Origin of the sequence: Vibrio sp. 1557, from assembly GCF_033340175.1 — a bacterium.
Classification (GTDB): domain Bacteria; phylum Pseudomonadota; class Gammaproteobacteria; order Enterobacterales; family Vibrionaceae; genus Vibrio; species Vibrio alginolyticus.
In genome coordinates this window covers 115,343-173,013 of the sequence record NZ_JAWOVZ010000008.1, presented here as the reverse complement: position 1 = coordinate 173,013, position 57,671 = coordinate 115,343, and the positions used below count along the sequence as shown (strand labels likewise).

57 protein-coding genes (2 of these 57 running past the window's edge) are annotated in these 57,671 nt (G+C 44.9%); 20 read left to right on the top strand and 37 right to left on the bottom strand.

All coding sequences use genetic code 11. The annotated features are described in order from the left end of the window. A protein-coding gene (dapA, locus tag R7070_RS12520; RefSeq protein ID WP_005380422.1) for a 4-hydroxy-tetrahydrodipicolinate synthase crosses the window boundary here: on the bottom strand, positions 1-719 show its 5' portion. 160 nt of this gene lie to the left of the window's left edge; 719 of the gene's 879 nt are visible here — the first part of the coding sequence; the start codon lies at positions 717-719; its stop codon lies beyond the left edge, outside the window. Positions 720-1,195: 476 nt separating this feature from the next. Here dapA and R7070_RS12515 point away from each other — a divergent pair, with 476 nt between their 5' ends. Further along, positions 1,196-1,738 (top strand): glycine cleavage system protein R, encoded by a 543-nt coding sequence (locus R7070_RS12515; protein ID WP_005380420.1) that lies wholly within the window; start codon positions 1,196-1,198, stop codon positions 1,736-1,738. A 16-nt stretch (positions 1,739-1,754) separates the two neighbouring features. Next, positions 1,755-2,225, top strand: a complete 471-nt coding sequence (gene bcp / locus R7070_RS12510; protein WP_005380418.1) for a thioredoxin-dependent thiol peroxidase — start codon at positions 1,755-1,757, stop codon at positions 2,223-2,225. A 77-nt stretch (positions 2,226-2,302) separates the two neighbouring features. Here bcp and R7070_RS12505 read toward each other — a convergent pair whose 3' ends face one another. Together R7070_RS12505 and R7070_RS12500 are read right to left on the bottom strand one after the other, a co-directional pair. Next, entirely contained in the window at positions 2,303-3,376 is a 1,074-nt protein-coding gene (locus R7070_RS12505; protein ID WP_005389843.1) for an AI-2E family transporter, read from the bottom strand. Position 3,377: 1 nt separating this feature from the next. Further along, positions 3,378-3,614 (bottom strand): sulfurtransferase TusA family protein, encoded by a 237-nt coding sequence (locus R7070_RS12500; RefSeq protein ID WP_005380414.1) that lies wholly within the window; start codon positions 3,612-3,614, stop codon positions 3,378-3,380. A gap of 257 nt (positions 3,615-3,871) precedes the next feature. Between R7070_RS12500 and R7070_RS12495 the strand changes: the two genes are divergently transcribed. From R7070_RS12495 to R7070_RS12480, 4 genes are read left to right on the top strand one after another with little or no spacing between them, the layout of a single operon-like run. Then, positions 3,872-5,323: a tetratricopeptide repeat protein gene (locus R7070_RS12495; protein WP_005394337.1), complete on the top strand. Its 1,452-nt coding sequence runs from the start codon at positions 3,872-3,874 to the stop codon at positions 5,321-5,323. Between the two features lie 16 nt (positions 5,324-5,339). Continuing rightward, positions 5,340-5,690, top strand: coding sequence for an arsenate reductase (glutaredoxin) (gene arsC, locus R7070_RS12490; protein ID WP_005380410.1), 351 nt, complete (start codon positions 5,340-5,342; stop codon positions 5,688-5,690). After that, entirely contained in the window at positions 5,691-6,260 is a 570-nt protein-coding gene (gene wrbA / locus R7070_RS12485) for an NAD(P)H:quinone oxidoreductase (protein WP_005380409.1), read from the top strand. Between the two features lie 22 nt (positions 6,261-6,282). Continuing rightward, positions 6,283-6,723 carry a DUF2069 domain-containing protein gene (locus R7070_RS12480; protein WP_256900669.1) on the top strand — a complete coding sequence of 147 codons (441 nt, stop codon included), beginning with the start codon at positions 6,283-6,285 and terminating at the stop codon, positions 6,721-6,723. Positions 6,724-6,863: 140 nt separating this feature from the next. Here the strand turns inward: R7070_RS12480 and R7070_RS12475 are convergent, their stop codons facing one another. Then, a complete protein-coding gene (locus R7070_RS12475; protein ID WP_054577598.1) occupies positions 6,864-8,072 on the bottom strand; it encodes a DUF2066 domain-containing protein in 1,209 nt (402 codons plus the stop codon). 365 nt (positions 8,073-8,437) lie between these two features. Here R7070_RS12475 and R7070_RS12470 point away from each other — a divergent pair, with 365 nt between their 5' ends. Continuing rightward, positions 8,438-9,691, top strand: a complete 1,254-nt coding sequence (locus tag R7070_RS12470) for a uracil-xanthine permease family protein (RefSeq protein ID WP_005389855.1) — start codon at positions 8,438-8,440, stop codon at positions 9,689-9,691. A gap of 116 nt (positions 9,692-9,807) precedes the next feature. Here the strand turns inward: R7070_RS12470 and upp are convergent, their stop codons facing one another. Continuing rightward, positions 9,808-10,434: a uracil phosphoribosyltransferase gene (gene upp / locus R7070_RS12465; RefSeq protein WP_005380401.1), complete on the bottom strand. Its 627-nt coding sequence runs from the start codon at positions 10,432-10,434 to the stop codon at positions 9,808-9,810. Between the two features lie 179 nt (positions 10,435-10,613). On the opposite strand from upp, the gene purM reads away from it, so the two are divergent. Further along, positions 10,614-11,654 carry a phosphoribosylformylglycinamidine cyclo-ligase gene (gene purM, locus R7070_RS12460; RefSeq protein ID WP_005389861.1) on the top strand — a complete coding sequence of 347 codons (1,041 nt, stop codon included), beginning with the start codon at positions 10,614-10,616 and terminating at the stop codon, positions 11,652-11,654. A 151-nt stretch (positions 11,655-11,805) separates the two neighbouring features. Continuing rightward, positions 11,806-12,462 (top strand): phosphoribosylglycinamide formyltransferase, encoded by a 657-nt coding sequence (gene purN / locus R7070_RS12455; protein ID WP_005394347.1) that lies wholly within the window; start codon positions 11,806-11,808, stop codon positions 12,460-12,462. Between the two features lie 389 nt (positions 12,463-12,851). Here purN and R7070_RS12450 read toward each other — a convergent pair whose 3' ends face one another. Together R7070_RS12450 and lpcA are read right to left on the bottom strand one after the other, a co-directional pair. Then, positions 12,852-13,697 (bottom strand): class II glutamine amidotransferase, encoded by an 846-nt coding sequence (locus tag R7070_RS12450; protein WP_005380394.1) that lies wholly within the window; start codon positions 13,695-13,697, stop codon positions 12,852-12,854. A 50-nt stretch (positions 13,698-13,747) separates the two neighbouring features. Next, positions 13,748-14,323 (bottom strand): D-sedoheptulose 7-phosphate isomerase, encoded by a 576-nt coding sequence (gene lpcA, locus R7070_RS12445; RefSeq protein WP_005380392.1) that lies wholly within the window; start codon positions 14,321-14,323, stop codon positions 13,748-13,750. A gap of 376 nt (positions 14,324-14,699) precedes the next feature. On the opposite strand from lpcA, the gene fadE reads away from it, so the two are divergent. Both fadE and R7070_RS12435 read left to right on the top strand, forming a co-directional pair. Beyond that, positions 14,700-17,144: an acyl-CoA dehydrogenase FadE gene (gene fadE / locus R7070_RS12440; protein ID WP_005385392.1), complete on the top strand. Its 2,445-nt coding sequence runs from the start codon at positions 14,700-14,702 to the stop codon at positions 17,142-17,144. Positions 17,145-17,346: 202 nt separating this feature from the next. Beyond that, positions 17,347-19,122 (top strand): SulP family inorganic anion transporter, encoded by a 1,776-nt coding sequence (locus R7070_RS12435; RefSeq protein WP_054577597.1) that lies wholly within the window; start codon positions 17,347-17,349, stop codon positions 19,120-19,122. Positions 19,123-19,195: 73 nt separating this feature from the next. On the opposite strand, the gene R7070_RS12430 is transcribed toward R7070_RS12435, so the two are convergent. The 5 genes from R7070_RS12430 to dnaQ form a co-directional block, all read right to left on the bottom strand. Then, a complete protein-coding gene (locus tag R7070_RS12430; protein WP_054577596.1) occupies positions 19,196-19,606 on the bottom strand; it encodes a GNAT family N-acetyltransferase in 411 nt (136 codons plus the stop codon). Positions 19,607-19,690: 84 nt separating this feature from the next. Beyond that, positions 19,691-20,083, bottom strand: coding sequence for a DUF1353 domain-containing protein (locus tag R7070_RS12425; RefSeq protein WP_017633769.1), 393 nt, complete (start codon positions 20,081-20,083; stop codon positions 19,691-19,693). Positions 20,084-20,274: 191 nt separating this feature from the next. Then, positions 20,275-20,805 carry a hypothetical protein gene (locus R7070_RS12420; RefSeq protein ID WP_005380387.1) on the bottom strand — a complete coding sequence of 177 codons (531 nt, stop codon included), beginning with the start codon at positions 20,803-20,805 and terminating at the stop codon, positions 20,275-20,277. 220 nt (positions 20,806-21,025) lie between these two features. After that, a complete protein-coding gene (locus R7070_RS12415; protein ID WP_054577595.1) occupies positions 21,026-22,276 on the bottom strand; it encodes a TIGR03503 family protein in 1,251 nt (416 codons plus the stop codon). Positions 22,277-22,284: 8 nt separating this feature from the next. Beyond that, complete coding sequence (gene dnaQ / locus R7070_RS12410) at positions 22,285-23,007, bottom strand: DNA polymerase III subunit epsilon (RefSeq protein ID WP_005380385.1); 723 nt, start codon at positions 23,005-23,007, stop codon at positions 22,285-22,287. A gap of 59 nt (positions 23,008-23,066) precedes the next feature. Here dnaQ and rnhA point away from each other — a divergent pair, with 59 nt between their 5' ends. Continuing rightward, complete coding sequence (gene rnhA / locus R7070_RS12405; RefSeq protein ID WP_005380384.1) at positions 23,067-23,531, top strand: ribonuclease HI; 465 nt, start codon at positions 23,067-23,069, stop codon at positions 23,529-23,531. Here the strand turns inward: rnhA and R7070_RS12400 are convergent. Continuing rightward, positions 23,528-24,274 (bottom strand): class I SAM-dependent methyltransferase, encoded by a 747-nt coding sequence (locus tag R7070_RS12400; RefSeq protein ID WP_017636046.1) that lies wholly within the window; start codon positions 24,272-24,274, stop codon positions 23,528-23,530. The genes rnhA and R7070_RS12400 overlap by 4 nt on opposite strands. A 37-nt stretch (positions 24,275-24,311) precedes the next feature. Here R7070_RS12400 and gloB point away from each other — a divergent pair, with 37 nt between their 5' ends. From gloB to R7070_RS12385, 3 genes are all read left to right on the top strand, one after another. Next, the gene (gloB, locus tag R7070_RS12395; protein WP_256900251.1) at positions 24,312-25,070 is read left to right on the top strand and encodes a hydroxyacylglutathione hydrolase; all 759 of its coding nucleotides are present in this window, start codon (positions 24,312-24,314) and stop codon (positions 25,068-25,070) included. A 254-nt stretch (positions 25,071-25,324) separates the two neighbouring features. Next, entirely contained in the window at positions 25,325-26,908 is a 1,584-nt protein-coding gene (locus R7070_RS12390; RefSeq protein ID WP_017820746.1) for a LysM peptidoglycan-binding domain-containing protein, read from the top strand. Then, the gene (locus tag R7070_RS12385) at positions 26,905-27,591 is read left to right on the top strand and encodes a YIP1 family protein (protein ID WP_256900252.1); all 687 of its coding nucleotides are present in this window, start codon (positions 26,905-26,907) and stop codon (positions 27,589-27,591) included. Before R7070_RS12390 ends, R7070_RS12385 begins: the two co-directional genes overlap by 4 nt. A 1-nt stretch (position 27,592) precedes the next feature. Here the strand turns inward: R7070_RS12385 and R7070_RS12380 are convergent, their stop codons facing one another. From R7070_RS12380 to rpsB, 21 genes are all read right to left on the bottom strand, one after another. Then, complete coding sequence (locus R7070_RS12380) at positions 27,593-28,438, bottom strand: endonuclease/exonuclease/phosphatase family protein (protein ID WP_033905505.1); 846 nt, start codon at positions 28,436-28,438, stop codon at positions 27,593-27,595. 140 nt (positions 28,439-28,578) lie between these two features. Continuing rightward, the gene (gene glnB, locus R7070_RS12375) at positions 28,579-28,917 is read right to left on the bottom strand and encodes a nitrogen regulatory protein P-II (protein WP_005380372.1); all 339 of its coding nucleotides are present in this window, start codon (positions 28,915-28,917) and stop codon (positions 28,579-28,581) included. A 187-nt stretch (positions 28,918-29,104) separates the two neighbouring features. Next, on the bottom strand, positions 29,105-29,419 hold the full coding sequence (locus R7070_RS12370; RefSeq protein ID WP_017636043.1) for a c-type cytochrome: 315 nt from the start codon (positions 29,417-29,419) through the stop codon (positions 29,105-29,107). Positions 29,420-29,489: 70 nt separating this feature from the next. Continuing rightward, positions 29,490-30,800, bottom strand: coding sequence for a tRNA lysidine(34) synthetase TilS (gene tilS / locus R7070_RS12365; RefSeq protein WP_256900253.1), 1,311 nt, complete (start codon positions 30,798-30,800; stop codon positions 29,490-29,492). Between the two features lie 106 nt (positions 30,801-30,906). Beyond that, positions 30,907-31,866 carry an acetyl-CoA carboxylase carboxyl transferase subunit alpha gene (gene accA / locus R7070_RS12360; protein ID WP_005380365.1) on the bottom strand — a complete coding sequence of 320 codons (960 nt, stop codon included), beginning with the start codon at positions 31,864-31,866 and terminating at the stop codon, positions 30,907-30,909. 46 nt (positions 31,867-31,912) lie between these two features. Further along, a complete protein-coding gene (gene dnaE / locus R7070_RS12355) occupies positions 31,913-35,392 on the bottom strand; it encodes a DNA polymerase III subunit alpha (protein WP_256900254.1) in 3,480 nt (1,159 codons plus the stop codon). Positions 35,393-35,473: 81 nt separating this feature from the next. Continuing rightward, on the bottom strand, positions 35,474-36,109 hold the full coding sequence (gene rnhB, locus R7070_RS12350; protein WP_151515049.1) for a ribonuclease HII: 636 nt from the start codon (positions 36,107-36,109) through the stop codon (positions 35,474-35,476). 9 nt (positions 36,110-36,118) lie between these two features. Continuing rightward, positions 36,119-37,258, bottom strand: a complete 1,140-nt coding sequence (gene lpxB, locus R7070_RS12345) for a lipid-A-disaccharide synthase (RefSeq protein WP_151515050.1) — start codon at positions 37,256-37,258, stop codon at positions 36,119-36,121. Positions 37,259-37,377: 119 nt separating this feature from the next. Further along, positions 37,378-38,166, bottom strand: a complete 789-nt coding sequence (lpxA, locus tag R7070_RS12340) for an acyl-ACP--UDP-N-acetylglucosamine O-acyltransferase (RefSeq protein WP_005380357.1) — start codon at positions 38,164-38,166, stop codon at positions 37,378-37,380. Between the two features lies 1 nt (position 38,167). Beyond that, positions 38,168-38,620, bottom strand: a complete 453-nt coding sequence (fabZ, locus tag R7070_RS12335; protein ID WP_005380349.1) for a 3-hydroxyacyl-ACP dehydratase FabZ — start codon at positions 38,618-38,620, stop codon at positions 38,168-38,170. A gap of 232 nt (positions 38,621-38,852) precedes the next feature. Next, positions 38,853-39,884: a UDP-3-O-(3-hydroxymyristoyl)glucosamine N-acyltransferase gene (gene lpxD / locus R7070_RS12330; protein ID WP_042521415.1), complete on the bottom strand. Its 1,032-nt coding sequence runs from the start codon at positions 39,882-39,884 to the stop codon at positions 38,853-38,855. A gap of 6 nt (positions 39,885-39,890) precedes the next feature. After that, positions 39,891-40,400, bottom strand: coding sequence for an OmpH family outer membrane protein (locus R7070_RS12325; RefSeq protein WP_005391804.1), 510 nt, complete (start codon positions 40,398-40,400; stop codon positions 39,891-39,893). 13 nt (positions 40,401-40,413) lie between these two features. Continuing rightward, complete coding sequence (gene bamA / locus R7070_RS12320; protein ID WP_005391802.1) at positions 40,414-42,828, bottom strand: outer membrane protein assembly factor BamA; 2,415 nt, start codon at positions 42,826-42,828, stop codon at positions 40,414-40,416. A gap of 44 nt (positions 42,829-42,872) precedes the next feature. After that, positions 42,873-44,231, bottom strand: coding sequence for a sigma E protease regulator RseP (gene rseP, locus R7070_RS12315; protein ID WP_005380334.1), 1,359 nt, complete (start codon positions 44,229-44,231; stop codon positions 42,873-42,875). Further along, positions 44,231-45,436: a 1-deoxy-D-xylulose-5-phosphate reductoisomerase gene (ispC, locus tag R7070_RS12310; RefSeq protein WP_005385353.1), complete on the bottom strand. Its 1,206-nt coding sequence runs from the start codon at positions 45,434-45,436 to the stop codon at positions 44,231-44,233. The genes rseP and ispC overlap by 1 nt, the downstream gene beginning before the upstream one ends. Positions 45,437-45,486: 50 nt before the next feature. Further along, complete coding sequence (locus R7070_RS12305; protein WP_005385351.1) at positions 45,487-46,329, bottom strand: phosphatidate cytidylyltransferase; 843 nt, start codon at positions 46,327-46,329, stop codon at positions 45,487-45,489. Between the two features lie 12 nt (positions 46,330-46,341). Next, positions 46,342-47,097, bottom strand: coding sequence for an isoprenyl transferase (locus R7070_RS12300; protein WP_005380331.1), 756 nt, complete (start codon positions 47,095-47,097; stop codon positions 46,342-46,344). 96 nt (positions 47,098-47,193) lie between these two features. After that, the gene (gene frr / locus R7070_RS12295; protein ID WP_005380330.1) at positions 47,194-47,751 is read right to left on the bottom strand and encodes a ribosome recycling factor; all 558 of its coding nucleotides are present in this window, start codon (positions 47,749-47,751) and stop codon (positions 47,194-47,196) included. A 100-nt stretch (positions 47,752-47,851) separates the two neighbouring features. Next, positions 47,852-48,577: a UMP kinase gene (gene pyrH / locus R7070_RS12290; RefSeq protein ID WP_005380329.1), complete on the bottom strand. Its 726-nt coding sequence runs from the start codon at positions 48,575-48,577 to the stop codon at positions 47,852-47,854. A gap of 147 nt (positions 48,578-48,724) precedes the next feature. After that, on the bottom strand, positions 48,725-49,570 hold the full coding sequence (gene tsf / locus R7070_RS12285) for a translation elongation factor Ts (protein WP_005380328.1): 846 nt from the start codon (positions 49,568-49,570) through the stop codon (positions 48,725-48,727). 132 nt (positions 49,571-49,702) lie between these two features. Next, a complete protein-coding gene (gene rpsB / locus R7070_RS12280) occupies positions 49,703-50,431 on the bottom strand; it encodes a 30S ribosomal protein S2 (RefSeq protein WP_005380327.1) in 729 nt (242 codons plus the stop codon). 384 nt (positions 50,432-50,815) lie between these two features. Here rpsB and map point away from each other — a divergent pair, with 384 nt between their 5' ends. From map to R7070_RS12265, 3 genes are all read left to right on the top strand, one after another. Beyond that, positions 50,816-51,694, top strand: coding sequence for a type I methionyl aminopeptidase (map, locus tag R7070_RS12275; protein WP_005380326.1), 879 nt, complete (start codon positions 50,816-50,818; stop codon positions 51,692-51,694). 108 nt (positions 51,695-51,802) lie between these two features. Continuing rightward, the gene (glnD, locus tag R7070_RS12270) at positions 51,803-54,427 is read left to right on the top strand and encodes a bifunctional uridylyltransferase/uridylyl-removing protein GlnD (protein WP_005380324.1); all 2,625 of its coding nucleotides are present in this window, start codon (positions 51,803-51,805) and stop codon (positions 54,425-54,427) included. 142 nt (positions 54,428-54,569) lie between these two features. Continuing rightward, complete coding sequence (locus tag R7070_RS12265; RefSeq protein ID WP_005380322.1) at positions 54,570-54,953, top strand: DUF3461 family protein; 384 nt, start codon at positions 54,570-54,572, stop codon at positions 54,951-54,953. A gap of 90 nt (positions 54,954-55,043) precedes the next feature. Here R7070_RS12265 and truC read toward each other — a convergent pair whose 3' ends face one another. Then, positions 55,044-55,814 (bottom strand): tRNA pseudouridine(65) synthase TruC, encoded by a 771-nt coding sequence (gene truC / locus R7070_RS12260; protein WP_005380319.1) that lies wholly within the window; start codon positions 55,812-55,814, stop codon positions 55,044-55,046. A gap of 4 nt (positions 55,815-55,818) precedes the next feature. Beyond that, positions 55,819-56,133, bottom strand: a complete 315-nt coding sequence (locus R7070_RS12255; RefSeq protein ID WP_005380318.1) for a YqcC family protein — start codon at positions 56,131-56,133, stop codon at positions 55,819-55,821. A 76-nt stretch (positions 56,134-56,209) separates the two neighbouring features. Between R7070_RS12255 and R7070_RS12250 the strand changes: the two genes are divergently transcribed. Together R7070_RS12250 and R7070_RS12245 are read left to right on the top strand one after the other, a co-directional pair. Then, positions 56,210-57,247 (top strand): DUF3549 family protein, encoded by a 1,038-nt coding sequence (locus R7070_RS12250; RefSeq protein WP_085569849.1) that lies wholly within the window; start codon positions 56,210-56,212, stop codon positions 57,245-57,247. A 13-nt stretch (positions 57,248-57,260) separates the two neighbouring features. Next, positions 57,261-57,560 (top strand): DUF3301 domain-containing protein, encoded by a 300-nt coding sequence (locus tag R7070_RS12245; RefSeq protein ID WP_005380315.1) that lies wholly within the window; start codon positions 57,261-57,263, stop codon positions 57,558-57,560. Here R7070_RS12245 and R7070_RS12240 read toward each other — a convergent pair. Continuing rightward, positions 57,520-57,671, bottom strand: partial view of a GNAT family N-acetyltransferase gene (locus R7070_RS12240; protein ID WP_025768243.1) — the 3' end only. The gene runs 334 nt beyond the window's last position; only the last 152 of its 486 coding nucleotides appear in the window; the start codon falls outside the window, past its right edge; the stop codon is at positions 57,520-57,522. The two genes, R7070_RS12245 and R7070_RS12240, sit on opposite strands and share 41 nt — an antisense overlap.

The window sequence follows — 57,671 nt, the reverse complement described above, 5'->3', positions numbered from 1 at the left end:
TGTAGAGTCATCAAGCGTTGGTTAATCGCTTCTGCTTCTTCGTACTTACCTTCACTTGCCAAATGGAACATGTCTGCCATGTCTTTAGCTGCAATATTGTTCGTTACCGAGATAACACCATTGCCGCCAAGTTTCACAAAATCCAGCCCTGTCGCATCATCGCCACTTAGTAAGATAAAATCTTCGCCACAAAGTTCACGATGAATTGCAATTCGTTCCAAATCGCCCGTTGCATCTTTTAGAGCCACGATATTATCAAGCTTTGACAAGCGTGCCACTGTTTCTGGCTGCATATCAACAGCAGTACGGCCTGGTACGTTGTACAAAATTAGAGGCACATCACTCGCTTCGGCAATTGCCTTGTAATGTAAAAACAAACCCTCTTGAGTTGGTTTGTTGTAATACGGTGTCACACTCAGGAAGCCAGCAATACCAGAATCAGCCAGTAATTTGCTAAATGTTACTGCCTCATGGGTTGCATTTGCACCCGTGCCAGCAATCACAGGGATGCGACCGTCGGCAAACTCAACAGTTTTATTAACGACCTTCACATGCTCTTCAATGGTCAGTGTCGCTGACTCACCTGTTGTGCCTACTGCCACAATACCGTCTGTACCCGCTTCAACGTGGTACTCTACTAGCTTTTGCAGACCGTCAAAGTCTACTTCGCCATCTGCTTTGAATGGCGTAATCAGCGCTACGATACTTCCTGAAAACATGTTTATCTCCCTCATTTAACTCTTTCTGCATGGTACTGTAATGCGATTGAAAAACACAAGAGCGTAAACTCGCTTACAAAGTACAAATGAATGAATAATTATCAGTTGTTAGAGGTCTAGCAACTTAATTGCTCTATTTGGTTTGATTAACGGCAATATTGATAATCGTGTTGGGCTTTCGAGTGACTTTAGAATCTATCAGTGATTTGGAAAATACTGAAGAGCACAAGCAAGGAAAATATACTCTTTGGTCTTGTTAGCCAAGTCAGATCTAAGTGAATAAAACGGCCAGACAATAGGCAAGCACATCATGCAAACGTTTTGTTTATCCTATAGCCTGCATTTACTGTTTATTTCCCACCACTCCCCTCAAGCTCCGACTGCTTTTTTATGGACTAAAAAAGAACTGGCTCGATATTTCTTCGCAATATCTGTGCTAACATCTCTCTATTGAAGAAAGGACAAGAAGCTCATTTATGAAGCAACATCTGGTACTTACAGCAGTTGGAACGGACCGTCCAGGCATTTGTAACCAAGTCGTACAGCTCGTTACTCAAGCTGGTTGTAACATAGTCGATAGCCGTATCGCTATCTTTGGCAGCGAATTTACGCTGATCATGCTCCTGACTGGGAACGCCAGCAGCGTGACTCGAGTTGAAACACAATTGCCCCTGCTTGGCCAAGAACATGACCTTATTACGATCATGAAACGCACAGCGGCGCACGAACTGCTCGATAACAGCTACACCATGGAAGTGTTTATTGAGTCTGAAGACCGCCCTGGGTTAACTGAAAAATTTACTAAGTTCTTCGCTGATCAGCAGATTGGTTTAGACTCTCTTAGCGCGCAAACCATCAGCAAGTCGAAAATTCAACTCGATTCTGACCAGTTTCATATTGCGATTACTGCATCTGTAAGCGCGGATTTTAATTTGATGCAGTTACAAGAAGACTTCGATGAACTTTGTAAGTCGCTCAACGTACAAGGTTCTCTGAATTTCATTAAAAACACACTATAAAGTAAAGGAAATCAAAATGAATACGCTGACAGCAGGCTCGCCAGCGCCAGCCTTCTCTTTGCTCGACCAAGACGGAAATACCGTTTCTCTTGAAGACTTTAAAGGCAAGAAAGTACTTTTCTACTTTTACCCTAAGGCGATGACGCCGGGTTGTACTACACAAGCAAAAGGCCTTCGTGACATCAAAGCTGAACTCGATGCACATAACGTGGTGGTACTCGGCGTAAGCATCGACCCTGTAAAGCGCCTAGGCAAGTTCATCGAGCGCGATGATTTAAACTTCACTCTGCTTTCTGATGAAGACCATGCCGTTGCTGACCAGTTCGGCGTTTGGGGCGAAAAGAAATTCATGGGCAAAGTATACGACGGTCTTCACCGCATTAGCTTTCTGATCAATGAAGAAGGCGTGATCGAACATGTGTTCAACAAGTTCAAAACCAAAGATCACCACGAAGTCGTATTAAACTACTTAAACGAAAACGCTTAAACGCTATTGTTTTTCTACAAACAAAAAGCCCAGCAAACTGCTGGGCTTTCTTTTAACCATCGTACCTTTGGTAACAACTACTCTTGTTCGACAGGTTCGTTTTCTTCCGTGCTTGGTAATGCATGCCATACGGCTTTGACTAATGTCGCTAAAGGAATGGCGAAGAACACCCCCCAAAAACCCCACAGCCCACCAAAGACTAATACAGCCACAATGATAGCAACTGGGTGTAAGTTTACTGCCTCGGAAAACAGAACAGGAACCAACACATTACCATCCAGCGCCTGGATAATACCGTAAGCAAGCAACAACCAATAAAACGGAGGCGTTAAACCCCATTGGAACAAACCAACGATAGCAACAGGTACAGTAACAGCCGCCGCACCGATATAAGGAATCAAAACCGACAGACCAACGGCTACGGCAAGCAACGCCGAGTAACGAAGATCTAAAAGGGCAAAAGTCACGTAGCTCACACCGCCCACGATTAAAATCTCTAACACTTTACCGCGAATGTAATTTGATATCTGCTCGTTCATTTCATGCCAAACTTTATTCGCCAATTTACGGTTTTTCGGCAGAATACCGCTTGCGATTCGCAGCATTTCTTCTTTGTCTTTAAGCAAAAAGAAGATAAGGAGTGGCACTAAGATCAAATATACCGCTAGCGTTGCAATGCTAACTAATGAAGCAAGCGACCCTTTGACGACACTTTCACCCAGCCCCAGTGCTTGGTTTTTGGCGTTCGTCACCACGGTTTCTACTATTTCTAAATTGGCTAGTTCAGGATGGCGCTCTGGCAATGTGACAATAAACTTTTGTAGCCCGTTGTACATGTTCGGAATATCGTTAATTAGATTACCGACCTGAGTCCAAATCGTCGGAACCAAGCCAAACAACGCAATTAACATTAACCCGACAAAGACCAAGATCACGATAATAACCGACAAAGTGCGCGGCACGCCCATACGACACATTTTGACAACTGGCCATTCAAGTAGATAAGCCAAAACGATCGCGACAAGTAATGGCGCAATCAAGTGTCCAAAGAAGTAAATGGTGATAAAGCCAAACAGCAAGATCGCGACGAGACTTACTGCGTGAGGGTCAGAGAAACGTCGTTTATACCAACGACTAACCATTTCAAACATCTTATGCGGATTCCTTATTGAAGACAGTCAATGTGTAGTGCTCTGATGTAGATTGGCAATCAACCGAGTACCCTTGGGCACTAAGATAGTTCACAATGTCTCGTTTAGAGCTGTTGTCCACCACTTGAATGACAAGTTGATGATACTGCTTTGCTTCTCCTTGAAAGACCTCAGCAGCATGACGCTTTGCAAGTAACAGTGCCATAGGACAACGTTGCTCACGCAAATCAAGTAACATGGATTCCATTGTATTGCTCTGCACTTATGATAGGGTTGTATTGTAACGGCTTTTTGAGCTGGTGCTAGCACTTCTGACATGATTTAACCACATGCTGAAATAGCTCGGATGTAAAATAATTTACGAAACCAATTCATTTATTTCCGGTCTTACTGTTAGCTTATATCCTCACGGATAACCAAAACGTATGTGGCGCTGTTAATAGGCTCTCGACCTGTAACCACATGCTTATGTATTTTGGAGAACCTTTTAAACGTATGTTAAAACGCACTCGCTCGCTAGTTTGCTTATGTCTTGCTGCTGCCATCAGTTCGCCGACAACTTATGCCAATAGCATTGACTTGCCAGACATTGGCACAGCTGCTGGTGGCACGCTTTCAATAGACCAAGAGTTGATTTATGGCGACGCCTATATGCGTATGCTCAGAGCCAGTAAACCTATCGTTAATGACCCTGTCATCAATGAATATATTGACTCTCTTGGGCACAAATTAGTGGCCAATGCGAATGATGTAAAAACGCCGTTCCACTTCTTTATGATTCGCGACCGTAATATCAACGCATTCGCGTTTTTTGGTGGCTATGTAGCGCTGCATTCTGGGTTGTTTCTTCATGCTCGTTCAGAAAGTGAGCTGGCCTCTGTTGTCGCTCACGAGATAGCGCACGTCACACAACGTCACCTTGCTCGGAGTATGGAAGAACAAGCGCGTCGCTCTCCGGCCACATTAGCCGCACTTGCGGGGGCACTACTACTTTCAATTGCCTCACCCGAAGCGGGGATGGCTGCAATTACAGCAGCAACCGCGGGCAACATGCAAAGTCAAATCAACTACACTCGTGCAAACGAAAAAGAAGCGGATCGCTTTGGTATTTCGACATTAGCAAAAGCCGGCTTTGATGTTCAAGCAATGCCAAGGTTTTTTGGCCGTCTTGCTGATGAGTATCGTTATGCGAGTAAACCGCCACCAATGCTCCTGACTCACCCTTTGCCTGAAGATCGAATTACCGATAGCCGTGCGCGAGCAAGAACCTATCCTCCAATGCGTGTTGTGCCTTCAATAGACTATCATCTAGCTCGCGCGCGCATTGTGGCTCGTTACGCTGGCATTGATGGACAAGCCGCCCTGAGCTGGTTTGAGAGAACCCAAAAGAAAGCCTCTGCGGACATTACACCTGCTTTTGATTATGGTCGAGCACTCGTGCATTTAGACAATAAACGCTTATCTCAAGCGGAACCAATTTTGAAAAAGTTACTGGAACAAGACCCAAGTAACCCGTTTTACTTGGACGCTATGACGGATTTATACATCGAGAAGAAGCAGCCAGAAAAAGCAACCGAGATGCTCCGCAAAGCGTTATCTCGTAACCCTCAAAATAAAGTATTGACCATTAACTACGCCAATGCGCTACTTGAGGACAATAAAAACGATCAAGCCACGCGAGTTCTTCAAAGATACACTCATGACTATCCTGAAGATACAAATGGCTGGCACCTAATATCGAAGAGCTACCACGCGCTGGGGCGTAGCGATGAAGAGTTGGCTGCTCGAGCAGAAATTTTGGCATTGCGAGCAAATTGGAATAAAGCGATTCAATATTATAGTGAAGCAAGTAAAATGGCCAAGTTGGGCAGCTTAGAGCAAGCGCGATACGATGCCCGTATCGACCAACTCATGATCCAAAGAGATCGATTCATGGCATTACAATAACGAAATGGAGAAAACCATGTCAGTCGTGATTTATCACAACCCTCGTTGCTCAAAGAGCCGTCAAACACTTGAACTGCTTGAGCAAAATGGTGTTACACCGGAAGTCGTCAAATACCTAGACACACCACTTAACGTGGATGAACTAAAAGCGCTGTACGCCCAGCTTGGCTTTTCATCTGTACGTGAAATGATGCGCACTAAAGAAAGTGAATATAAAGAGCTTGGCTTAGGCGAAGACTCCGTCAGCGATGAGCAATTATTCGAAGCAATGGCGAAAAATCCAAAGTTGTTTGAGCGTCCGGTTGTCGTTGCTAACGGCAAAGCAAAAATTGGTCGCCCACCAGAGCAAGTGTTGGATATTTTATAAATGGATTGCCAGATCCTTATTTTGTATTTCAGCCGTCATGGCTCGACAAAACAACTGGCAAGACAAATAGCAAGAGGAGTCGAATCGACTCCTCAATGCCAAGCAATTTTGCGTACAGTTGAAGAATTGTCACCTCACTCACACTCCCCTTCTGATCCAATTGTTACTCTAGAGGAACTAAAAACGTGCGACGGTCTAGCGTTTGGCAGTCCCGTCTGGTTTGGCAACATGGCTGCGCCTTTAAAGCACTTCTGGGATCAGACTACATCTTTATGGGTCAGTGGTGACTTAATCGATAAGCCTGCTTGTGTCTTTACCTCTTCGTCCTCGATGCATGGTGGTCAAGAAACAACGTTACAAAGCATGATGACCCCTTTATTGCATCACGGGATGATGGTTTTGGGCATTCCTTATTCCGAGCCAGAGTTACACACTACGCAGTCCGGAGGCACTCCGTATGGCGCCAGCAGTGTAGGCCATGAGGCAACCCTAAGCAGTGAAGAGATTCGCCTGGCACAACAATTAGGCAAAAGGCTGGCAACTGCAGCGTTAAAACTAAAAGTCTGTTAGTAAAATCAAGGATAGTTAATCGATGTCTGACTCTTTAGACCAAACACCACTCGGTACACAGGCTAAAACCTATCGTTACCTGGCTTTATTTGGCAACTTAGCCTTATTAGCCTGGGTCGCTATTTGGCAGCTTGCGTTATCCCCTCACCCTCAACTCAGCAGCACAACACTTGCTATTGCTTGGTGTATTCCGCTACTACTTCCGTTACCTGGTATTTTAGCTGGTAAGCCTTACACTCATGCTTGGGCTAACTTTGTTCTTATGCTGTATTTCTTGCATGCGCTGACCATCCTCTATGTGGATGGGGGTGAACGCTGGCTTGCGGCAGTGGAACTGATACTGACTTCACTCGGTTTCGCTGGCAATATTTTGTTTGCTAGAGCGAGAGGCAAAGAGCTAGGCCTTAAGTTGAAACGCCTCTCTCAAGTAGAAAAAGAAGAAAAAGCGAAATTCAATAAATAACGCCAATCGCAGTCAATCACTGATCATTGGTTCGAATACGAATTTAGAAAACAAAAAGAGTCGCTATTGCGACTCTTTTTTATGCTTACCACATTGGTGTTTGATCCTTGCGTTTCACGCCTGGAACGCTACCAAGGAGATTACGATGCCGAGCGCCACTCGTAGATCAAGTCATACTGTTCTCGGACAGGCTCCACAATCATCGGCTGAGTTGGTTGTGTTTCGTCACTTGCTTCTGCCACAACATTTACTGGTACTTCAGGCTGCGCTTCTTTTGGCGTCGCGGCGTCTTTTGCTTCATTACTCTGAACCAATGGCTCTTCTTCTTGAGTTGAAGCTGGGGCATCAACTTCACCTAAAGGATCTTCAAAAACCATTAATTGAGAAATAGAAGAAGCTTCTTTCTCAAAAGCTTGTTGTGATGCCAAAAGGTGGATGTTGAGCGTTAACTCGTCCCCTTGAACACGCTTAATCTCTGTACCCGCAACCGAATTAAGTTGTTTTAGCGCATTCTCTAAACGGAAGAAGTCCGTGGCAGAGGTTACATTAAGGACTTTCACTGCTAGCGCTTTTGAAGACTTTCCTGAAACCACAACTGCACTCTTACTTGCATAGTAGTCTGCGATGCCATCCACCATTTCTGCAATAGCATTAGCACCTGATGCAGACTCGCTACGCGGAGAACGTTGCGCTTCTACAATTCTCGTTGGCGACTGGTCGTAGAGTGTCCAACGAATTTGTTCACCTTGAGCCCGTACAACCAAAACGGCGTCAGCTGGGTAGCGCTGGCTGGCTTGACCAATTGGCTCAATAAAGCCGCCCCAAAGATCAGAGACATTAACACCGGTTACATCATCAAAATCCCCAACCGGGATAGTGATTGGTAGGCCTCTTAATTTCGCTGCGCTACGAAGTGCTGCAACATTTGAAGATTCAGAATGTTCCCACGCAATGTTACGATCGTAACCCTGTTCTTCAACCATCCAAACTAAAATATTGGCACGATTTGGCGACCAAGATGGCAATTGTGCTTGTGTTAAAAGAGAGCTGATTTGGTCGTTGTTAAACAACATTTTTAAGCTCGCTTTTCCATCAACCTGCCCATAGCTTAGTTGAGAAATGTAACGCGCACTTGAGCTAAGTGCCTTTTTAATCACTGGATTGCTTAAAGAGGATTGAGAACCGGTCGCTCGAACAATCACATCCTGCATACCTTGTTGACGAGCCAAAGACTCACCGTCGTTCTGCTCACTGTCGATAACCACTTCGGCACGATAGATATCCACCTGAGTTAATGCATATACTGGTAGGGACAACCAACCTATCAATAAGAGAGCTAAATAGCGCATAGTTTTTATAATCCTCTGAACAAGAACCCGAATAATAAGCAACTATCAAATCTTGAGCAAGGTAAGTACTGAGTAAATTGTCTGTATTATGACCAGCTTTGTTAACTCGGGCCTCAACCAGCACTTCAGTGCTATTTTTTATAATAAACTCATTGCTTATTAAGCTATCTCAACAAGTTAGGCTGTCCATTTTTCATCTTCACGCAAGACACGTAAAAGAGGACAATTTGCAAGCAAGCAACTCTCAAAAGTGCTATTTATGGGAAAAATTCAATCGAAAGTTTGATCTATGCAACATTGCAAACGATTGCAGGATGATAGTATTCGCCGGATTTGTCTGCGTATCTTGAAAATAGGGAATTATTATGAAAAACGCGTTACAAGGCGCTCAAATGCTCTTTGTCGCTTTTGGTGCTTTGGTGCTTGTGCCGCTCCTAACTGGCCTTGATCCAAACGTAGCCCTCTTTGGTGCCGGTGTCGGTACCCTCCTCTTCCAATTAATGACTAAACGTTCTGTTCCCATCTTCCTTGCCTCTTCTTTTGCGTTTATTGCTCCTATTATGTTCGGTATCCAAACTTGGGGTATCGGTGCAACGATGGGCGGCTTGATGGCAGCTGGCTTAGTTTATGTGGCTCTAGGGGCGATGATCAAAGTGCGTGGTGTTGGATTTATCCATAAAATTCTCCCGCCCGTTGTCGTTGGCCCTGTGATCATGGTTATCGGCCTTGGCCTTGCCCCAACAGCAGTGAACATGGCGGTAGGTAAAACTGGTGATGGAGCTGCACAGCTAGTTAATGGTGATGCTGCGATCATTATCTCGGCGGTCTCACTGCTCACAACCATTGTACTCAGCGTTTTTGCAAAAGGCTTTTTGAAGCTCGTTCCTATTGTTGGTGGTATTCTTGCTGGTTACTCTGTTTCTCTATTCTACGGGGTGGTTGATTTCACTCCCGTAGAACAAGCGGCTTGGCTAGCCATGCCAAACTTCACCGCGCCAGAGTTCAATATCAACGCAATTTTGTTCATGATTCCTGTCGCTATCGCACCTGCGGTTGAGCACGTAGGTGACATGCTTGCCATCTCAAACGTTACAGGTAAAAACTACCTGAAAAAACCAGGCCTTCATCGCACAATCGCAGGTGACGGGGTGGCAACTATCGCAGCTTCGATGGTGGGTGCTCCACCAAACACCACTTACAGTGAAGTAACAGGAGCGGTAATGCTAACCAAAGCATTTAACCCTGTGATCATGACTTGGGCAGCAATCACCGCAATCGTACTTGCATTGGTAGGTAAGCTAGGTGCGGTTCTTCAAACGATTCCAGTACCTGTCATGGGCGGTATCATGATTCTGCTGTTCGGCTCTATCGCAACGGTAGGCCTCAACACACTGATCAAGAATAACGTTGATTTACATAAGTCTCGTAATCTAGTGATTGTTGCCGTAACCCTTGTGTTTGGCATTGGTGGTATGGCCTTCGGTATTGGTGAGTTCAGTCTACAAGGTGTGAGTCTATGCGGTATCGTGGCAATTATTCTTAACCTTGTGCTACCAAACGATTTAGGTGAAAACCACGTTGTAGATAACGCACAAATGGAAGAAGAAAGCGCGAAATAGTTCGTTTGCGCCGCTTTATTAGTTGGCGTGTCTTACTCTTCTTCTCTTGTAGATACAAAAAAGGCTTGGTTTTCACCAAGCCTTTTTCTGTTCAGTCATAGTAATACATCAAAGAATTACTTAGTACCGAAGATCTTATCACCTGCATCGCCTAGACCCGGAACGATGTAGCCTTTGTCATTAAGCTTCTCATCGATTGCCGCAGTGTATAGCTCAACATCTGGGTGTGCTTTTTCTAGCGCTTCAATACCTTCTGGTGCAGCAACAAGTACCAGCACTTTGATTTGGTTACAACCTTTCTCTTTTAGGAGATCGATCGTAGCAATCATAGAACCACCTGTTGCAAGCATTGGGTCAACAACAAGCGCAATACGCTCCTCGATGTTTGAAGCAAGCTTGTTGAAGTAAGGAACTGGCTCAAGCGTTTCTTCATCACGGTAAATACCCACAACACTGATACGTGCGCTTGGCATGTGCTCAAGAACTCCATCCATCATGCCTAGACCTGCACGTAGGATTGGCACTACGGTTACTTTTTTACCTTTAATCTGGTCTACTTCTACCGGACCGTTCCAACCATCAATGGTCACTTTTTCTGTTTCAAAGTCTGACGTTGCTTCGTAAGTAAGTAGGCTACCGACCTCAGTCGCTAACTCACGAAAACGTTTTGTGCTGATGTCACCTTCTCTCATTAGACCAATTTTATGTTTTACTAGAGGGTGCTTTACTTCAACAACTTTCATGTCCATCTCCGGCTATAGTTGGCAATATTTAAACAAACCTTCAGATTATACATGATTTTCACAGGGATATCAGGATAAATCACTAAAGAAAAAAACAGACGCAAACGTTTGCTATCTATGTTTAAGCACTGTTAGAATAGCGCCGTTTTCATATCCAACTTAATACCGAGGACTTCCCTGTGAGTGGTAACAACTCTTCTCTTAGCTATAAAGACGCTGGTGTAGATATTGATGCAGGCAACGCGCTTGTGGATCGTATTAAGGGTGCGGTAAAACGTACTCGTCGCCCTGAAGTTATGGGTGGTATCGGTGGTTTTGGCGCGCTATGCGAATTGCCAACTAAATACAAACAACCTGTACTGGTTTCTGGTACTGATGGCGTTGGCACAAAACTTCGCCTAGCACTGGATATGAACAAGCACGACACGATTGGCATCGACCTAGTGGCAATGTGTGTAAATGATCTTATCGTGCAAGGCGCAGAGCCACTGTTTTTCCTAGATTACTACGCAACAGGCAAACTAGACGTTGATACCGCAGCGGATGTTGTTTCAGGTATCGCAGAAGGGTGTGTTCAAGCAGGTTGTGCCCTAATTGGTGGCGAAACTGCGGAGATGCCTGGCATGTATGAAGGCGAAGACTACGACGTAGCTGGTTTCTGTGTTGGCGTAGTAGAAAAAGAAGACGTGATTGACGGCACGAAAGTCGCTGCTGGTGATGCACTTATCGCTGTTGGTTCAAGCGGCCCACACTCAAACGGTTACTCCCTTATCCGTAAGATCCTAGAAGTATCTGGTGCAGATAAGAGCGAAGAGCTAGCAGGCCGCACTATTGGTGAGCACCTACTAGAACCAACAAAAATTTACATCAAGTCAGCACTTAAGATGATTGAGAAACACGACATCCATGCGATTTCTCATATCACTGGTGGTGGTTTCTGGGAAAACATCCCACGCGTACTGCCTGAAGGCACGAAAGCAGTTATCGATGGTAACAGTTGGGAATGGCCAGTTATCTTCAAGTGGCTACAAGAGAAAGGCAACGTCGACACACACGAAATGTACCGCACATTCAACTGTGGTGTAGGTCTAATCGTCGCACTACCGAAAGACCAGGCAGATGCAGCAGTTGCTCTTCTTAAAGAAGAAGGCGAAAACGCGTGGGTGATTGGTCAAATCGCACAAGCAGACGCGAACGAAGAGCAAGTTGAAATCCAATAATTTGCAAATCGAGCTCAAAAGATAAGAAGAATGAGGACACTAGATGACTAGGTCCTCATTTTGCTATCTAGAACACTAAAAACCATTCTATTAGTAGGTAGTTTAGAAGCTACATAACTCCAACCTACAATACCAAGGCGCTCTCGACATCATGAAAAACCATACCCTAAAAAACATTGTGGTCCTCATCTCGGGTAACGGAAGTAACCTGCAAGCTATCTTGGAAGCTTGCGAAGACAGCATGCCAAACGCACGAGTGGCAGCCGTGTTCTCTAACAAAGCAGATGCTTTTGGTTTAGAACGTGCAAAAAAGTTTGATGTGGACGGTCACTTTGTCGACCCTAAAGCATTCAGCTCGCGTGAAAGCTTTGATGCAGAGCTAATGAGTCAAATAGATGAATACCAACCAGACGTGATTATTCTTGCTGGTTACATGCGCATTCTGAGCAGCGCATTTGTTTCTCATTACATGGGTAAGATGATCAATATCCACCCTTCTCTTCTACCAAAATATCCTGGGCTACACACACACCAGAGAGCAATTGATGCTGGCGATAAAGAACATGGTACGAGTGTGCACTTTGTAACGGAAGAGCTTGATGGTGGCCCTGTCATACTGCAAGCAAAAGTTCCTGTGTTCGAAGACGATGATGCTAGTGTACTTGCGGCACGTGTTCAGGCGCAGGAGCACCGAATCTACCCTATGGTGGCTAAGTGGCTGGTAGACGAGCGGTTGATCATGAAGGATGGTAAAGCCTATTTAGATGGCGCAGAGCTTGGCGTACATGGGTACGCCTCAGATGAGTAGCCCTGAATAATAAACTCCAAGCACAAAAGAGCAGCCTGAGGGCTGCTCTTGGTTGTTTTAATACTTATAAACTTGATTCAAGAAAGCCGTAGTGAGACTAGAAACCTAAAACCCAACATTCTAAAAAATCCCATAACCACTTGAGTAACATAACACTCGGAAAGTAGATTCTGAATCTGGTTCGTTCTTCACCGTTCAGACTGACGAGGTGTTTTATGAGAAATTTCTATCAGTTACGTCTTTACAGCAAGCCTTAGCGAGACTAGGACTCTACTACCAGCACTCTAGAAAGTAAGAATGCTCATCCGTATCCGCCCTCGGTTTAAAACGCATAAAAATAAAGCTCGCGATTAAGCGAGCTTTATTTTTATATTCAGAGTAAGAGACCATCACTCTAACGGTTCGGTTGGCGCTTGATTGCCCGGCTTAGCCGCCGCAAACGGCACATTTACCAGTTCAGAGGCATTATTTTTGACTAGTTCACCTAGGTGAAACAAGCCGTATTCGCCAGGTTTCATACGCTGCCAAGCTTCGTTGCCCGTCAAAGGTTGAGTTGCAATCACAGAAACGATGTCGTGTGGCGTTGTTTCTTCTTGGAAGTTAATTTCCACATCTTCATCAAGCAACGCGGCTTTTCCAAACGGTGCGCGTCTTGTGATCCAATACAAATGATTGGTGCAATACGTCATTACATACTCACCATCACTCAGAAGCATGTTAAATACACCCTTCTCTCTTAGCTCATCACAACATTTAGCAACATATAAGAATACCGACTCCATATCCTTTGGTGGCTCAGGATATCGATCTTCCATTTGCTTCAATAACCAGCAAAATGCCAGTTCACTATCTGTTTCACCGACAGGTCGATGTCGACCTGTATGCAAGTCTTGATAGCCAGAGAGCTGACCGTTATGCGCAAACGTCCAATACCTACCCCACAGCTCACGTGTAAAGGGATGAGTATTTTCTAAATTAACACCACCACGATTCGCCTGTCGGATATGACTAACGACCGCACGACTTTTGATGGGATAATTTTGTACCAACTCTGCTATTTTAGACTCACAACTTGGCTTGGGATCTTTGAAGGTTCGAAAGCCCTTCCCTTCGTAGAAGGTGATCCCCCATCCGTCACGGTGTGGGCCGGTTCGGCCTCCACGCTGCATGAGCCCAGTAAAACTGAAACAAATATCCGTTGGAACATTAGCGCTCATACCGAGCAATTCACACATGGTTTAAAAAACTCCCTAACAACACAGCTCGAAACGGTGGCCGTAAACGATTATTCCATCTCTTTTTCGATCAACTGAATGATGATATGAATAATCTTAATATGAATTTCCTGAATGCGGTCTGCATAACCAAAGTGTGGCACGCGGATTTCAATATCTGCAAGGCCTGCCATTTTGCCGCCATCTTTACCTGTTAGCGCAATCGTCTTCATGCCTTTCGCTTGTGCTGCTTCAATCGCTTTCAGGATGTTACCTGAGTTACCTGAAGTCGACAGACCAAACAGTACGTCACCTTTTCGACCAACCGCTTCTACATAACGTGAAAACACGAAGTCATAACCAAAGTCATTACTCACACAAGAAAGGTGGCTTGGATCTGAAATAGCAATACCAGCATAGCCAGGACGATTTTCTCGGTAACGGCCTGTTAGCTCTTCGGCAAAGTGCATTGAATCACAGTGAGAACCACCGTTACCACATGACAATACTTTACCATCTTGTTTGAATGAGTCAGCAATCATTTTCGCCGCTGCTTCGATTTGCGCAATGTTATGGTCATCGCTTAAAAATTTGTTGAGCACTTCAGCAGCTTCGTTTAATTCACTTCTAATCAGATCATGGTACATAAGACGTTCTCTTTATTATTTCGGCTTCAGTCAGCTCTTGACTCACTGAGCAAATTGTTCTGATACCAATTTGGTATCGGACATTTCATAAACCTGAACTCGGGTTTGATTACTCTGAGTTTACCCACAAACGAGAATTAGTGTCGATAGTGAACCAACAGATTTAGATTAGTGATGGTAATAAACTTGTCAACTTGCTCATGAAACCATCACTCAAATCTCAACTTTAGAATTTTAACTCTACTTAGATCACTTTTTATCCAATCTTATGTTTTACATTTCCTTAATATTTTGATTACACTTAAACCAACTGGTTAGACCTCTTACCTAACATACAGACGTACAAAACTTATAAAGTCTGAAAAGGAAAATATATATGGACATCTTGCTCTCAATCATCACGATGGCGATCGTGCTAGGCATTACGCTCTACCACCGCATGTCTCTCGTGAAATCTATTAGCTTACTCACCGCGGCCATGCTGGCTCTTACAGTAGCAGGAACTGTCGGCGTTATTGGTTGGGCTATTTACGTTCTCGCCGCAGCTGTGCTCGCGGTTCCTGGCGTACGTCAGTCTTTAATTAGCCGCAAAGCGTTAGTGCTTTTCAAGAAAGTGCTGCCAGCTATGTCTCAAACCGAAAAAGAAGCGTTAGACGCAGGTACCGTCTGGTGGGAAGCCGAACTGTTTAAAGGCAAACCAGAGTGGCAAAAGCTACACGCGATTCAAGCACCTAAGTTAAGTGCGGAAGAACAAGCCTTTTTAGACGGCCCTGTGAATGAAGTGTGCGCCATGGTGAGTGATTTCCAAGTGACCCATGAACTCGCGGACTTACCGCCAGAAGTTTGGCAATACCTGAAAGATCATAAGTTCTTCGCCATGATCATTAAGAAAAAGTACGGTGGTCTGGAATTCTCAGCATACGCGCAATCACTAGTACTACAAAAACTAACGGGTGTTTCTGGCGTTCTATCGTCTACCGTTGGTGTTCCTAACTCTTTGGGCCCAGGTGAGCTACTGCAACACTACGGTACTGAAGATCAAAAAAATCATTACTTACCGCGTCTAGCTGAAGGTAAGGAAATCCCTTGTTTCGCCCTAACAAGTCCAGAAGCGGGTTCTGACGCAGGCTCTATTCCAGATTACGGTGTGGTCTGTAAAGGCGAATGGGAAGGAAAAGAAGTACTGGGTATGCGCCTGACTTGGAACAAGCGCTACATCACCCTAGCGCCAGTCGCAACGGTACTAGGCTTAGCATTTAAACTTCGCGATCCTGAAGGTTTGCTAGGCGACAAAGAAGATCTTGGCATCACTTGTGCGCTTATCCCAACTGATGTCAAAGGTGTTGAGATTGGTAACCGACACTTCCCGCTCAATGTACCATTCCAAAATGGTCCAACGCGCGGTAAAGACATCTTTGTTCCTATCGATTTCATTATCGGTGGTGAAAAAATGGCGGGCCAAGGTTGGCGTATGCTGGTTGAGTGTCTGTCGGTTGGACGTGGTATCACGCTACCTTCAAACTCAACAGGTGGCATCAAAACTGCGGCAATGGCAACCGGTGCTTACTCACGTATTCGCCGTCAGTTCAAACAGCCGATCGGCCATATGGAAGGAGTTGAAGAACCATTAGCACGCTTGGGTGGTAATGCTTACGTGATGGATGCAGCAAGCAACTTAACCGTTGCGGGTATCGACTTAGGTGAAAAACCTTCAGTTATCTCAGCTATCGTGAAGTATCACTGTACGCACCGCGGCCAGCAAAGCATCATCGATGCAATGGACATCGTAGGCGGTAAAGGTATCTGTATGGGACCTTCTAACTTCCTAGCTCGTGGTTACCAAGGTGCGCCAATCGCAGTAACGGTTGAGGGTGCTAACATTCTAACACGCTCAATGATCATCTTTGGCCAAGGCGCAATCCGTTGCCATCCGTACGTTCTTGAAGAAATGAACGCGGCGTATTCTGAAGCAAGTAATGCTGTCGAGAAATTTGATAAAGCGCTTGCTGGTCACGTGAGCTTTACAATGAGTAACCTAGTGCGCAGTATATGGTTTGGTTTGAGCGACGGTCTGGGCTCTTCATCGCCAACCAAAGATGCAACCAAGCGTTACTACCAACAATTGAACCGCTACAGTGCAAACCTTGCCTTACTATCGGATATCTCGATGGCAGTGCTAGGTGGCTCTTTGAAGCGTAAAGAGCGTCTATCAGCGCGTCTTGGTGACATTCTAAGCCAGCTATATTTAAGCTCTGCGACGTTGAAACGTTTTGAGCAAGATGGACGCCCAGTCGAAGATTTACCATTAGTACACTGGGGTCTACAAGACAGTTTGAAACAAGCGGAAGTGGCGGTAGACGAATTCTTAGCAAACTTCCCGAACAAAGTGATTGGTCGTGCACTGCGCGTGTTAATCATGCCATTCGGTCGTGTACGCAAAGCGCCAAGCGATAAACTAGACAGTAAAGTGGCGCGCATTCTACAAACGCCAAGTGCAACGCGCTCACGCATTGGTCGCGGTCAATACCTTGAACCAACCGAGCACAACGCAGCAGGTAAGATTGAGCTTGCGCTGTCAGTCATTCTTCAAGCTGAACCTGTGTTTGACAAAGTATGTAAAGCGCAAGGTAAGCGTCGCCCATTCTTACGTTTGGATATGATTGCTCAGGAAGGGCTAGAGCAAGGCTTTATCACGCAAGAAGAAGCCGATCTACTCAGAGAAGCGGAACAGCATCGTCTAGATACAATCAACGTTGACGATTTTGAGCCGGAACTGCTTGCCGCAAAGCCGCTATACCCTCAGATGGATAGTGTCGCGTAACTCTAGAATCTGAGACCACAAACGGGAGTATCAGCTCCCGTTTTTTATTGCTTCCAGAATCGGATTCATAACACCTCACACTACAAAGCCCCCCTGCGCAATAAAATCCTCGCACTCCAATCTTTTCCCCGATTTCCAGTGATAACTAACTCACAGACGTTCCAACTAAGCGGTGTATACTTTAAGTAACTCACTCACATATATGGTAAATCCGTTGGCTAAAATATTACTCGCACAGTGGTTCCCAGGGCTTGTTCAGCTTAAGCATTATCAAAAAGAATGGTTTGTTAACGACTTTAGAGCCGCCTTTTCTGTTGTCGCGGTTGCACTGCCAGTTGCCATAGCTTACGCACAATTAACTGGTGTATCCGCAATTGTCGGTCTGTATTCGTGTGTACTGCCAATGTTGGTTTACGCCATGATGGGCACATCTCGGCAACTCATTGTCGGACCCGATGCAGCAACCTGTGCAGTGATCGCAGCTGTTGTGACACCACTTGCCGCAGGTGACCCCACAAAACATTGGCAGTTGGTTATGACCATGACAGCGATGACGGGAATTTGGTGTGTACTGGCAAGTCGTTTCAAGCTAGGGGTATTTGCAGATTTCCTTTCTCGTCCGATTCTTTTGGGTCTACTCAACGGTGTTGCTCTCACAATTATCGTTGGTCAGTTTGCGAAAGTAGTCGGTTTGAAATACGAGCAACGTTATTTACTGGAACGTTTATGGGAAGCTCCACAACGATTAACCGATCTTCATTGGCCTACTGTAACTCTGAGTATCGTGACGATTGTCGTTTATTTGCTCACCAAACGCTACCGACCAACTTGGCCTGCTGCCATGCTGGCGATCCTCGTAACTACTGCGTCAGTTTGGTTTTTCCATTTACAAGAGATGGGCGTATCGGTTGTCGGACTCACTCAAGGTGGCTTCCCCCAGTTTCAAACACCGGAGTTTGAGCTAGGTGAAGTCCGTGAACTAGTGGTCCCGGCGCTCAACCTTGCGATTGTCAGTTTTGTTAGCATGATGCTCACCGCCCGCAGTTTCGCGGCTAAAAACGGTTATGATATTGATGCAAATAAAGAGTTTCAGGCGTTGGGTTTTGCCAACATTGCCTCAGCGTTTTCACAAGGTTTCGCAATAAGCGGCGCTGACTCACGCACAGCCGTCAATGATGCAAATGGCGGTAAATCTCAATTAGTTTCGATTGTCGCCGCAATCACCATTGCCATTATTGCGGTATTTATTTACGAGCCTTTGCAGTTCATCCCTATCGCTTCACTTGGTGTTGTATTGATCATTGCGTCCCTATCGCTGCTCGATCTTAAAGCAATTTGGAAATTAAAATCTCGTGACAAAGATGCATTTTATCTGGCCATCATTACTTTTATTTCTGTGTTGATCGTGGGTGTAATACCGGGGATCACTTTGGCGGTATTGCTAGGGCTGTTTCAATTTTTACGGATTGTCATGCGACCGAGTGATCAGCTACTTGGCTTGGATGAAAAAGGTACCATTCGGACCATCGACGACTCAGGAAAAGCTTCGCCTATTCCTGGAATGGTGATTTACCGCTTTAACTCACCGCTAACTTACTTCAATGCTCCTTACTTTAAACGTAGAGTGTTAGAGCAGGCAGAGCATCACAAAGACGCAAGTTGCGTTGTCATCGACGCCGTATCGAGCTTTACTCACTTGGATCTCAGTGTGATGGCAACACTGGCAGATATTCACAATACTTTGAAAAAGAGAGGTGTACGCTTAATCCTCGCAGGAAGGAAACGACGTCTTCGTCAATGGTGTGAGCTTACTGGTATCAGCACCAGTGAAGGAGGCATCTTACTGCGAGCTGATATGTACCTTGCCATTAAACTTAGTGGCTGTTACATCAGTGCTGTGGGTGAGGGACAAATTCCTACTGTTCAAAAAGAGCCTGATTTAGAGCAGCCACCCAAACCAATTCCAGAAGTGGCTTAAATAGAAATTTAATATAGAAAACAGGAAATTAAACTCCTGTTTTCTAGTGCTTATCTTCACAGCTGAATACGTGTTATGCCTTTGGCTTAAACTTTTTTGTCATCCCTTGGCTTTTAGGAGCCACCAGCCTATAACCAAACTTTTCGTAAAAGACCGGTTCATCAGCAATCATAGAAACGTAAGAGCCTTCAAGTGCAACAGAAGAAAGATAACCGTCGATGTATTCCATGACTTTTCTACCTAAACCGTTACCTTGATAATCAGAATCAACGGCAACGTCGACAATTTCGAAGTTACACGCCCCGTCACCAACAACCCGACCCATTGCAATGAGCTTTCCTTCATCCCGAACAGATACGCCATATAACGAATTGGGTAGGCCAATTTCAGCAGCTTTCAACGATTTAGGTGATAGCCCGGCTTTTATACGCATATCACAGTATTCTTTCGGGCTTGGCACATGCTCTTCATATCTTATTGTCATTATGTACTACTCCTTTGTATCACCTTGGAGCTTACATAACTAAACTGTATAAATAAACAGTTATACGCTGGAAAGATGTTCCCATTAAGCACACAAAGTATCGGGTCTAGAAAAGAACCCGCCGACAACTCTGACGCCATAATAGATATAAGTTGCTCTGAAGCTAGACATTCCTTTTTCTAAACATGTTTCTCTCAACAACGTATCCGCATGCTTTCGAGCACTTTGAGGCAACACCTCTTCCCTCATGAGTTGGTAAAGAGCATCATGCACTAAAGAAGCTTTCATAATGTTTTTTGTGTCTAACGCTGGCCCACTCGCTCCATCCCATGCATAGCCCTTTTTAATCGTTAACACGCCTTGTTTGGACAAACTAAGAAAAGGGCTGTCATACGCGTTACTCACTGAAATGTGAGTCTCAATCTTTTCTTCAGAATGGAGAGTGTATTTATACTTCTGACGCTTTTTGTATTTCATCAGAGACCTCGCGTTTACTTATTCTTATTTATCACGCACAGCTGAATATTTATCCAGAAACCCTAAAAGATCGGCTCTTGTTATTATGGCGTACTACCTATTACAAAGCCCAAATCAATATAAATAGAACTCCATGCAATCAATAAAGCCAGAACCCCTGACTTTATTGACCAAAATTCAACCAACAATCCTTATTCTGAAGGAAGTCTACTCAATTTTTTATGGATATCTTCTACAAAATTGGCTTGTTCACTTGGAGAAACCTCTAGAACATAATGAAAAAACGGACTTGTATGCTCAGTAATTTTATACTCTTCACTTAACAGCTTAATTACTTGTTCATGATTAAATCGTGCGGAGACTAAGCCACTCTCGGTTTCTTGAGTTATAACTATATAGTGAGCGGTTGGAAAAACCGTAAACCTTCCTTCGACAGGAAACCAAGGAGCAAAAGAAATAATCTCGTCATCAATTATGTATGCTTGAGGTTTACTGACATAGGTGTAAGGGTACTTTTCATCTAAATAGGGTCTTGCTGTATCAAACAAGCCATCATAATAAGTTGGTATTTCTACTTTTTGGATTTTACTTAAGGGATCGAAAGTGAAGGTATCAAGTGATTTTAAATTATTACTTCCCGAATCTGGATTATTAACACCATTGTCAATAGAAGAACAACCTACAATTATCACTGCACAAAAAAAAGCTAAAATTTTATTCATTATTTCTTTATCTTTAATTGATTGTTTTGAAAGTTAGTCACATTAAAAATGCAACCAATTTAGAAAGTAAAAATGATATATTATTTATATAAAATCCCAAACATATATTTGAATACAGTAAACTTAAATATTCATATTTTATCCATTTTTCTTCTTCCAACTTGGTAACTTGATAAAAAACGGAGCCGATTGGCTCCGTTTCTCGCTTTATGTGTTACTACTATTTCTTTGGTACTTCTAATTGCATCTCTGGCATGGCATCGCGCTTCGCTTTAATTTTGCGCCAGACTATCCATGCAATGATCACAATCAGCAGCATTATCAAATTACCCACCGCGATAATAATCATGCTGCGCTTACGCTCAGCCTCTCGCTCAGCGATAATTTGCTTTTCCATTTCAATACGGCGCTGTTCGGCTAATTCAGCTTCTTTTGCAATTCGAGCAGCTTCTAGATCAACTTCATCAACAACACTGAAGGTTTGCTCTGGGATAGGAAACACCAACGAGCGCTGAGTTGCAAAATCAGTGGCAAAGATCTCGCCGCGCCATGCGTACTTACCAAGCTCAGCATCGTTATTGAGGTTCAACGTAACTCTCATTCCATCTTTAGAGACCTGTCCTTGGCTGTAACTAATGAAACCATCGGGAGCGTCCTTTTTCACTGTGACTGCAATAGAGCCTGGTGCAATCATACCTTGCTCGCCACTCACCACTAATTGGTGTGGCTTATCGGGATTACGAGCCTGAATAAAAGTACGAGAGATTGGGTTCGGATAAACCAAGATGACTTGTTCTTGCGCTCGTAAGAATACGCCATTGCCAGACGTGATGCGCGCGCGGTACTTACCAGGCTCAACGTCTATTGGGAGCTGAACCGTAAACACACCATCCCCTGCTTTTTCATCCAAGCCGCGGCCGCCATCAGAAAACTCACCCACAACCATCGGCACTGGACGAGCTTCTTTGATCAGCTCATCTTCATTTTCGACAAACTTGGTAAATGTCACGCGCAGATTCACGCGATCAAGGAAGTCGCGCAATACAAGAGGTTTGCCGTCGGAGGTCAGGCGAGCTGTAAACTTAAGCGCTTCCCCATTATATAATCGGTTTGGGAACAGATCCGTACTGAGCTTTAGGTGAGAAATTAAGCGGATGTTATTTTTAGGCGTAACTTTCCCCACAGCCTGCCATGGACCTGGCATAGGGTTATCAACGGAAATAATATCGAGTGAGGCTTCTTGATACCAACGTACATTGTCGTAAGAGCCCCAGGCATAGTATTTTTTACCGTCAGGACGGACTAAAACAACTGGCTGAGAACTTTGCTCACGATAAACCAAAAACGTGATCTGCTCGATGGTTGGATCAACTCGAAAGCGATTGTCTAACAAAGACATTGTAGATTCACTCGCAGCACTCGAGAGACTACTCCATATCGCTAAAAACGCGACCAACAAAGCCCTCAACATAGCTTCTCCTATTGATGCCAAATACAGTCGTTCACCAACTCTAATCTTTTTTGGTGAGCTTCTAGTTCATCGGCACTTGCGCGCAAAACCTTTAGCGCTTTTCTTCCTTCAATACGACGAATGGTTTCTACTCCACCCTCTTGTTTATTCGCGTTAAATTCTAGACTCGTTTGACCACCCGTCATAAAGAGGTAAACGTCGGCTAGAATCTCCGCATCGAGCAAAGCTCCGTGGAGTGTACGGTGCGAGTTATCAATACCGTAACGTTCACATAAGATATCAAGGTTGTTTCGCTTACCAGGGAAGATTTTCTTCGCCATAGCAAGGGTATCGGTCACCTTGCAGTAGTCGTCCGTTTTGCCGATGTTAGGATCGAGCATGCCAAACTCGTAATCCATAAAGCCGGTATCGAAGGGCGCGTTGTGGGCAACAAGTTCTGCGCCTTTAATAAACTCAAGAAACTCTTGGTGCACGCTCGCGTATTCCGGTTTATCAACCAAGAATTCATCCGTAATACCGTGAACTTCAACCGCTTCTGGTTGGATTTCACGATCGGGTTTTAAATAAACGTGGAAGTGACGACCAGTCAGCTTACGGTTGATGATCTCCACGGCACCGATTTCAATAATGCGGTGTCCCATGTAGTGAGGACCACCCTCGCGGTTCATACCTGTGGTTTCGGTATCGAGAACGACAATGCGGTTATATTCAGAATTGCTGCTGGTATTCATAAGGTTATGTATGTCAGACTATGCTTTATTAAATGTTTCGGCTAATAGTACCAAAAAATATGACCAAACACGTTGAGATTTTCACTGACGGTTCTTGTTTAGGTAACCCAGGACCAGGTGGTTACGGCATAGTATTGCGTTACAAAGACGTAGAAAAGACACTTTCCAAAGGCTATACGTTAACTACCAACAACCGCATGGAAATGTTGGCGGCTGTCGTCGCGCTACAGACGTTAAAACAACCTTGCAAAGTCACTTTAACGACTGACAGCCAATATGTGCGCCAAGGTATTACTCAGTGGATCCATAACTGGAAGAAGCGTGGTTGGAAAACAGCGGATAAAAAACCCGTGAAGAATGCCGATTTATGGCAAGCTCTAGACAAAGAAACCGCACGCCATCAAGTTGAATGGCATTGGGTAAAAGGCCACGCGGGCCATCGTGAGAACGAAATGTGTGATGAGCTAGCCCGGACTGCTGCAGAAAACCCAACTGAGGAAGATACAGGTTACCAACCCTCTTAGCGAGATTCTTTCCTCATAGTGTTACCCTCTCGATTCATCACCCCAAGTGGTGTGAGCTTTTTCTTCAAGCGCCAATGCGGTTTGATAGGCTTGAGAGGGTATGTCCGTTTCCGCGCGACTATGTAATACAAACTCCCAGCGGGTGATGCCCAATCACCAAGACTATTTTCCAACCATGTCCACATCGTACGGTAACGTTTCATCGGAAACAGCGCATAACGATCACAATGAATCACTTGATAATTAAGTAACCCTAACCAATCTTTGATGCGGTTCGACGTAAACATTCGTCCACTCCAAGGCAAATTATGTTTACGCCATGGAAGCAAACTCGCTAATCCAGTCAAGCTTAATGGGTTGAATCCAGTAATAATTACATAGCCATCATCCATCATCACTCTATCGACTTCACGCAACAAACGGTGTGGATCGCTTGCATAGTCGAGCTGATGAGCGAGTATCACAACATCAAAGCTTTTTTCCAAAAAGGGTAATTCGTAACCATCTGCAATCACATTATGCAACGGGTTCTGGATATCTACGTTGACTTGGTGTTGAATGTTACAATTACAGCTGGTTAGCTCACAGCTCAACCCGCCCAGTTTGAGCATATGGTAGCCGAAGAGTTTCGGGCACCATTCATCAAGTCGGGTCTGGATTGACTCAAGCACCCACGGACCGTTGTTCATTGCTGACCAAGTCGACGGGTGTGGTATAGTTTTGTTGCTGAGTGCTGGTTTCATTAACCACCTGACTAAAATGGGTGACGGAGAACGAATCGTGTTAGAGATCAAAAGCATACCCGCATTTAATGATAATTACATCTGGCTGATACAAAATAACGATAAGCGCTGCGCAGTCGTTGATCCGGGCGATGCGAAGCCAGTATTAGAATTTCTGCAGGCTAACGAATTAACTTTAGAAGCGATTTTAATTACGCACCACCACAACGATCACATTGGTGGCGTTCCAGACTTAGTGCGTGCCTTTCCCGAAGTCGCCGTTGTGGGCCCAAAATCAGAGCCAATTCCAACCCTAACAACACCAATGGAAGAAGGCGACAAACTGGAGTTGTTTGGTGAGATTTTCTTAGTACTTGGGTTACCAGGCCATACTTTGGGCCATATCGGTTACGTTGGAGACGGAAAACTGTTTTGCGGTGATGTGCTCTTTTCCGCTGGCTGTGGTCGTATTTTTGAAGGTACGCCTGAGCAAATGTTTGAATCACTGAGTAAACTAACGTCTCTACCAGAAGAAACTCAAGTCTTCTGCGCACATGAATACACGGCGAGTAACGTGGCGTTTGCTCTAGCGGTTGAACCTGACAATGAGCAACTTCGCCAATATCGCGACGATGTAAACCGACTGCGAGCACTCAACATTCCGACACTTCCAACAACAATATGCAAAGAAAAGTGGATTAATCCGTTCTTGCGAACCTCTAACCCTGACGTGGTTCAATCTGTTGCTAGTCGCATTAAAAATAGCGATCCATGCTCGGTTTTTACTGCTTTACGCGAGTGGAAGAACGAATTTTAACCATTTTCTGCTTGTAAGTTTGCAAGACCCCAGTATTATCAGGGACTGATTTTTCGAGAAGCGCCACTGGCGCTTCTCTTACGTTTGGGGTTGATATAAATCTATTTGAATTTCTCCCCATTGCATAATTAGAAGCTCTTTGCCTCTATAAATTAGTTAGTGTTTAAAAGATGTCTATTATCTTGCGACTGCCACGCACATTACGTTGCGCGACAGGCAGGTGAAGATAAACAGGCCCTAAATAGGCTGAATCCATGCGTTTGAAGTATACTTGGGCGTTGGCGTTGTTATTATCTGGCTGTCAATTGACTCAGTCAGATTCAACGTCTTCTACACCAGAAACCAATAAATCTGAGCAGACTGCAAAGCAAAATGCAGTAAAAGCTCAACCGGGCAATAAATCGTCACTAGCAAAAAAATCCGCTAACGACGCGCCTAAAGTTCTCTCCCCCCAAGAACAAGAAGATGTGTGGCAACGTATCGCCATGCAGCTGGACATGGATATCCCAAACCACAAGAAAGTGGACTACTACCGTACGTGGTATTTAAAGCACCCAAATCACCTTTACACGGTATCTAAGCGTGCGACTCCTTTTCTATACATGATCACAAAACGTATCGAAGAGCGCGGACTCCCAATGGAGCTAGCTTTACTTCCTGTAGTGGAAAGTTCATTCGATGCCTTTGCCTACTCACATGGTAGCGCGGCTGGGTTGTGGCAATTTGTCCCTGGCACCGGAAAAATGATGGGACTAGAGCAAAACTACTGGTATGACGGTCGCAGAGATGTGGCAGCAGCAACGGATGCAGCGCTGGACTACCTAGTACAACTAAACGAGCGTTTTGATGGTAACTGGGAACATGCAATCGCCGCTTATAACAGCGGTGGAGGCCGAGTTTCTAGCGCAATTCGTAAGAATAAAAAGCTCGGTAAACCTATCGATTTCTTCTCATTAGACTTACCAAAAGAGACCAGCAGTTACGTTCCTAAGCTATTGGCCTTGGCTGACGTTATCGCAAACCAAGACAAGTACGGACTTAATATTCCTGCAATTCCAAACAAGCCTGTTCTAACGCTTGTTGATCCAGAAGAGCAGTTAGATCTGGCTATTGCCGCAGATTATGCCGGCATTAGCGTAAAAGAGTTGCAGAGTTACAACCCAGCATACAACCAGTGGTCGACAGCGCCTGAGGGGCCGCACCAACTTTTGATTCCCGTAGAGAAAAAAGAGACTTTTCTCACCAAGGTGGAGAAAAATCGCGGTAAAGGGATGAAGGTCGCTCGCTACAAGGTGAAATCTGGTGACTCTTTAAGCGTGCTAGCTAATAAATACGGCACAACCACGAAAGTCATTCGACGTGCCAACGGCCTATCGAATAACAACATTCGTATTGGTCAATACCTATTGATTCCGACATCAACAAAAGACGATGCAAAATATGCATTAACGGCACAAAACCGATTAAACAAGACTCAATCTCGTGCTCGTGGTCAACTCAAGCTCACCCATGTCGTTCAGTCTGGAGAAAGTTTGTGGTCAATCGCACGTAACAATAAAGTGTCGTATAAATCGTTAGCTAAATGGAATGGTATGGGCCCTAAAGATCCATTGCGTGTGGGTCAAAAGCTAGTGATTTGGAAGGACTCAGACAAAGGTTCTGTGATCCGTACCGTTTTCTACAACGTTCGCTCTGGCGACACCATTAGCGGCATTGCAAGCAAGTTCAAAGTAAAAACGAACGACATCGTGAAATGGAACTCGCTACACAAGAAAAAATACTTACAACCAGGTCAAAAGCTTAAGTTGTACGTTGACGTAACGAAGGTAAGTGTATGAACCCATCAAGCAATCCACTTGTGATGCTGTTGGACATTTTTCGTTCTCCAACATCTTGTTTTCTCGCGCTTTATCAACGCGGTGGATGGGGATGGCAACCGTTCATCTTCCTGATGCTTAGTCCGTTTTTATTCTGGGGTGCTTACTTTTCGAATGTCGATTTCACGTGGCTCAGTGACCAACTTGCTGCGCAATTTCAGCAAATCGACCCGAAGCAGATTGAGCTATTAGAAGCAAACACGCTAATGGCAAGCGCGATCATCAATGATGTATTCAACCGCTTTGCCACCTTAATATTGCTCGCGCTTTGGTTCTTTCTTGCAACAAAGGCAAGCAAACAACAATACGGTTACTGGAAATGGTTTGCCGCATCGTGTGCTATCTTATTCCCAGCAGTATTGGGCGATGTAGCAAGCTACGCGAGCTTGCTACTCAAGCATGGTCAGGTAATGACTTACGCTGCCGATTTAAATAGCCTCAATGGTCTATTAAAGCTGCCTCTTACTAACGAATGGTCTCATTTCGCTAGCTCGTTACCTTTGCTTCTGCCTTGGTACATTGTGCTCGGCTACGGCGTTGTACTGACGTGGACGGAGTTTGAACGTGGCCAAGCTTTGGTGATTGCAAGCCTGCCATGGGTATTCTTCTACGTTATTTGGGCACTTTATATTGTGGTAACCTAAGCTAGTCATTTAACGTAAATGACAATAACAATGGGTTATGATCGGAAGCGTCGCTCTGCGGCGCTTTTGCGTACTTAAGCGTCAGACCTCGGTAAAACACATGGTCCAGTGGTAACCCTGTTATAAATTGGACTCGATGATCCGGCAAGAACGTCACCTCTTGTAAGTCCGCAGCCTTTAAGGCCTGCCTCATCGCATTAACGCGAGATTCACTCCAGCTATTGAAGTCTCCAGCAAATAGAATTGGCCCCACATGATGCTTTAAAAGCATTTCAAGCGCCGTTAACTGAGATACATACTCTTTTGTACCCACGGTGAAGTTAATCGCATGTACATTCACCACTGCGAGTTTCTCGCCATTACTCAAGTGATACTGGCTATATAATGCAGACTTAGGTAAGCGAAGCCACGGCTCTTTAGAGGTGTAAGCGCAGGCTTTTTCTGGTTGCCCTTGAGCAATACTAATTACACCGGCACCGCTACCCAGCGCCTTAAAAGCACTCACTTGATTACTAACCCAGCGACCATCCACCAACCACTGTTTAAATGATGGTGTCATGCTGGCTTCTTGCAATAACAGTAACTGCTTATCAGCAGAAAACTCATCGAGTGCACGTTGCCAATTAGCCCGGTTCTGTTTGTAGATATTCCAGACAAGCACATTGATTTTGCCGTCATGATCGAGAGCTTTTGAATCGCTAAATTCGATGCACCTGATATCTTGTGTCAGCTCGGTACCTGTTTGAGTAATAATTTGCGGCTGATCTGGTACGGTGAAAATAACCTGGAAGCCAACCAATACCGCCATTACGAGAAAAGCTAACGCCAGAAAAAAACGCTTAAACATACGACAAACCTGAATGTAGGCACCCAAAATCTAGAACAACAAATCTCGGGTTAAATGATTTCACTAATAAGCAAACAACAAAAAAGGAGCCACTTGGCTCCCTTTTAGCATAATAAATACGAAACAGGTGACAAGAAACCTTAGATCGCGTCTTCGTCTTCTTCACCAGTACGAATACGAACCACACGCTCAATATCAGTGACAAATATTTTACCATCACCAATCTTACCAGTTTGCGCGGTTTCAATGATTGTCTCTACGCATTTATCAGCCACATCTTCCGTTACAACGATTTCGAGCTTCACTTTAGGTAGAAAGTCCACCATGTACTCTGCACCACGGTAAAGCTCGGTGTGACCTTTTTGGCGACCAAAGCCTTTCACTTCAGAGACGGTCATCCCTGTAATGCCAACTTCAGCTAGCGCTTCTCGAACATCATCCAGTTTAAATGGCTTGATAATCGCTTCAATTTTTTTCATGTTCATCCCTTAAGCTTCAATCGATTGCGCTTATTATCGTTTAGCGTTTCGCAACATTCAATGTTTGTCTCTGATCCACCAGCGAAAATCCAGATTGAGCAAATTAACATAGCGAATATCGTGAGTTGATAAAACCCCAGTGAGGACTGCTCAATGCCCAATCGTCCAAGCTTTTTCAGACTCGCGTTTACTTCAAACTTGCGTAGTAAGCCGCTAGGTTAGCGATATCTTCATCAGACAACAATGAAGCTTGAGCTTGCATCACAGCAGCAAGCCCACCTGTTCGCTCTTTATTTTTATAAGCTTTAATTGAACTGATAATATATTGCTCATTTTGCCCTTTCAGATTTGGGTAACCCGGAATGACAGCAATACCATCAGCGCCATGACACGCCGCGCATACTCCCGACTTTGCTTGACCTGCTGCAGCATCTCCCGCAGCTAGAGCCTGCCCACTGAACATGGTTAACGCCACCATTGCACCCATGATTGTTTTCTTCATTGCTTCACCTAATCAATTATTATTCAAGGATTTTTATATTTTATAATCGACATTGTGGCATGAATTTTCATTACCTGCGCCAAATAAGTTCACAATCTTGACCATTAAACGCCTGATCAACGAACAGATCTGCCACAGCAACGACTCGGTCTTGGTACATTAAAATCGGAATTTGACGACGCAGCCAGCTTGGCACATTGTATTCTTGGAATAACTTCTTCAGTTTTCGACTGTGATTACGCGTGGTTGGATGCGCTGATAAGCCTTCCGGATTGAAGGTCACGCGAAGCAATTCTGGCTGACTCGGTAGCGCAATCGTTGCGTTACTAGAACTCGTCGTTAAGGTCAGCTCCCCGAGTCCCTCAGGCAGCGACAAAGTCGCATCAACTTGAATCGTACTTTGCCACTTAGTGACATCAGCCGTTTCCGTTACCCAATAGAGACGATTTCGAAAACGGCGCACTTCACCTTGTTTAAGTTGTAGTTTGGGGTTGGCATCTTGCTGAGCTAATGCGACTTCATTCCAGATAAGATTGAGTTGTACCTGAGTCGGCATACTAGTATTAAGCTTAGCCAGCCACATACGAATCAAGCGCGCACGCGCTAATCCACTGTGCTTAGCCAGTTCTTCAATACTCAAACTTAGATCCGTTTGTAAAGCGCGTTCAAACACCGCGCTCAATAGTTCATCCAATAGCGCTTCTTGTTGAGCACATAAACTTGCACTGCGCTGAACCGCTTGATGGATACTCGGCCAGCGACCAGACAATTCAGGAATAACACAATGACGAAGAAAGTTACGATCATAACGGGTATCTTGATTGCTTTCGTCTTCCACCCACTCCAAGCCTAATTTAGTAGCGGCTTCTTCGATGGTCTTCCGCTTGATAGTAAGCAATGGTCGAACTAGAGATCCGCAAGAAAACGGCATACTCTCCGCCATCGAAGATAACCCTTTAGGCCCGCTGCCGCGCTTAAGCGCAAGGAGAAAAGTCTCTATTTGATCGTCGGCATGTTGACCAGTCAACAGTATATCACCTTCTTGAATGTACTTAGTTAAGGCTTGGTAGCGAGCTTCACGAGCAAGAAGTTCAATACTTTCACCATTGCTGATGTCTAAGCTCACTCGCTCGATCGAGCACGATATCCCCACTTGTTGTGCCCAAAGTAAGCATTTATCGGCCCAATTATCGGCATTCGAGCTTAAACCATGGTGCACATACACAGCGTGACACTCTACAGAGTGCGCTTGTTGGTAGCGACTGAGTAATTCGAGTAAAAGACGTGAATCCACTCCTCCGCTAAACGCCAAGACAACCTTAGTGCCTAATTGATAGTAGCGGCCGAGAACTTGAGCAAAATGCAGGTAAAGCGATTCCATAAGCGATCCGATAGGTACAAAAAAGGGCTGGACTCTCATCCAACCCTTTCTATTTTAACTGTTATCACTTGAGATATCAGCTAACGCTTAATAGCAATCACCGAAATTAACAGTAACCGTAGCTCATTAGGCGCTGGTAACGACGTTCACGTAGCGTCTCTTCATCCAATTGTTCTAGATCTTCTAGCTGACGAAGTAGTGTTGCTTTCATATTCGCTGCCATTTGAACATGATCGCGATGAGCGCCACCTAGTGGCTCTTCAATGATTTCGTCGATCAGTTCAAGCTCTTTAAGACGAGGAGCAGTTAGACCCATCGCTTCTGCAGCTTGCGGCGCTTTGTCTGAATCACGCCATAAGATTGAAGCACAACCTTCAGGAGAGATTACTGAGTATGTAGAGTACTGAAGCATGTTCACGTAGTCGCCTACACCAATTGCTAGTGCGCCGCCTGAACCGCCTTCACCAACAACGTTACAGATTACTGGCACTTTAAGACCAGACATCACTTTTAGGTTTTTCGCGATAGCTTCAGATTGACCACGCTCTTCTGCGCCCACACCTGGATACGCGCCAGCCGTGTCGATAAATGTGATGATCGGCATGTTGAAACGCTCTGCCATTTCCATCAAACGTAGCGCTTTACGGTAACCTTCTGGTTTTGGCATACCAAAGTTACGTTTCACTTTCTCTTTGGTTTCACGACCTTTTTGGTGACCAATGATCATCACAGGGCGGCCTTCAAGGCGAGCCATGCCACCCACAATCGCTTTGTCGTCTGCAAACGCGCGGTCACCCGCTAATTCATCAAACTCCTCAAAAGCGTGTTGGATGTAATCTAGCGTGTAAGGACGTAGTGGGTGACGAGCCAGTTGAGCTGTTTCCCATGCGCCTAGGTCGCTGAAGGTTTTTTTCTTCAGCTCTAAGCTTTTCTTCTCAAGCTGTTCGATTTCTTTATCCAGGTCAATCGCAGAATCACCACCGTGACGAGAGACATCACGTAATGCTTCAATTTTCGCTTCTAGTTCTGCAATTGGCTTTTCAAATTCAAGAAAGTTTAGGCTCATCTATGAATCCTTGTTTACTCAGCGTCTAACATATTGCGCTGAATTTTTAGTTAAATTCGAGTTCTACCTGGCTTTTGCCAAGCAACTGTTTTAAATCGTCGAGTAATGTATCACTTGGCGTAACTCGCCACTCGGTGCCCAATGTTAACCGCGCTCTGGCGTCGGCACGCTGGTAGTATACATTGACGGGTACGGTTCCGGCTTTGTGCGGTTCTAAAATACGGCTGAACTGCTCAAAAAACTGATCGTTGATCTGATTTGCATCTATCGATACCGACAAACCACGAGCGTATTTCTCGCGCGCACTGCCGAGATCCATAACTTCACGCGCCGACATTTTAAGGCCACCGTTGAAGTCATCAAAGCTGACCTGTCCAGAAACGACCAAAATTCTGTCTTTTTCGAGAAGTTCAGCGTATCGATCCAGCGCATCAGAGAACAACATCACTTCCATGCGGCCACTTCGGTCATCCAGTGTCATAATACCAATTCGTGTACCACGCTTGGTCGTCATTACACGAGCGGCAATAACCAGGCCGGCTACCGTGACAGATTGATCGCGGCGAGTGGGCGTTGCGTCTTTTAGTCGACAACTGGTGTATTTGTTTAGTTCGTTTACGTAGGCGTTAATTGGGTGCCCTGTCAAATATAGACCTAGGGTATCACGCTCGCCCTCTAACCACACTTTTTCTGGCCAAGGCGGAACCTGCGTATACTTATGCTCTACTTCTTCAGGTGCATCCGTTAACACACCAAACATATCTGTTTGACCAAACGCCTCAGCTTGGTGATGTTGACTTGCTGCTTTTACCGCATCATTGAGTGACGCCATCATCGCCGCGCGGTGTGGGCCTAGTCGATCCAACGCGCCCGCGTAAATCAGCTTCTCTATCACTCGTTTATTGACACGTTTTAGATCAACTCGAGCACAGAAATCAAATAGGTCTTTAAAGTGACCACCTTTATTTCTCGCCTCAAGAATCGCATCGATAGGGCCCTCACCAACCCCTTTTATCGCACCAATACCGTAAACAATTGCGCCATTTTCATCAACATTAAAGCGATATAGGCCAGAGTTGATGTCTGGTGGCAGCACGGTAAGCTTCATACGGAAACACTCATCGACCAAGCCAACAACTTTTTCCGTGTTATCCATATCGGCTGTCATTACCGCAGCCATAAATTCGGCAGGATAATGTGTTTTCAGCCAAAGAGTTTGATAAGAAACCAATGCATAAGCAGCAGAGTGCGATTTGTTAAAACCATAACCGGCGAACTTTTCTACCAAGTCGAAGATTTTCATCGCCAACTCGCCATCGATACCGTTCTTTATCGCACCTTCTTCAAAGATAGCACGTTGTTTTGCCATCTCTTCTGGCTTTTTCTTACCCATTGCACGACGAAGCATGTCCGCACCACCTAGCGTGTAACCTGCTAAGATCTGCGCAATCTGCATTACCTGCTCTTGGTACAGGATGATGCCGTAGGTTGGATCAAGCGTCTCTTTTAGCGACTCGTGTTGCCACTTTTCATCTGGATAAGAGATCGCTTCTCGACCATGTTTACGGTCGATAAAGTTATCTACCATGCCCGATTGCAAAGGACCCGGACGGAAGAGTGCTACCAATGCGATAATGTCTTCGAAACAGTCTGGCTGAAGTCGTTTGATCAGCTCTTTCATGCCTCGAGATTCAAGCTGGAATACTGCTGTCGTTTCAGAGTTTTGCAACAAACGGAAAGAGGCAGGGTCTTCTAACGGTATGGATTCAATTTGAACCGGTTCTTTCCCTTCTCGCTCTAGGCGTGGGTTAATCAGTCCTAACGCCCAGTCAATAATGGTTAAGGTACGTAAACCCAAGAAGTCAAACTTAACTAGGCCAGCGGTCTCAACATCGTTTTTATCAAATTGAGTAACCGGGAAGTGACCTTCAGCGTCTGCATAAATTGGCGCAAAATCGGTAATTGTTGTAGGTGAAATTACAACACCACCAGCGTGTTTACCGGCGTTTCGCGTACAGCCTTCCAAAATATGACACATGTCGATGAGTTCTTTAACTTCCTCATCGGCCTCATACAATTCAGGTAGTGCAGGTTCAGCTTTAAACGCTTTATCTAGCGTCATGCCTGGATCGGGCGGAATCAGCTTTGAAATACGATCAACAAAACCAAATGGGTGGCCCAATACGCGGCCAACGTCACGGATTACCGCTTTTGCCGCCATGGTACCAAACGTGATGATCTGAGACACCGCGTCACGACCGTACATTTCTGCAACGTGGTCAATAACCTGGTCACGTTTATCCATACAGAAATCGACGTCGAAATCGGGCATCGAAACACGTTCTGGGTTCAAGAAACGTTCGAACAGCAAGTCATATTCTAGTGGATCCAGATCGGTGATTTTTAGTGCGTAAGCCACCAAAGAACCAGCACCGGAACCACGTCCAGGACCGACAGGAATTCCATTATCTTTTGACCACTGGATGAACTCCATTACGATCAAGAAGTAACCAGGAAATCCCATTTGGTTGATAACATCTAGCTCTATCTGAAGACGTTCATCATATTCAGGGCGGCGACGTTTTCTCTCTTCCTCATCTGGAAATAGAAACTCTAAACGCTCTTCCAACCCCTCTCGGGATTTCATGACTAGGAACTCAGTCTCTTTCATCCCTTCTGTTGGGAAAGCTGGTAGGAAGTACTCACCTAAGCGCACAGTCACGTTACAACGCTTCGCTATCTCGACACTGTTTTCTAACGCTTCAGGAATATCAGCAAACAGCTCACACATTTCTTCTTCTGTACGAAGATATTGCTGCGGACTGTAGTTTTTTGGCCTACGCGGATCTTCTAATGTGTAACCATCGTGAATCGCTACGCGTATTTCATGAGCATCAAATAGGTCTGGACTCAGGAATACAACTTCATTGGTCGCCACTACTGGCAAGTCTTGCTGCTCTGCCAATTCAACCGCAAAGTGAAGATAAGTTTCTTCATCTGGACGACCGGTACGAAGTAGCTCAAGATAAAAGCGATCTGGAAAATGCTGTTTATAAAAATCAACACACCCCTGCACTATTTGACGGTTGCCTTTCAAAAGGCCGCGGCCAATTTCCCCGCTTTTACCGCCGGATAATACAATCAAGCCTTCAGACATTTCAGCCAACCAGGCTTTGTCAATCACTGGGTGGTGTTGAACATGTCCACGTAAGTACGCTTTTGATATCAATAACGTCAGGTTCTTATAACCTACATTATCCGCCGCAAGCAAAGTCACTTGTGTCAGCTCTTCACCAAACTCGTCCGACTGCATTTTAAAGTCAGCACCAATGATCGGTTTAACACCACTGCCATGCGCCGTACCGTAAAACTTCACCAAACCACATAGGTTGGTAAAGTCGGTCAACGCCATTGCGGGCATACCGAGCTCAGCAACTTTCTTTACAATTGGCGGAACTTTGTTGAGGCCATCCACCATCGAGAAGTCACTATGAACACGCAGGTGGATGAATTTGGGATCTGACATTAACAGGTACCGTGTAACTCTATTTTGTTGGGGATTCTAACCTAAAGAGGTTGGGTTTATAACACCAATTAGATCGTTTGATTATTCTATGCCTAACGCTTTTTTTACTGGCTTGAAACTCTTGCGGTGTTCACTGATCACTCCGTGTTGCTCAATCGCTTCAAAGTGCGCTTTAGTTGGGTAACCTTTGTGCTTCGCGAAGCCAAATTGTGGATGAAGTTTATTCAACTCTTCCATCTCTTGGTCACGCACGACTTTGGCAATAATGGAAGCCGCACTGATTTCGGCAACACGTAGATCGCCTTTTACTACAGCTTGAGCATCCATTGGCAGCTCCGGACAACGGTTACCATCAATCAACACCAAATCAGGTTGAACCTGTAACCCCGCCACTGCACGCTGCATCGCAACCATAGTCGCCTGTAAAATATTCAGTTGATCAATTTCTTCAGGAGAACAACGCCCGACCGCCCACGCCAATGCTTTTTCTTTGATTTCAGGAAGCAACGCCATGCGTTTCTTTTCGGTCAATTTTTTCGAATCGTTCAACCCTTCAATAGGATTGTGAGGATCAAGGATAACCGCAGCGGTGACGACGTCTCCCGCCAAAGGGCCACGTCCGACCTCGTCGACTCCGGCCACAAGCTGATAACCTTGCGGATATTCAAACGGAGGGAGTTCAACTTTGGTTTTGGTCGCTTTTGGTTTAACAGCCATGATAAATCTCTATTTCTCAATCAGTTTTAGAACTGCGTTTGCGGCTTGTTGGTCCGCATCTTTACGAATCCAATGATGCATTTCCGTAAATTTATCTAACATCGGTTTATTGTCGCTTTCCAATAAGCGAGAAACCTCAGTAAACAAATTGTCTGGTGTGCACTCATCTTGTAGATATTCTTTGACGAGCTCATCATCCGCCAAGATATTCGGCAATGACACATACTTCGTTTTCAATAGACGTTTAGCTAAGAAAGCAGTAAATGCATTCACACGATAACCCACCACCATTGGACGCTTGAGAAGCATACACTCCAACGCTACGGTACCGGAGGCCAACATCACGGCATCGGATGCGGTGATGACGTTGCGTGCGGTGTCATCAACTAACTTGAAGTCCAACTCTGGCGCTAGCTCTTTCCATGCTTGTTCAAACTGCTCACGGCGTTTTTGATTGACAAGCGCGACAACAAACCCCAGTTCTGGAAATTTTTTATGGAGTAACTTGCAGGTTTCAATAAATGGCTCTGAGAGCATTTTTAACTCGCTACCACGACTGCCTGGCAGGACAGCAAGCCACTTTTTATCTTGTTCTAAACCAAGCAACTCACGTGCAGGCGCTTGTTCTGATTCTAGTGGGATGGCATCAGCCAAGGTATGACCAATGAACTCGCAAGGTACATTAAATTTGTCGTAGAACGCTTTCTCAAACGGAAGAAATGCTAGCACCAAGTTCGTTGCCGCTTCTATTTTAAAGATGCGCTTCTGACGCCAAGCCCAAACAGACGGACTCACGTAATGAACGGTTTTAATGCCCGCTTGCTTGAGGTCAAGCTCCAGGCGTAAGTTGAAGTCAGGAGCATCGATCCCGATGAAAACATCAGGCGGATTCTGAGTAAAATACTGAACGAGCTCAGCTTTCACTTTAAGAAGTCTCGGTAAGCGGCCTAAAACCTCGACTAATCCCATCACCGCAAGCTCTTCCATATCAAACAGAGACTCGCAACCTTGGGCTATCATTTTCGGACCACCAATGCCTACGAACTCTGCGTCTGGAAATTGTTGCTTTACTGCTTTGATAAAGCCTTCACCTAGCGTATCGCCAGACAATTCTCCGGCAATGATGCCAATACGTAATGGTCTTTCCATATCTACTTCGCTATTTTTCCTGTGCGCTATGGATAACGGTTTGCCTTATCCATAAAACACAAAAAGATCGTAACCTCAAATTTGGTCACGATCTTTTTATTTATTGGTTCATTCGCCAATTAACGAATAATGCCACGTTCCGTCGTTTCCAGAATATCTGAGAAACGCTTCACAGCCGGCCACTCTTGAGCCATTTCAGCCAGAATAGGCTTCACTTCTTCTAGCGTCTTACCTGAACGGTAGATTTCTTTATACGCTTTTTGTAGCGCACGAATCTCTGGTTTCTCAAAGCCATTACGCTTCAAGCCAACAAGGTTCAAGCCGAATGGAGTAGCGTGGTTACCTTGCGCGAGTACATAAGCTGGGACATCTTGCACCACAGCTGAACAGCCGCCAATGTATGCGTAAGCGCCCACTGTACAAAACGGATGAATCGCAGACAGTGCCATCACACCGGCATAATCATCAACAGTAACGTGACCACCAAGAATCGAGTTATTACCGATATGAGTGTGGTTACCAATAACAACATCATGCGCAACGTGTGCATTCACACACAATAAGTTGTCATCACCAATGATCGTGGTTGCTTTGTCTTGCACTGTGCCGCGGTGAACTTGGACCGCTTCACGAATGACGTTACGGTCACCGATAACCACAGTTGTGTCTTCACCACCGTATTTTTTGTCTTGGTTTTCTTCACCAATGACAGCATGTGGGAAAATACGGTTATCTTTGCCGATAGTTGTGTGACCTTTGATCACAACGTGAGACATCACTTCTGTGCCTTCACCAATTTCAACCGTAGAGGTGATGTACGTAAAAGGACCTACTGTTACGTTAGCACCAATTTTGGCGCCCTCTTCTACCACCGCTGCCGGGTGGATTTTAGCGGTTTCATGAATCATATTAAAACTCTCGACGAGCACACTTCAGTTCTGCAGAACATACCACTTCACCGTCAACTTTTGCTACACCGCTAAATGCAGCAATGCCGCGACGTTCTTTCAGAAATTCTACCTCAATAACCAATTGGTCGCCCGGAACCACTGGTTTACGGAATTTCGCGCCGTCTACGCTTGCAAAGTAGTACAGTTCATTTTCTGTTGGTGCACCAAATGATTTAAATGCAAGTAAGCCTGTTGCCTGAGCCATTGCTTCTAAAATCAAAACACCTGGGAATACTGGTAGTTGAGGAAAGTGACCTGTGAACTGAGGTTCGTTAACCGACACGTTTTTAATCGCGTGAAGGTACTTCTCTTCTTGGAAGTCTATCACTCGGTCGATCAATAAGAATGGGTAGCGATGAGGTAGTAGCTCTTGAATTTCAGAGATGTTCATCGTTTTCTTTTCAGTAGTCAAAGTCGTCTTCCTATATCAATTTTTTGCACCCAAGATGGCAAACGTGGCAACAGGTCGTAAAGCCGAATCGCTTTGCAATATACTAGCAAAATACGCACCATCTTGGAGTTAAATCTACTTAGAGCGCGTCATTATAGAAGAAAAAGACCCGCATTTCGCGAGTCTTCTTACAGAATATGGAACTAGAGCTTGTTAGCCTTCGTGTTAAATACAGAGCGAAAGATAACTTGTTCTAAATTTCTTCTTTCTGTTCCAGCTGTTTTTCAACCGCTTTTAGGCGCTTATTCATCTCATCAATACGGTGAACTCGAGTCGCGGTCTTACGCCACTCTCTGTTCGTTTGTAGTGGGATACCTGATGAGTAAAGGCCTTTTTCTTCGATACTGCGCATTACCATGCCCATACCTGTAATAGCCACACCATCTGCGATAGTGATATGGCCATTCAGAACAGACGCGCCGCCAATCTGGCAGTACTTACCAATTTTTGTACTGCCCGCGACAATAGTACCACCAGGCATCACGGTACCATATCCGATCTGCACGTTGTGCGCGATTTGAAGTTGGTTATCCAGAATGACATTGTCTTCAATGATAGTATCTTCGAGTGCACCGCGGTCAATCGTAGTACAAGCACCAATCTCAACGCGGTTACCGATACGCACTGAACCAAGCTGAGGAATTTTGATCCACTCGCCTTTGTCATTCGCATAACCGAAGCCATCAGAGCCAATGACGGTACCCGATTGAACGAGACAGTCATCACCCAATGACACTTCATGATAGATAGTGACATTAGCCCAAAGCTTGGTGTTATTCCCTAGCTTGGCGTTCTTACCGATAAAACAACCAGCTCCAACGCTTACGTTATCGCCTAGTTCTACGCCCGTTTCAATCACAGCGTTAGCGCCGATTGTAACGTTCTCACCCATCTTAACGTCAGCGGCAATCACAGCACTTGGTGCAATATCGTTTGCCGGCTTTGGTGTGGTATCCATCGCTTGAACCACACGAGCAAATGCGACATAAGGGTCTGAAACCACTAACGCATTTCCAACGCATTGATCTTTATGCTCAGCCTTTACCATAACAACGGTAGCTTGGCACTCAGAAAGGTGTTTTGCGTATTTTGGGTTAGACAAGAAGGTTACATCACCTTCTTGTGCTTTATCCATTGGGGCAACACGGCTTACAACGAGAGACTCGTCACCAAACAGTTCACCCCCGGTAATTGTCGCCAATTCGGCTAATGTTAATGTCTTCATAACTTCTTATTTTAGAGCTTTAATTACGTCTTCAGAGATATTGTATTCTGGCTTGCCGTACTGCAAAGCAGAGATATCAATCACAAGATCGTAACCATTTTTGTCTGCGACTTTCTTAACTGCATCTTGAATCGTTTTGAAAAGCTTCGCTTTTTCTTCAGCTTCACGACGCGCACTTGCTTTTTCAAGTGCTTGTGCTTTCACTTTGTACTCGCTGTCTAGCTTCGCGATATCGATACGTAGCTTTTCAACTTCGTCTTGACCCAAAAGCTCGCCGTCACGTTGTAGCTTCTCAATCTTTGTTTTAGCTTGTGCTTGGATTGACTTCAGTTCATCAGCTTTGCTTTTGAAGTCTTTCTGCATTTTTTGTAGTACAACTTCACGTTGAGGAAGAGCTTGAAAAACTTGAGCTGTATTTACGTAAGCAATTTTCTGTGCAGCTTCTGCCGCATTTGCAAACATTGAAGAGCTCAGTACAAGAAGGCCAATCCCAGCCGCTTTGATCATTTTATTCAAAATATTTTCCTCTTTAGAAAGTTCTACCGATAGTGAATGTGAAGAACTCTTCATCATCGCCATCAAATTTCTTAATTGGTTTCGCTAGTGAGAAGACTAGTGGCCCCATTGGAGACATCCACTGCAACGCCGCACCGTAAGAAGAGCGGTAGTTGGTTGGATCTGAGTAATCGTAGTAGTAACGGTCACCATATTCCGCACCTGAATCGCGGTAGTCAAACTCCGTATCCCAAACACTTGCCATATCAAAGAAGATACTGGTACGAATTTGGTTTTGTACTTCTTCTGATGCAAATGGTGTTGGGACAATCAACTCAACACTTGCTAGCGCTACGGCGTTACCACCAACAGAGTCATCTGTTGCTGTATCTGCGCCATTGTTTGAACCAGATGTATCACGGTAAACCGCTTTAGGACCAACAGAGTTTGAGCCAAAGCCACGAAGCGATGTAAAGCCACCTGCGTAGTAGTTTTCGTAGAATGGGAACAAGTTATCGTTGCCATCCGTTTGACCGTAACCATTACCGTAACCTAAGCGGCCACGGAACAAGAGGGTAAACTCGTGCTTTTTAGTCAATGGCACATACTGACGAACATCGTACTGCATTTTGAAGTATTGAACGTCAGAGCCAGGTACGGTCATTTTATAGAATGCACGCTGATGGTTACCTGCCGTAGGGAAGTAGCCACGGTTTAAGTTATTACGTGTCCAAGAGATATTGAAGTCGAAATCGTTTGTGTTCAACGCTCCACTAGAATCAATGTTGTCTGCTTGTGCTCGTAAGAACTGCTCTACCTGTAAGTAAGGCGATAAGTTACCGATCTTGTTGTGCGTATAACCGACACCGAATTCAAAACGGTTCAACTCATCGAATGGGAAACCCCACGTTAAGCTCGCGCCATAGCTTTCGTTGGTATAGTCAACGATATTGGCTTCTTTCGCTTCAAATTCGTTATAGAAAACCTTACCACCTAAGCTTACACCGTCTAAGTTCCAGTACGGATCTCGGTAATCTAGACTGATGTTTTTCTGGTAGTCATTCATCATCGCGTTGATACCAACACGGTTACCACTACCAATGAAGTTATCTTGTTGCAGGCCAACCTGGAAGCTCACACCCGATTCTGTGCCGTAGCCAACACCGAAGTTAACGCTACCAGAGTTCGCTTCTTTGACAGAGTAAACTAGGTCAACTTGATCATCACTACCAGGAACTCGAACCGTCTGTACTTCAACATTTTCAAAGTAGCCCAAACGATTTAGACGAGTTTTACCCGTTTCAATCGATTTCGAGTTCAACCAACTGCCTTCCATCTGACGCATTTCACGACGAAGGACTTCATCTTTGGTTGAGTTATTACCCGTGAAGCGAATGTCACGAACATAAATTCGGTTACCCGGATCTACGTTAACGACCAAAGAAACTTCTTGATTCTCGTCGTCAAACTCAGGAATGGTATTCACTTGAGGATAAGCATAACCGGACTCACCAAGCACACGCTTAATCCCTTCTTCCATTGAAGTAACCAACGAGCCGTTGTATGTCTCATTGTCTTCAAATGGCACAAGTCTTTCGAACGTCGCTTCCTCGCCAATCAAATCACCACGGAACTTCACGTCCTTAACGGTGTAAACCTCGCCCTCTTCTAGACCAAGAGTAATGTATACCCCTTTCTTGTCAGGAGAGATTGCAACTTGTGTCGAATCAACGTTAAATTTTAAGTAACCACGATCCAGGTAGAATGATTTGAGTGCTTCAATATCACCTGCAAGAACTTGCTTTTGATACTTTTCATCAGAAAGGAAATTCCACCACGGCACATCAACATTTAAGTTAAAGCGCGAAAGCAGTTCTTCATCACTGAACACTTCATTACCGATAAAGTTGATTTGCTGAATTTTTGCCGACACACCTTCAGTAAAGACAAACTTAAGATCAGAACGATTACGTGGTAGTGGAGTCACCACCGCTTTTACTGTTGCGTTGTATTTACCTACGCTGTAGTAAAAGTCTTCTAAGCCTTTTTCAATGTTGCTTAGCGTGGTGCGGTCAAGCGCTTCACCTTCACGAACGCCAGACGCGTTCAGGTTTTCTTGTAGCTGCTCGTCCTTGATTGCTTTGTTACCTGAAAAAGAGATGCTTGCAATGGTAGGACGTTCTTTGACTTGAACCATCAGAACACCACCGTCACGCAACACTTTCACATCTTCAAAGTTACCAGATGCATACAGGGCGCGGATAATTTCTGCAACATCGCCTTGGCCAATGGTATCACCGACACGTACAGGCATTTTCAACAATGCAGCACCCAGTGCTACACGCTGCAATCCATCGATTTCAATATCTTGAACTACGAAGTTCTCTGCTCCATTTGCAGATACACTGGTCGCCAGTAAACTTGCAAATAGAATTCGCTTAATCGCCATACTTGTTCTAATTATTCCTTGCTACTGCTTTTGTCTCTGAACTATCACAGACGAGTAAAATCATTAAATAGCGCTAACGCCATGAGCGAGAAGATGATCGCACCACCAATTCTAAAGCCCATTTCCTGCACTTTCTCAGGAACAGGACGTCGAATGACTGCTTCAATTGCAAAAAACAACAAATGACCGCCATCCAACATTGGTAAAGGAACGAGATTAATAATACCTAGGTTAACACTAATTAGAGCGAGAAAACCTAAAAAGTAGACCAAACCATAATCTGCTGTCGCGCCTGCGCCTTTGGCTATTGATATTGGTCCACTCAGATTATTCAGACCAACGTCTCCAACAATAAGCTTCTTAAGCATGCTGATTGTCAAACCAATGACTTGGCCAGTTTTGTCTACTGCTTTACCTATTGACTCGAATACACCAAACTGAAGATCGAAGCGATAACTTTCTGGCCATTCTGCGACTTTAGGTGCAATACCTGCAAAACCAACGACTTCTTTGTTAGCTAGCTCACGGCTACCGGGCGTCAGCGTCAATGTTTGCTCATAACCCTGACGTAACACCGTCAATTCAAGCGGTGTATCAGGATTAGAACGAACCGCTTCAACTACTTGCTTCCATTCGGTCACGCGTTGTTGACCAATTGCGACAACCTCATCACCTGGAAGCACACCGGCTTTTTCCGCCGCTCCACCTTGCGAGACCTGCTCGATAACTCGATACACCTCCGGTGTATACGGAGCAAAACCTAACGACTGCATCGCTGACTGAGTTTCTGGGTCGAACTTCCACTCACGTAAATCGAGCGTTTTCGTTACTTCTGAACCAACTTCATTCGCTGACGTTAGTGTTACCGTCATCAAATCATCGCCAATATGAGAAATCAATCCCATATTTACTGATTCCCAATCCGGAGTTTTGATACCAGATATCGATTTAAGTTCCATTCCAGATTCAATTCCAGCTTCCGCAACAATCGAATTGGGCGTAACTTCACCAATTACAGGCTTAACAGCTGGGATACCAATTAGAAATACCAGCCAATAGGCAAAAATTGCGAAAAGAAAATTAAAGATGGGGCCAGCCGCAACAATAGAGGTACGCTTCCATAACGGCTTCTTATCAAACGCTAGGTGCTTCTCATGTTCTGGCACCTCATCGACACGGCTATCAACCATTTTCACATAGCCGCCGAGAGGGATCATTGAGATGCTGTACTCCGTTCCGTCTTTGCCTACTTTACTCCAAATAGACTTGCCGAAACCGATTGAAAACTTTTCAACTTTAACGCCGCAACGGCGAGCAACCCAAAAATGCCCAAATTCGTGCACGGCAACAAGAATGCCCAGTGCGACGATAAAAGAAATGAGATTCCACAATATACCAGTCATCAGCTACGCTCGCGTATGGTTTCTAGGGCAATAGTTCGTGCCATTCTATCTAGCTCGAGCAAGCTTTCCAAGCTATTCGCATTCTCAGCTTTGCAGCTTGCGTTGATTTTATTCAACACAGACTCATTGATGCGAGCAATATCGGTAAAACCTAGTCTGTTATTTAAAAATGCATCAACAGCGACTTCATTAGCTGCATTCAATGCCGTTGTTGCGTGTTGACCTTCATAACAAGCATCAATTGCGAGTTTTAAACATGGGTAACGAGCAAAGTCAGGCTGCAAAAACGTCAGCTCACCAACTTTCGTGAAGTCTAGCGGCTTAACCCCAGCTTCCACTCTTGACGGGTATGACATGGTGAGCGCAATTGGCGTCGCCATATCCGCTTCTCCCATTTGTGCCAAGACCGAACCATCACGATACTGAACCATAGAATGAATTACCGATTGAGGATGAATAACCACCTTCAGTTGTTCGCGAGCAGCATTAAATAGCCACTTAGCTTCTATATACTCAAGGCCTTTATTCATCATCGTGGCAGAATCAACAGAAATTTTTGGCCCCATCGACCAGTTTGGATGAGCGATCGCCTGAGCGGGTGTCACCTGCTCCAGTTCTGCGATGTCAGTGTAACGGAAAGGACCACCAGATCCAGTCAACAAAATATGAGAAATGCCATGTTCTTGTAAATTGCAACGACCTAGATTGGTTTGTACTTGCTGTGGTAAACATTGGAAAATGGCGTTGTGTTCACTGTCGACGGGAAGTAGCTCTGCGCCAAATTCTTCAACGGCATCAATAAATAGCTGGCCTGACATTACAAGTGCTTCTTTATTTGCCAACAAGACTCGCTTACCTGCTTTCACGGCAGCCATGGTAGGCAATAAGCCGGCTGCTCCTACAATAGCAGCCATTACACTGTCGACCTCGTCCAGCGAAGCAATATGGCATAGCGCATCAACACCACCTAGCACTTCGGTACCTGGCGAAACCGAGTGTAGCTCAGCTTGAAGTTGAGACGCCGCAGCTTTATCTGCCATGACCGCATACTTAGGTTGCCACTGACGACATAGACCGATCATCTTTTCAACGTTAGTGCTTGCCGCTAAGGCAACGACAGAAAACAGATCTGGGTTTTGTTCGACCACTTTAAGCGTGCTTGCACCAATTGATCCAGTAGCACCAAGAATCGTTAACTTTTGCATGTTGTAAGACCGTTAGAAAGCTCAGGAGCGACGACGCCGCTCCTGATAAATTAGAATACGTAGTAAAGAAGAGCAAAAACTGGGAATGCTGCGGTTAGGCTGTCGATACGATCTAGCACACCACCGTGCCCTGGGATAATGTTACTGCTGTCTTTAATGCCTGAGACACGTTTGAACATACTTTCAACCAGATCACCAAGCACTGAAATAACGACAGTAACCAGCGTAATCAGCACCATATGGACAGGGCTAGTGAACTGGATATCGAACCAATCAGCAAATGCCCACGCTACGATTAATGCCGTGATAATGCCACCAATTAGCCCTTCAATGGTTTTATTGGGGCTTACATGAGGAGCCATCTTACGTTTGCCTAAGCTTTTGCCTGCAAAGTAGGCGCCGCTATCTGCAGCCCATACCAAGAAACAAACGTACAACACAAGCTTTGCGCCGTGGTATGGATCTACAGTGATGTCATACGCTCTGAGAATAATCACACTCCAAAGGAATGGGATTAATGTCAGAAAACCAAATACATGACGTAAAACAAAATTACTTTGCCAAGATTTCGTCGTTTTGGGGTAAGTAATCGCCATTAAGCTAGCAATAATCCACCAAACAAAACCAATACCCAAGACGACATAATGAGGTGTCGTTAAGTGATTGAGGCTATATGCATCAGGCGAGATGTATAGAAAACTAAGTCCGGTAATAATGATTGCCGGCACAAGGGCAGCAATGCGAGAGTTGCTTCCTGTAAACTGAGTCCACTCCCAAAAACCTAATAGCGTTATTGCAGTTAAAGCGGCAATAAAGCCCATTAGCGGTAATTTAAAAATGCCTAAAATAACCAGGGGAGCTAAAATTAGTGCTGTTATTATTCTCTGTTTCAAACTAACTAGTCCTTATTGAGCTGCCATCAATGCCTTTATTTGTTCACCTGTACAGCCAAAACGACGTTCTCGGTTGATAAACCAAGTTACAGCTTCTACCAAACTGTCTTCATCGAATTCTGGCCAGTACTCTGGTGTAAAGTACATTTCTGCATAAGCCATTTGCCACAACATAAAGTTGCTGATGCGGCACTCTCCACTGGTGCGAATTAAAAGATCCACTTCCGGTAGGTCTGCCATGGTCAAATGCTCAGTGATTAGCTGCTCATTGATATCCTCTACACGAATTTCACCGTTACGTGCTTTTAGCGCTAACGTTTTAGCAGCTTCTGTGATGTCCCATTTACCGCCATAGTTGGCTGCAATGTTGATCACCATACCCGTGTTATCTGCCGTTAGGTTTTCTGCTTCTACAATTTTCTTTTGTAGACGCTCACTAAATCGACTGGTATCACCGATCACGCGCAACCGTAAGTTATTTTTGTGTAGTTTTTTTACTTCACTAGACAGGACCGTGATAAACAGTTCCATCAAAAGACCCACTTCTTCCTCCGGACGACGCCAGTTTTCACTACTAAAAGCAAACAGCGTCATGGCTCTAATGCCTAGTTTTGAAGCAGCAGCCACGGTCTTACGAACGGCACTAACGCCTTTTTTATGACCAAATACGCGAGGTTTTCCTTTGGACTTAGCCCAACGGCCATTACCGTCCATAATGATGGCAATATGCTTAGGAAGGGAATCAGAGAAGGCTTGAGAATTTTGCATAGGGAGTTAATTGAGTTCCATCAGTTGGATAGACTAACATAAAAAAACGCTGAGCTGTGAGCACAGCGTTTTCCAACAGTGATGTGTGTGGGAGTATTAAACTTCCATCAACTCTTTTTCTTTTGCAGCAAGAACTTCATCGATCTTCTTAACTGCAACGTCAGTTAGCTTTTGAATTTCGTCTTGTGCTTTACGGTCTTCATCTTCAGAGATTTCTTTATCTTTTAGAAGCGCTTTAAGATCGTTGTTTGCGTCACGACGGATGTTACGAACAGCAACACGACCACCTTCAGCTTCACCACGGACGATCTTAACTAGGTCTTTACGACGTTCTTCCGTTAGCGGTGGAAGTGGAACGCGGATGATAGTGCCAGCTGACATAGGGTTTAGACCAAGGTCAGACGTCATGATCGCTTTTTCTACTTTCGGCGTCAGCTCTTTATCAAAAACCGTGATTGCAAGTGTACGTGCATCTTCAGCAATAACGTTTGCTACTTGGTTTAGAGGTGTTGCTGCACCGTAGTATTCTACAGAAATACCAGATAGTAGGCTTGGGTGTGCACGACCTGTACGAATTTTAGAAAGGTTGTTCTTAAGCGCTTCAACGCTTTTATCCATGCGCTCTTGCGCGTCTTTTTTGATTTCGTTAATCACAGTTTCACCTTAAAAATGTCATCTTTCCTGAAGAAAGCCTAAAACGGTTGAGCAAAGCAAGCACCACCCTAACGCTTTGGAGTGGCACCTTAAGCCAAGCTTATTCGTTGATGAGCGTGCCTTCTGCTTCGCCCATAACCACGCGACGTAGTGCGCCTGGCTTGTTCATATTAAATACGCGGATTGGCATTTTGTGGTCACGAGCTAGCGTAAACGCCGCCAAGTCCATAACTTTCAGCTCTTTATCCAGAACTTCCGCATAAGATAGCTTATCATACAGCTCTGCGTCTGGGTTTGCTACAGGGTCAGCAGTAAATACACCATCAACTTTCGTCGCTTTTAGTACGACATCCGCTTCAATTTCGATACCACGTAAACAAGCAGCAGAATCCGTTGTAAAGAACGGGTTACCAGTACCAGCAGAGAAGATGACAACTCGGCCTTGGCGAAGCTCACGGATCGCATCAGCCCAATTATAGTCGTCACATACGCCTTTTAGAGGGATTGCAGACATAACGCGCGCATTTACGTATGCACGGTGAAGAGCATCACGCATCGCTAGGCCATTCATTACTGTAGCAAGCATACCCATGTGGTCACCAACTACGCGGTTCATACCAGCTTCAGCTAGGCCTGCACCACGGAACAAGTTACCGCCACCGATAACTACACCAACCTGAACACCCAGTTCAACCAGTTCTTTAACTTCTTGTGCCATACGATCAAGGACCGCAGGATCAATACCAAAACCGTCTTCACCTTGAAGAGCTTCACCACTCAGTTTTAATAGAATACGTTGATACGCTGGTTTAGGGTTCGTAGTCATGGAGTTTACCTTCCAAAGAGAGTTGTTGATTAACAGTCATGAATAGACACAACTTCAGTTATGGCTATTCATCACGGCTAATCGTTCACTGCTCATAAAAAGACCGCAGCCTTGGCTACGGTCTAATCTTTATACAGTCTCTAAGGATTAACCTTTTTGAGCTGCTGCAACTTCTTCAGCGAAGCTCATTTCTTCTTTCTTCTCGATACCTTCACCTACTTCTAGGCGAACGAACGTAGAAACTGAAGCGCCTTTTTCTTTCAGCATTTCGCCTACAGTTTTCTTAGGCTCCATGATGAAAGCTTGACCTGTTAGAGAGATCTCGCCAGTGAATTTCTTCATGCGGCCAACAACCATCTTCTCAGCGATTTCAGCAGGCTTGCCTTCGTTCATTGCGATTTCAACTTGAACCGCTTTCTCTTTTTCTACTACGTCAGCTGGTACGTCTTCTGGGTTAACGAACTCAGGCTTAGAAGCAGCAACGTGCATTGCAACGTGCTTAAGAGTTTCTGCGTCGCCTTCACCAGCAACAACAACACCGATTTTCTCACCGTGACGGTAAGAAGCGATTGCAGTGCCTTGAACGTATTCTACGCGACGGATAGTGATGTTTTCACCGATTTTAGCTACTAGAGCTACACGTGCGTCTTCGAATTGTGCTTGTAGTTCTTCAACAGAAGCTTTTGAAGCTAGAGCTGCAGCTGCAACTTCTTCTGCGAATGCAGTGAAGTTACCGTCTTTAGCAACGAAGTCAGTTTGGCAGTTAACTTCAAGAAGAACAGCAACGCCGTTTTCTTCTTTGATGATGATTGCGCCTTCAGCTGCAACGTTACCAGCTTTCTTAGCTGCTTTCGCTGCGCCAGATTTACGCATGTTTTCAATTGCTAGTTCGATGTCAGCGTTTGCTTCTACAAGCGCTTTCTTACATTCCATCATGCCAGCGCCAGTACGCTCGCGAAGTTCTTTAACTAGAGCAGCAGTTACAGTTGCCATTCTGTCTTCCTCGTTTGATTCGAAATAAGGTAAAAAACAGGGGCCTAACATTGTCGGCCCCCATTGCTAACTATAACTTAGTTTATGCTACACAAAGGTTTCACATAGACCAAGTGTGACACAGAGCCGCTATTATTCAGCTTCTACGAAACCGTCTTTTTCAGCAACTGCAGCTACGTCTTTGTTACGACCTTCAGATACTGCTGAAGCAGCAGCGTTCAGGTATAGCTGTACAGCGCGGATCGCGTCGTCGTTACCTGGGATTACGTAGTCAACGCCGTCTGGGTTAGAGTTAGTATCTACCACAGCGTATACTGGAATACCTAGGTTGTTAGCTTCTTTAATTGCAATGTGTTCGTGATCAGCGTCGATTACGAATAGAGCGTCTGGTAGGCCGCCCATGTCTTTGATACCACCAAGAGATTTCTCTAGCTTCTCCATTTCGCGAGTACGCATTAGAGCTTCTTTCTTAGTTAGTTTGTCAAAAGTACCGTCTTGAGATTGAGTCTCTAGTTCTTTTAGACGCTTGATAGACTGACGAACTGTTTTGTAGTTTGTAAGCATACCGCCTAACCAGCGGTTGTTTACGTAAAACTGGTTGCTTGCGATTGCAGCTTCTTTAACAGCTTCAGATGCAGCGCGCTTAGTACCTACGAATAGAACCTTACCTTTCTTCTCGCCAACTTTAGCTAGTTCAGCTAGAGCGTCGTTGAACATTGGTACAGTTTTTTCTAGGTTGATGATATGAACTTTGTTACGAGCACCAAAGATGAATGGCTTCATTTTTGGGTTCCAGTAACGAGTCTGGTGACCGAAGTGAACACCAGCTTTTAGCATATCGCGCATTGATACAGTTGCCATTTTAAAATCCTCTATGGGGTTAGGCCTCCACATTCCCCATAACTCCGACCAAGCTTCTGCTCAGCACCCCGGAATATGTGACGGAATGTGTGTGATTTAAAGATAAAAGGTTATTCGGATGAAGCTTGCTTCGCCGCTTAACTTTGCTAAACGAAGAGAACAGTCCTCTATTCCGGCGCGCTTTATACCATATTTTAGCTCACTGTGGCTAGTAAAAATTATTTCTTCACCGAGCGACTTTCTCCTATTTATAAGCAAAACTTTAAACATATGATCGAATTAAGAATGATGCATATTCCTATCTAACTTGGGTTAACGCCCCGATGTCTGATAGAATGCGGCCATTCGCACGTTTACGTGCATAGGAATAAGTAGAGAAAGCCAATGTCAATCAAGATTAAAACTGCTGAAGAAATAGAACGCATGCGCATTGCGGGCAAGCTAGCCGCAGAGATTCTAGAAATGATCGAACCACACATCAAAGTTGGTGTGACGACAGAAGAGTTAAACAAAATCTGTCATGAGTACGCTCTAGAAAAAGGCGCATACTCTGCTCCGCTTGATTATCATGGTTTCCCTAAGTCGATCTGTACTTCAATCAACCATATCGTATGCCATGGTATTCCAGCGGAAAAAGACGAAATCGGTAGCAACGGCCAAATGAAGCCGGCGGTACTAAAAGATGGTGACATCTTAAACGTTGATATTACCGTAATCGTTCCAAATGATGAGAATGCCGATCTGAGCGTGCGTCCTCAGGGGTACCATGGTGACACTTCTAAGATGTTCCTAGTCGGTGATGTTTCGCCTGCAAACAAACGTCTGTGCATGGTAGCTCAAGAAGCACTGTATGTTGGTATGCGTACCGTTAAGCCAGGTTCAACGGTTGGTGACATCGGTACAGCTATCGAGAAGTACATCAAAGAGAACAACAAGAACAATCCTCGCAACAAGTTTTCTATTGTGAAAGACTTCTGTGGTCACGGTATCGGCGATGAGTTCCATGAAGAACCACAAGTGGTTCATTACAAGAACAAAGACCGCCGCGTATTAAAAGAAGGCATGTGCTTTACTATTGAGCCGATGATTAACGCTGGTAAATTTGGTTGCTCTGTTGATGCACAAGATGACTGGACTGTTTACACGGGCGACGGCAAGAACTCTGCGCAATGGGAACATACCATTGTAGTAACAAAAGAAGGTTGTGAAGTACTAACGCTTCGTAGCGACGATACGATTCCTCGCCTAATGAAAAACGCGTAAAGCTGACGACCACTCGTTGTTTACTATATCCCTGCTTCGGCGGGGATATTTTTTATCTGCCGCAAATTTGTTAGATTGTTATTAGATTAGCTTGCACGGATGGCAAATATGACACTTCAGTCCCCTCTTTCCTTTTCCGATGAACAAATCAATATCGGTGAACTCAAACGAGAATTAGAGAAGTTTAGCTCTAATCAAAACCAAGAGTTTCTCAATCATCATCCGGTAACAAGCTTGGTTTTAGCCAGAGCTGAATATATGGATCTGCTTCTCAATCGTTTGTGGCAACATTTTGGTTTCAAGGATATTTACAACATTTCCCTGGTTGCCGTTGGTGGCTACGGACGCGGTGAGCTGCATCCACTCTCCGATATCGATATTTTGATTCTGTCGAACAATAAACTGCCAACCGCGTTAGAAGCAAAAATCAGCGAATTCATTACGCTGTTGTGGGATTTAAAACTCGAGGTCGGACACGCTGTTCGCACCGTTACTGAATGTGCTGAAATTGGTAAAGCCGATCTAACGGTCGCGACAAACCTGCAAGAAGCGCGACTGCTGTGTGGAAGCGAGGACACCTTTCAGGCACTGAAGAAAGTCGTGTTATCAGACTCCTTCTGGCCAAGTGAGACGTTTTACCGCGCTAAAATTCAAGAGCAGCGCGAACGCCATGCACGTTACCACGACACGACCTACAACTTAGAACCGGACATTAAATCAACCCCTGGCGGGCTACGCGATATTCATACATTAAGCTGGGTCGCTCGACGTCACTTTGGTGCGACTTCATTGTTGGAAATGAGCCGATACGGATTTTTAACTGACGCAGAATACCGAGAATTGGTTGAATGTCAGGACTTCCTTTGGCGAGTACGTTTCGCTCTGCACATGGAGCTTCGCCGCTATGACAACCGCTTGACCTTTGCTCATCAAGCACAAGTTGCGGAAAATCTAGGCTACGTCGGAGAAGGCAATCGAGGCGTAGAAATGATGATGAAAGAGTTCTACCGCACGCTTCGTCGTGTGGCAGAGCTCAATAAAATGCTACTCAAACTCTTTGACCAAGCGATCATTAATGGTGGGGCAACAGAAAGTGCCGAGATTCTCGATACGGACTTTCAACGTCGCGGTTCTTTAATTGAAGCGCGGAAACCCGCATTGTTCCAAGCTCGCCCAGAAACTATTCTGGATATGTTCTTACATATTGCTAACGACTCGACTATTGAAGGGGTGAGCCCACCAACGCTGCGTCAACTGCGCACCGCTCGCCGTCGGCTCAACAAGTTTTTGCACACCATTCCTGCTGCGCGTGAAAAGTTCATGGCGTTATGTCGTCACCCTAATGCTCTGCACAAAGCATTCAGTCTCATGCACCGATTAGGGGTTATGGCGGCCTATTTACCGCAATGGAGTCAGATTGTTGGTCAAATGCAGTTTGACTTATTCCATGCCTACACAGTTGATGAACACAGTATTCGCTTACTTAAACACATCAACACTTTTAGTGACCCAGAAAATCATGCGAAGCACCCAATTTGCTGTGACGTCTACCCTCGAATGCAAAAGAAAGAGCTGCTGATTATTGCCGCTATTTTCCACGATATCGGGAAAGGTCGTGGCGGCGATCACTCAATTATCGGTGAAGGAGAAGCATACGACTTCTGCATTGAGCATGGCTTATCGAAGCCCGAAGCCAAACTTGTCGCTTGGTTGGTAAGACATCATCTATTAATGTCTGTCACCGCACAGCGCCGAGACATTTATGATCCTGATGTCATTACCGAATTTGCCAAAAAAGTCAGAGACGAAGAATCTCTCGATTATCTTGTATGCCTGACAGTTGCAGATATTTGTGCAACGAACCCAGAACTTTGGAATGCTTGGAAACGAACTTTACTTGCGGAGCTGTATTACTCCACACAACGTGCTTTACGTAGAGGCCTAGAGAACCCTGTCGATGTGCGTGAGCGAATTCGCCACAATCAACAAATGGCCTCCGCAATGCTGCGCAAAGAGGGGTTTGCCGCGCGCGAAATTGAAGTATTGTGGCAACGCTTCAAAGCTGACTACTTCCTTCGTCATACCCATACGCAAATCGCGTGGCACTGCGAACACTTACTTCGCATGGAAGATCCGACTAAGCCTTTGGTATTGATCAGTAAAAAAGCCACTCGTGGCGGCACTGAGGTGTTTGTATATACGAAAGACCAGCCTGCTTTATTTGCGACGGTCGTGGCGGAGTTAGATAGGCGTAATTTTAATGTACACGACGCGCAAATCATGACCAGCAAAGATGGGCACGTGATTGATACCTTTATGGTACTCGATCAACATGGCGAAGCGATCGATGAGTCTCGTCACGCGGCGGTGATTAAACACCTCACCCATGTACTGGAGGCGGGCCGACCAACCAAGATTAAAACGCGCCGTACTCCGAACAAACTTCAGCACTTTAATGTGAAAACCAAAGTCGACTTCTTACCAACCAAAGGTAAAAAACACACTTTAATGGAGTTTGTCGCGCTAGACACACCAGGGCTGTTGGCCAAAGTAGGCCGTACGTTTGCTGATTTAAATATCAACCTTCACGGTGCCAAAATCACCACCATTGGTGAGCGAGCAGAAGACTTGTTTATTTTAACCAGTGATGCAGGAGGAAGATTAAGTGAAGAACAGCAAGATGAGCTAAGAGAGAGATTGATCGAAAAGTTATCTGATGAGGTCGCAGCTTAGATAAAACCTGCCAATCTTTTCGGTTCAGGGCGAGAGCGATCTTGCCCACAAGTTAAGCATTTTGGCTAAATATCAGCTATCTAGCTCATACATAGGCTGCTACAGTTATATCAATATCAATTCGATGTAATAGAGGTAGCCTATGTATCCCCACCTCACTGGTTTGGGTATTCACGACCCTAAGCAGATTGAACGTTATTCCCTACGCCAAGAAGCACACAAAGACGTACTCAAGATCTATTTCCACAAGCAAAAAGGCGAACTATTCGCTAAAAGCGTTAAATTCAAATACCCACGCCAAATCAAAAATGTTCTTGTTGATAGTGGCAGTCACAAATATAAAGAAGTAACGGAAATCAACCGTAACCTCACATTAGTCATTGATGAACTGAATAAAATCACTAAGCCAACGAAACAACCTGAGGTTGATGTCAAAGAGAAAATTCTCTCAGACCTTCGTCATTTAGAAAAAGTCGTTTCGAGCAAGATCGCAGAGATCGAGGCGGATCTCGAAAAACTAAAGTAAAACGTTAAGTCTTAAATATTAAAAAGGGTTAGCATTGATGCTAACCCTTTTTATTTGTACCCAATCATTATCTAGATCTAACTGCACCGATTATCGGTTAATCATCGATTCATCCCACTCAAATCGAGTGAACAATTGCTGCCAAGTTTCATCAAGATTGGCCGTCATGACAATCTCTTGATCGGTAAATGGATGGACGAACCGTAACTCTGAAGCATGCAGTAGCAGACGATGAGATTCAAACTCTGTGCGATACAGCTTGTTGTGCTTTCCATCCCCGTGCGTTGTATCACCCACGATCGGATGGCGTAGATGTGCCATATGACGACGAAGTTGGTGCTTACGCCCCGTTTTAGGTTTCATCTCAACTAAGCAATAACGCGTTGTAGGAAATTTACCCGTCGAATAGGGAACCTCCACTTTAGCCAGCGGCTTATATTCCGTCACCGCTTCTTGCGCTTCTTTTTCTTGTGAAGCGAACTTATCAGCAATCTTGTCTAACTCGACTTTGAGCGCGTAATCCAATACGCCCTCTTCCTCAATCCAACCGCGTACTATTGCGTGGTATGTCTTTTCCATTTTATGTTCAGCAAACATCGGCATGACTTGTGATGCGACTTCACTCGACAACGCAAACACAAGCACACCAGATGTTGGACGATCCAGACGATGCAATGGGAACACATGCTGACCAATTTGGTCGCGCAAAGTTTGCATGACAAACTGAGTTTCGTGTTTATCTAACCAACTGCGATGCACTAACATGCCTGCAGGCTTATTGACCGCTACAAAATATTCATCCTGATAAACGATCTCCAGCTCAACTGGTTCTGAAGATCGCGTTAGTTCTTGTTCTAGCATTCGTTTACTTACACAGTTCGTCAATGGTTCGGATTGTAACAAGCAGCTCGGCGAACTGCGGTTCCTGCTTCCACGCTTCTGAAAAATAGGGCTCGAGAGAAAACCCTCTTGGCAATGGTTGGTTATTTTTCACTAGTGAGTGCATTCTGGCTATAAAGATCCACTGCAACCACTCATGAGGGTGCAATGTATCAATCGCAAATGGCTCTGTACTTTGTAAGGCTTGCTCTGAAGGCATAGTATATTGCCATAAGTTATGCTCTCTAAGCTGCGCTTCAAGTTGGTGAAGTAAGTCGACCAATTGAGTATTTGTTACCATTAATTCTATCTCGAACCTTGAATTAGCCGAGAATGATACCATTTCTTGTGAAAAGAACGTTAGGACGTCGTATTTAATGGAAAACATTCAAACCCTCACTCAACTGTTGAACAACAGCCACTGTGATTATCAAATCTTCGATCTTGGTCGCCGTATCAAAACCATCGCTAAGAAAGAGTTTACCGATGTAGAAAAAGGTCAAGCACCTTACCCATTTCCAATGCAACGTAAAGCACACCTTGCCATCGCGTACTGGAATGAACAAAAGCAACCTTGGATTTGGTTTCTAAAGTTTGAATTGGACGAGCGCGGTTTGTTAAAGCAAGCGGATATCGGCAATTTCATTAAATACGTAGTGGAGGCTATGGGAACACGCCTCAATGATGATATCACTGAAGAGCAACAGCAAAAGCTGTCTAACAACCCATACACTTTCAAACCTTCCGAAGATAAAATGGCCGTGTTTCATAGCCAGGTCCGCGCAAACCTCAATCTTCCTACCAGCCAATATTACGAGCATACCCAGCATTACTTCTCTGGAGGTTTAGGCTGGGATAATTGGCAAACTGTAGGTCTGCAAGGTATCACAGACATAGCCGCTCGCCTGGACAAAGAGCAAAACGGAGTAATGATACGCAAAGCGTTGAACCACCTACCAAATGAGCCACTTTATGCCCTATTAGGTGCGCTTGAGCATGTAGAGCTACAAGAGCGTTTAGCAGAACGTATCGCAGAAAAGGCACAGCAAGAAATCGCAAGTAGCGAACCTGATCTCTTCCTACTTTCAGCACTTATCCGAGCCCTTGCTGGTGCACCAACAGAAGTCGCCTCTCCAGTATTAGATGCGATATTGCATAGCCCTCGTTTAAGCCATCAGGAGGTATTGATTGGTGTGGCGGGCCGCGCTTGGCACTTACTCGCCAATGAAAAGGTAGCGGAACAGTTTTTGCTGCGTTTAGCTCAAACCGGTAATCAATCCCTATTTAATCAGTTATTTGCCGATTTAGTGATGCTGCCAGAGTTAAGAATGGTGTTATTGCCTTTGCTGCATTCAAACCCATCAGAGGAACTAGCAAATGCGCTAGTAAGCTTACAACAAGCAACAAAAAGCTAAGAAAGGTTCAGGAATGATTGGTGATCTTTTAGCAATTTTAGGGCTCTGCTTTTTCTGTTACCTGTTTTGGCAACAGCGTCGCCAAGCCGAACTCGCAAAAGCGGCCATCACGCGTAAATGTGAGCAATTGGATCTCCAATTAATCAGCATCGCCTTTGGTGCCCATAAACTAAAAACGCCAGACGGAGTCTGGCGTTGGCATACGGTGTATCAATTTGAGTTTTCATCTCTTGGTGACGATTGCTACCAAGGAGAGTTAACCATGGTCGGTTTCAGGCCGCAGAACTTTCACCTACCACCGCATCGCTTGTAAATTCCATTTCAAAGTAAGGACCATATACATCCTTACTTTCTTTTGTTTTAACAAATCCCAGCTTTTTCAGTACCGCCATAGAAGCTTGATGATTGCTATTCACGTTAGCTT

Excerpts from the sequence above, each read along its gene's own strand:
- R7070_RS12390 (WP_017820746.1), top strand. The coding sequence starts at position 25,325 with ATGCGTTTGAAGTATACTTGGGCGTTGGCGTTGTTATTATCTGGCTGT.
- R7070_RS12435 (WP_054577597.1), top strand. The coding sequence starts at position 17,347 with ATGGTAAATCCGTTGGCTAAAATATTACTCGCACAGTGGTTCCCAGGG.
- lpxD (WP_042521415.1), bottom strand. The coding sequence starts at position 39,884 with ATGAAGACATTAACATTAGCCGAATTGGCGACAATTACCGGGGGTGAA.
- R7070_RS12480 (WP_256900669.1), top strand. The coding sequence starts at position 6,283 with ATGTCTGACTCTTTAGACCAAACACCACTCGGTACACAGGCTAAAACC.
- R7070_RS12515 (WP_005380420.1), top strand. The coding sequence starts at position 1,196 with ATGAAGCAACATCTGGTACTTACAGCAGTTGGAACGGACCGTCCAGGC.
- rnhB (WP_151515049.1), bottom strand. The coding sequence starts at position 36,109 with ATGGCTGTTAAACCAAAAGCGACCAAAACCAAAGTTGAACTCCCTCCG.
- R7070_RS12430 (WP_054577596.1), bottom strand. The coding sequence starts at position 19,606 with ATGACAATAAGATATGAAGAGCATGTGCCAAGCCCGAAAGAATACTGT.
- R7070_RS12255 (WP_005380318.1), bottom strand. The coding sequence starts at position 56,133 with ATGGTAACAAATACTCAATTGGTCGACTTACTTCACCAACTTGAAGCG.
- rpsB (WP_005380327.1), bottom strand. The coding sequence starts at position 50,431 with ATGGCAACTGTATCAATGCGCGATATGCTAAAAGCTGGTGTTCACTTC.
- R7070_RS12265 (WP_005380322.1), top strand. The coding sequence starts at position 54,570 with ATGTATCCCCACCTCACTGGTTTGGGTATTCACGACCCTAAGCAGATT.
- R7070_RS12400 (WP_017636046.1), bottom strand. The coding sequence starts at position 24,274 with ATGAAACCAGCACTCAGCAACAAAACTATACCACACCCGTCGACTTGG.
- tsf (WP_005380328.1), bottom strand. The coding sequence starts at position 49,570 with ATGGCAACTGTAACTGCTGCTCTAGTTAAAGAACTTCGCGAGCGTACT.
- R7070_RS12300 (WP_005380331.1), bottom strand. The coding sequence starts at position 47,097 with ATGCAAAATTCTCAAGCCTTCTCTGATTCCCTTCCTAAGCATATTGCC.
- ispC (WP_005385353.1), bottom strand. The coding sequence starts at position 45,436 with ATGCAAAAGTTAACGATTCTTGGTGCTACTGGATCAATTGGTGCAAGC.
- fadE (WP_005385392.1), top strand. The coding sequence starts at position 14,700 with ATGGACATCTTGCTCTCAATCATCACGATGGCGATCGTGCTAGGCATT.
- R7070_RS12370 (WP_017636043.1), bottom strand. The coding sequence starts at position 29,419 with ATGAAGAAAACAATCATGGGTGCAATGGTGGCGTTAACCATGTTCAGT.
- glnD (WP_005380324.1), top strand. The coding sequence starts at position 51,803 with ATGACACTTCAGTCCCCTCTTTCCTTTTCCGATGAACAAATCAATATC.
- lpxB (WP_151515050.1), bottom strand. The coding sequence starts at position 37,258 with ATGGAAAGACCATTACGTATTGGCATCATTGCCGGAGAATTGTCTGGC.
- R7070_RS12505 (WP_005389843.1), bottom strand. The coding sequence starts at position 3,376 with ATGTTTGAAATGGTTAGTCGTTGGTATAAACGACGTTTCTCTGACCCT.
- R7070_RS12415 (WP_054577595.1), bottom strand. The coding sequence starts at position 22,276 with ATGTTGAGGGCTTTGTTGGTCGCGTTTTTAGCGATATGGAGTAGTCTC.
- R7070_RS12425 (WP_017633769.1), bottom strand. The coding sequence starts at position 20,083 with ATGAAATACAAAAAGCGTCAGAAGTATAAATACACTCTCCATTCTGAA.
- dnaQ (WP_005380385.1), bottom strand. The coding sequence starts at position 23,007 with ATGAATACCAGCAGCAATTCTGAATATAACCGCATTGTCGTTCTCGAT.
- upp (WP_005380401.1), bottom strand. The coding sequence starts at position 10,434 with ATGAAAGTTGTTGAAGTAAAGCACCCTCTAGTAAAACATAAAATTGGT.
- tilS (WP_256900253.1), bottom strand. The coding sequence starts at position 30,800 with ATGGAATCGCTTTACCTGCATTTTGCTCAAGTTCTCGGCCGCTACTAT.
- pyrH (WP_005380329.1), bottom strand. The coding sequence starts at position 48,577 with ATGACTACGAACCCTAAACCAGCGTATCAACGTATTCTATTAAAACTG.
- truC (WP_005380319.1), bottom strand. The coding sequence starts at position 55,814 with ATGCTAGAACAAGAACTAACGCGATCTTCAGAACCAGTTGAGCTGGAG.
- R7070_RS12420 (WP_005380387.1), bottom strand. The coding sequence starts at position 20,805 with ATGAATAAAATTTTAGCTTTTTTTTGTGCAGTGATAATTGTAGGTTGT.
- R7070_RS12380 (WP_033905505.1), bottom strand. The coding sequence starts at position 28,438 with ATGTTTAAGCGTTTTTTTCTGGCGTTAGCTTTTCTCGTAATGGCGGTA.
- wrbA (WP_005380409.1), top strand. The coding sequence starts at position 5,691 with ATGGATTGCCAGATCCTTATTTTGTATTTCAGCCGTCATGGCTCGACA.
- rseP (WP_005380334.1), bottom strand. The coding sequence starts at position 44,231 with ATGACTGGTATATTGTGGAATCTCATTTCTTTTATCGTCGCACTGGGC.
- bamA (WP_005391802.1), bottom strand. The coding sequence starts at position 42,828 with ATGGCGATTAAGCGAATTCTATTTGCAAGTTTACTGGCGACCAGTGTA.
- rnhA (WP_005380384.1), top strand. The coding sequence starts at position 23,067 with ATGACCAAACACGTTGAGATTTTCACTGACGGTTCTTGTTTAGGTAAC.
- purN (WP_005394347.1), top strand. The coding sequence starts at position 11,806 with ATGAAAAACCATACCCTAAAAAACATTGTGGTCCTCATCTCGGGTAAC.
- R7070_RS12385 (WP_256900252.1), top strand. The coding sequence starts at position 26,905 with ATGAACCCATCAAGCAATCCACTTGTGATGCTGTTGGACATTTTTCGT.
- accA (WP_005380365.1), bottom strand. The coding sequence starts at position 31,866 with ATGAGCCTAAACTTTCTTGAATTTGAAAAGCCAATTGCAGAACTAGAA.
- R7070_RS12470 (WP_005389855.1), top strand. The coding sequence starts at position 8,438 with ATGAAAAACGCGTTACAAGGCGCTCAAATGCTCTTTGTCGCTTTTGGT.
- arsC (WP_005380410.1), top strand. The coding sequence starts at position 5,340 with ATGTCAGTCGTGATTTATCACAACCCTCGTTGCTCAAAGAGCCGTCAA.
- R7070_RS12250 (WP_085569849.1), top strand. The coding sequence starts at position 56,210 with ATGGAAAACATTCAAACCCTCACTCAACTGTTGAACAACAGCCACTGT.
- map (WP_005380326.1), top strand. The coding sequence starts at position 50,816 with ATGTCAATCAAGATTAAAACTGCTGAAGAAATAGAACGCATGCGCATT.
- glnB (WP_005380372.1), bottom strand. The coding sequence starts at position 28,917 with ATGAAAAAAATTGAAGCGATTATCAAGCCATTTAAACTGGATGATGTT.
- R7070_RS12245 (WP_005380315.1), top strand. The coding sequence starts at position 57,261 with ATGATTGGTGATCTTTTAGCAATTTTAGGGCTCTGCTTTTTCTGTTAC.
- R7070_RS12475 (WP_054577598.1), bottom strand. The coding sequence starts at position 8,072 with ATGCGCTATTTAGCTCTCTTATTGATAGGTTGGTTGTCCCTACCAGTA.
- R7070_RS12500 (WP_005380414.1), bottom strand. The coding sequence starts at position 3,614 with ATGTTACTTGATTTGCGTGAGCAACGTTGTCCTATGGCACTGTTACTT.
- bcp (WP_005380418.1), top strand. The coding sequence starts at position 1,755 with ATGAATACGCTGACAGCAGGCTCGCCAGCGCCAGCCTTCTCTTTGCTC.
- dnaE (WP_256900254.1), bottom strand. The coding sequence starts at position 35,392 with ATGTCAGATCCCAAATTCATCCACCTGCGTGTTCATAGTGACTTCTCG.
- R7070_RS12450 (WP_005380394.1), bottom strand. The coding sequence starts at position 13,697 with ATGTGTGAATTGCTCGGTATGAGCGCTAATGTTCCAACGGATATTTGT.
- lpxA (WP_005380357.1), bottom strand. The coding sequence starts at position 38,166 with ATGATTCATGAAACCGCTAAAATCCACCCGGCAGCGGTGGTAGAAGAG.
- lpcA (WP_005380392.1), bottom strand. The coding sequence starts at position 14,323 with ATGTACCATGATCTGATTAGAAGTGAATTAAACGAAGCTGCTGAAGTG.
- R7070_RS12495 (WP_005394337.1), top strand. The coding sequence starts at position 3,872 with ATGTTAAAACGCACTCGCTCGCTAGTTTGCTTATGTCTTGCTGCTGCC.